Below are 40,485 nucleotides of genomic sequence, written 5' to 3'. Positions count from 1 at the left end.
GAGCTGGATTCGAACCAGCGAAGGCTGAGCCGTCAGATTTACAGTCTGATCCCTTTGGCCGCTCGGGAACCCCTCCAATGCAACGCGGCAGATAATAGCAAACTTCTTATTTAAGTAAAGAAAAAAGCTAAAGAAAATTCAAATTTAGCCGATAAATACTTATTAATTAGTTAAATAGGCTAAAGTCTATGCAGATTGGTGATTTGTTAATCACGGAGAGCCAGTTAAAAACGAGGCTTAACGAAAGTGTGCACGAAAACCGCCGAGGCGAGTTTGCACTTTTATTAGCAATGCTCTCTCACGATGCACTCGATTTTAGTGAATTCCACCTACCCAAAAGTGACACTAAGCATTATCAAGCTGATGAAGATGCTTTGCGTAAACAATTTGGCGCAGGTCCAAAGCAGCCATTAGCGCCAGATACCTTTAATATGTTAATTGGTAAAAATAACACAGAGCTTTTAGCAAAAATGGGAAGCGCTGTAGGGATGAGTGATATAAAGTTAACTCAGTGCTTAAAGCCTGAGCCATTTAATATTCGTGATGATAAAAACCACATTCCACTGACTGTCATTGATAACTGTGAACTAGCAGTCCGTCGACGAATTCAAAATACCAACACCGAGCTATCAAACCCTCAAATGGATGCGGTGGCATTTTATGATGATTTACAAAATGAAGCTATCCACCAGCCATTACATTTGTTTAGTGCCTAATTATATGTGTTCAATTGCTGCTTTATACATGCCATTTGATTGTAATAAACTGTGTTTATAGTAGAAAGTAACTATTGATTTTATAGATGCTTTATTTTAATAACTGATTTAATATAAAAAAAGCATCCAAAATTTAAATGCAATTGCTATAATGGCGCAAATGGTATGACATTAAATGCCATTATCATTAAACCAAGGTAATTAGGAACGTAATGAAGAAAACATTCACGCTGAATCATGAGAAAATCAAATACCCTCGTATGGTTGATGCTGCAAAGCATGAAGTGAAAAAATATTTGAAAAGAGAACGTAATAAAACTTTACCTGTTGATGCCGACTACTGGGCATTTGATTGTAAGTTTGGTAACACGGTTGAAGAAGCCCAAGTGGTTCACGTTGCTGAAATTAACAATCACATCAGTGAAATTGAAAAGCAAGGTTTAACTTCTTTTTACTTAGAGATTTTAGCAAGACCTGCACAGCGTCAAGATTTCGATGAAGATGATGGCGAGTAAAACGCTAATTTGCGTTTAGTGTAGTTTTTGAAAATGGGCCTTGTGGCCCATTTTTTGTAGCTGTTATTTATACACTATGACACTTTTTATACTTTTTATTACTGCCGCAAGGGCACGTATCATTGCGTTTTACTTTAATATCGGCAACCGGTGTAATCTCACCATCAAGGTATCGCCATTGTCCATCTTCTTTAATAAACCTTGAATTTTCTGCCAACTCGCAATATAAATCTTGATAAAAGTAGTGAGCTTTAAATGTAACAAACCCTGTTTCATCATTATAACCAGAGTCTAATATGGTTAAGTTTATAAAACGGCAACTATTTGCAAAATCTTTAATTTCTGAAATTGAGTTTTCAGCTTGTTTTTCTTTTGCATAACTTTCACGAACAAAAACCGCGTTTTTAACAGCATAAGCACTGTAGCGTGCACGCATAAGTTGCTCTGGTGTGTGTGGCTGTTTGGTTTTTAAATGAAAAGGCTCGCAGCAATCAGCATAAGGTTGCTGACTGCCACAAAAACATAATAGGGCGTTAGAAGTCATGATAAATGTACTGTGTATTAAAACGCTAGTTTATCAAGCTTATTGCGTAAGTGAAATCTCAGAATGAGCGCTTTTTTTGCTAAAGCAATACAACTTAGTGCGCGTATGGCTCAAGTTTAATGATAACTGCGACAGTTGTTGGTTATTTATTATGTCAGTCCAGGTGATCACCGCGGCAAAATTTCCATTGTGAAGTGCAGAACTTAAAACATACTCTAAATTAACTAAATGTTTTTGACGAATAACCAGTAATTTACTGGTATCAATTGAGCATGAATCAAGTAGCGCTTTGCTCGGTACGTTATCTGGTGCTATTAACAGTGTCCATGCGTTTAGGCTGTTGTATTGGTGTAATACTTTTAATAACTCAAACGTTGCTGAAATTTCATCTTCAATTTGTACAACGTTAACACAATCTGATTGGTCATCTTGCTGGTAACTTTTAACTGTTCTTACGGTAATTGGCTGTAACATAATCTTCTCACTCACTGGGTTTTTATACAGTACATTCATACAGTAGTTTATACAGTTGTTTGGTGCAAGTGTTTTTTTGCTATTTTTTTGTACAGTTATTCATCTTAAAACGCGACAGTTACTATAAATATATAAATAATCTATATATAACAATGATTTAATTTTTATTGAAAGTTAATGCCCACAGAATTAATTTTAAGGCTGGGAACAAATAAATACAGATGAACAGGGGGTATACAGTAGTTTAAATTAATTAAGCGTGCTTGTTTTGGCTATAAATGCTTAATTAATTTACAGATGAAATGAGTTGCTGGGCAGTGAAATTATTTTTCGCTACTAGGAGGAATCAAATGTGAGAATTGTAACTGGTGAATTTGTTCATACAGGCTGGCTGCGTAGCATTGAGCATCTTTAAGTCGTTTGGTACTAATATGTTTTCGTATATCGCTCATTGCTTCTATGGCAGGTTCATAGCCTTGACTACCGGCTAAGCTAAGCCACGCAGCACCATGAAATACACTTTGCGGCACACCTTGTCCTTTTATAAAAAACAGCCCTAAATAAAACTGCGCGCGATAATTTCCTGCCATTGCTGCCAAACGCATCCATTTTGCGGCTAAGGCGCCTTGTTCATTTTTAAGGTAATAAAGGGCTTTATTTAATGTGTCTTGATCGGTGTTTTTAGAGTTCGCAGGGAGATTTGCATCGCTTGGTTGCGTTACAAAAGAAAGAATGTTGTCTAATTGTTGCTCTAAGTCTTGGCCACTTGGTGTCGTTTTGATCATGCTACTTCGTTTGTTATTTTAATCACTTAGCTAGTTTAGTATATAGCAAGGTAAAATGTCCTGTAAAAAGTTATTTTTATGCTAAAATCTCGCCACTTTTTACAACCATAAGTTTATTATGCTCGAAGCCTTATTCAAAATCCGTGCAAATGATTCTTCGGTTCGCCGTGAATGTATTGCCGGTATGACTACATTTATTACGATGGTTTATATCGTATTCGTTAACCCAGCTATGCTTGCTGAAGCGGGTATGGACCAAGGTGCTGCCTTTGTTGCCACCTGTATTGCAGCTGCAATAGGGTGTTTTATTATGGGTTTGTGGGCCAATTACCCACTGGCATTGGCACCGGGTATGGGATTAAATGCATTTTTTACCTATGGTGTTGTATTAGGTATGGGTTATAGCTGGCAAGCTGCGTTGGGTGCGGTATTTATGTCAGGGTGTATATTTTTAATTCTAAGCTTATTTAAGGTGCGAGAGTGGATTATTAATGCAATCCCTCTGGTGCTCAAGCAAGCAATAGCAACGGGTATTGGCGCATTTTTAGCTCTCATCGCACTTAAAAGTGCCGGTATTATTGTATCAAGTCCTGCAACACTGGTGCAGTTGGGTGATATTACCTCGCCGGGTCCTTTATTGGCTATTTTCAGCTTTTTTGTTATTGCTGCACTGCTTTATCGCGATTTTAAAAGTGGCGTACTGATCAGTATTTTACTAGTCACCGCGATTGCTGTGTCTATGGGGTTAGTGGAGTATCATGGTGTTATTGCAATGCCACCTTCTATCATGCCGACCTTTATGCAACTGGACTTTAGTGCCGCGTTTGAACTGTCGATGTTGAGTGTTATTTTTGCGTTTTTATTCGTTGATTTGTTTGATACCTCAGGCACGTTGGTAGCGGTTACTCAAAAAGCTGGTTTAGCAGATAAAAACGGTAATATGCCGCGTTTAGGTCGTGCATTAAGCGCTGACAGCACAGCTACCATTGCAGGTGCAATGCTCGGTACTTCAACAACCACGTCATACATTGAGTCTGTTGCAGGTGTATCTGTTGGTGGTCGAACTGGTTTGACCGCTGTGGTTGTGGGTTGCTGCTTTTTACTGATGATGTTTTTTGCGCCTTTAGCTCAAATGGTGCCTGCATACGCAACCGCGGGAGCTATTTTATATGTATCTGTATTGATGCTACAAAACTTAAAGTTTGTAAATTGGGACGACATGACTGATGCAATTCCGGTGAGTGTTGTATTATTAATGACACCGCTGACTTTCTCAATTGCACACGGTATTGCACTTGGTTTTATTTCTTATACGGCGGTAAAAGTGCTGTGTGGCAAAAAAGATCAGGTAAGCATTAGTGTTTGGATTTTAACGGCCTTGTTTATTGTTAAGTTCGCATTTTTATCTTAATGCAGGCAGCTTGTTAGAATATGTATATGTTCTAGTATGTAAACACAAAGTGGGGCAAAATCCTATTCAAAAAAAAGCCCATGCAACTGCATGGGCTTTTTATTTAGAAAGGAGTTACCATTTCTTTTTAGGTGCAAATAATACGTCTAAATCATCTTGCTCTTGTTCGTTCTTTTTCTTCAATGATGTAGCATTTGATGCCTTGAGTTCATTACTTATCGTTTCAAGGTAGCCTTCAACTTCAGCTCGTTTTGCCGTAATGTAATCGTCATTAAATGAAACACTGTTAAGTGTGGCAGCTGCTTTTTCAAAGTACTGCCTAGCAGAGCCTATCATTCCAGCTGTTTGCGCTGATAACCCTCGTTTTATTTGGCTTTCAATGTTGATTCTTAGTTGTAGCTTTTCAAGGCGTTTGTCTTCTGCAATAAACGCTTGGCTGTCTACTTTGCCTTTATTATGCTCAGAACGAATAATAGTACGGAGCTTTTTTATACCCTGTATTAGTGATATCAGTTGCTTGTCATTACCTGGTAAAACAAAATCATCTGAACCGTCTTGAATTGGGTTTTGTAGTCGCTCTTTTGCTTCTTTTAAGCGGTTTTTTAGTCCACTACCTCCGCTTGAAATAGGCACCATTTGACTGAGCGCATCATGAATTCGTCGTTGTAATATTCGCTGAGTTGCCTCTGAAAGTGGAATGTTGGCGCTATTCATTAATGCTTCTTCGGTTTCTTCAATGATTGCTTTTTGTTTTGTTAACTCTTTGCGTCGTTCAGCTTCTTGTTTTTCTTTGTGTTGCTGAACAGCACTAACCAATAGTGCAATGACTATAAGTGCAACAATTAATACAATTATAATGGAAACGATCATGTTATAATTCTCAAGTTCTTAACCTTATTATCTAATCTTACATTAAATATATAAAAGGTGGGAAACTTTGCTCAGATTAACTGAAAAAAGCGTCACCATAAAGCGTTTAAATCTTAATATGTTATGTTTCGATTGCTGATAATCATTGCTACCTCAAGTGTATTTATTGTGTTAACCTGAAATTTCAATATATTAATTGTTACATTGTGTAACCTTAATCAGCCTTTTATATAGCTACCTATAGTTAGGGTGCGTTTTTATCTGTCAATGTGAATTATAACGAAACTACATAGCCATGAAATTACAACAACTTAGATATATCGTAGAAGTTCAAAATCATAAATTAAATGTTTCAGCTACGGCTGAGAGTTTATTTACCTCCCAGCCTGGTATTTCTAAGCAAGTACGTATGTTAGAAGATGAGCTCGGTGTACAAATTTTTGGCCGCAGTGGTAAGCATTTAACTCATGTTACAGGCGCTGGCGAAGAAATCATTAACATATCACGCGAAATACTCTCAAAAGTTGAGGGTATTAAAGCGGTTGCGAATGAACATACGCTGCCCGATCAAGGCAAACTTAATATTGCGACTACGCATACACAAGCACGCTATGCGTTACCAAGTGTAATCAAAGGCTTTACTCAAAAATACCCAGCAGTGTCACTACATATGCACCAAGGTACGCCTCAGCAAATATCGGATGCAGCTGCGCGCGGTGATGCAGATTTTGCGATTGCTACTGAAGCACTGCACTTATATTCAGATTTAGTTATGTTGCCTTGTTATCACTGGAATCGCAGTATTGTGGTTGCTAAAGATCATCCACTTGCGAAAAAAGTCGATAACTTAACGGTGGCAGATATAGCGCAGTATCCATTGATCACTTATGTATTTGGTTTTACTGGTCGCTCAGAGCTTGATAAAGCATTTAACGCCTACGGACTTGAGCCACATATTGTATTTACTGCCACCGATGCTGATGTTATTAAAACGTATGTGCGTTTAGGACTAGGTGTGGGTGTGGTTGCATCTATGGCAATTGATCAGGTAAACGACAGCGACTTAGTGTGCATTGATGCTAGCCATTTATTTGAGGCGAGCACGACTAAAATTGGCTTTAGAAAGGGCAGTTTTTTACGCACCTACATGTATGACTTTATCGAACGTTTTGCACCGCATTTAACTAAAGAGCGAGTAGAGCGTGCGAGTTTACTGCGTAATCAAGAAGATGTTGATAAGTTATTTGCTAATATTGAATTGCCGGTTAAGTAACCGCCATAAACAGCAATGAAAAGCCGCTTAGTTTTGCAACTAAGTGGCTTTTTTTGTGCTATGTAATTAACCTGAACTGTGGATAATAAATCCATCTCAAGCAGCTATTTTCAGCGCTAACTGCGTTGAATTTACTTGCAATAGGCGAGCTATTGACGCGTAATTTCGCCTTGTTTTCACTAAAAATCTCTAGCTAGAGAAAATAAACATAAATATCATTTTGATTCAATATGTTAGTAAATCTCTTAACCAGAGTTCAGGTTAATTAGCACTCGATAATATTAACGGCCAGTCCACCGCGAGCGGTTTCTTTGTATTTTGTTTTCATATCGTTACCCGTATCGAGCATGGTTTTTATTACTTTATCCAGCGATACTTTTTGCTCACCACTACCGCGAATGGCCAGGCGAGAGGCATTAATTGCTTTAATAGCGCCCATTGCATTACGTTCAATACAGGGGACTTGCACTAAGCCGCCAACAGGGTCACAGGTTAACCCTAAGTTATGTTCCATACCAATTTCAGCGGCATTTTCTACGTGTACAACGTTACCACCAACAATTTCAGTAAGTGCGCCTGCGGCCATTGAACAAGCAACACCGACTTCGCCTTGGCAACCCACTTCAGCACCAGAAATAGAGGCATTCTTTTTATATAAAATGCCTATTGCAGCGGCAGTTAATAAGTAGCGGGTAGCAATATCACGGTCTACTTCTTTAATAAAAGTATGATAATACATTAATACTGCAGGTAAAATTCCGGCTGCGCCATTTGTGGGGGCAGTTACTACACGTCCTCCGGCTGCATTTTCTTCGTTTACAGCTAATGCGAATAAATCAACCCAGTCCATGGCGCGCAGCGGGTCGTTACTCACTTCTACATTAAGCTTTAAATATAAGCTTGGCGCACGGCGTTTTACTTTTAATCCGCCAGGTAAAATACCTTCGGTGCGCATACCTCGCTCAATACAGGCTTTCATTACTTGCCAAATATTAAATAGCTCATCTTTAATGGCTTCTTCACTGCGTAACGTTTTTTCGTTTTTCATCATTAACGTTGATACGCTGTAACCCGACTCTTTACACATTTCGAGTAATTCTTTAGCCGTTCCAAACGGGAACGGGGCTGGGTTTTCTTCACGAATATCTAAGGCCGCTTGTTTTTCTTTTTCAAACTCTTCATCCGAAACAATAAATCCGCCACCAATAGAGTAGTAAACTTTGCTATATACTTTTTCGCCATTGTTATAGGCAATAATTTCCATTGCGTTGGAATGTTTAGGGAGTGTCTTTCTGCGATGGAAAACAATCGCGCCCTGCTTAGGGAATTTAGCTTTGTGAGTTTGGTTTAGGTAAATAACCTGTTCTTTTTCAATTTTAGCGAGTATGTCATCCACTAAATCGGCATCAATGGTTTCAGGATCATACCCTGCTAAGCCAAGTATCACTGCTTTACCAGAGCCGTGGCCAACACCTGTTTGGCCAAGCGAGCCGTAAAGCTCTACTTTTACATCGGTCACATTTGCTAATAGTTGTTGTTCATCTAGGTCATTAACAAATAAGCGTGATGCACGCATTGGGCCAACGGTATGTGACGATGAAGGGCCAATACCAATGCTAAACATATCAAATGCACTGATCATAATGTGTGTCTCTACTTAGTTTTCTCAGCATTCAGCTGTTCTTTGAACGGTCGACTATAATAACGTGGAAATGCAGGTGTGTAACCCTTATTAGCAAAGATTTAAACTGGTATGGCGAGTTGTTTTGTAAAGTTTTTAATAATGCTGGCTGTGGCACCCCACAAAAGCCCGTGAGGAGTGATAAAGCCATTTAAAGTTAGGGCTCTTCCATTACGTTCAAAGGGGATTGGTTGCCAATTAGCTTCGTTGTTCAGCGCTTTTATAGAGAGTAAAAAGCTGGCTTGTACTTCGTTATGATCGTTCTCCCATACCGTTTCTTTTTTAATTAAGCCCACAAAAGGACGTATAGTAAATCCAGTAAGGGTAGAGTATTCCGGCAGCTGGCCTAAAACTTGAACATTATGCGGGGCAATGTTTAGCTCCTCGTGTAATTCACGCAGTGCCGTGGTCCGCAGGTTAACATCATTAACTTCAAATTTACCACCTGGTAAACAAATCTCCCCAGGGTGGTGATGTAAATAGGTTGGCCGCTTACACAATAAAACATGTGCTTCATTATCTATATCAATCAAAGGTAGCATCACTGCACTGGCGCGCTTTTTTTTATTATCTTTGAGCTGATCCACAGCTAAACTGCGGTTAAATTGAAAACGAGCCGAAATGGTTTCACTATTCAAAGCGACCCTCATTTAATATAGGGAGTATTTTATTTACTTTATCGTAAGTTTCTTGATATTCCAATTCGACTTTTGAATCAGCAACAATGCCACCGCCAGCCCAGCAGTGTATTTTTTGTTGATGTGTAACTAAAGTTCTAATAGTAATACTGGTATCCATATTACCGCAGGCGCTAATATAGCCAATAGAACCACAATAAATGCTGCGTCTGTGCGGCTCCAGCTCTTCTATTATTTCCATTGCGCGCACTTTTGGTGCCCCGGTAATAGACCCTCCAGGGAATGCAGCTTCAAGTTGATCGACTGCTGTTTTTCCTTCATCAAGGATGGATGTAACTGTACTTACCAAATGGTGTACTGATGGAAAGCTTTCAATAGCAAATAAAGAAGGTACAACAACAGAGCCCGATTTTGCGACTTTACCTAAATCATTTCGTAGCAGGTCTACTATCATTACATTTTCAGCGCGGTCTTTACTTGAATTTGCCAGTAAGATTGCTTGTTTTGCATCCTCAAGGGCATCTTCTTTGCGAGGTAAAGTCCCTTTAATGGGTTTTGTTTCTACTTTATTGTCGTGTACTGCAATAAAACGCTCGGGTGAGATTGATAAAATAGCGCCCTGAGGATGATTAATAAAACTAGAAAAAGGCGCTTTATTAGCCTGAGTTAATTTAACATAGGCGCTCCAAGGCGAGCCTTGGTAATGTGCGCTAAAACGCTGAGCTAAGTTAATTTGATAGCAATCACCACTTTTTAGGTATTCTTCAATCGCGGCAAACTTTTCGCTATAGCTAGTCTGACTCATATTTGACTGCCACGCTGATGTAAGCGAAAAGCTCTCGTGTTTAGGTGGTTGCGCTAAATATTGCTGATATAGCCAAAGGCGGTCTGCATTGGGCTGCGAAACATAAAACCACGTGCGCAGTTGTTTATCGTAAATCAGTGCATCAAGGTAAAGTCCAACCGCCATTTGCGGTAAATTTATGTCGTGTAAAGCGCTGCTTGGTAGTTGCTCTATAGTACGGCCTAAGTCATAGCCAAAATAACCCAGCCAGCCACCATTAAAAGGTAAGTTGTTGGCGGCTTTAGTGCTGTCTAACTTTGCCAGTTCATTATTCATTATTTCAAAGCAGCTTTTTATGTTTGGCTGGTTATTAAAAACGCTTTGATTATTTTCGACTTCAAGGGTGCTCTGGGGGGCAATCGCAATAATGTCAAAACGACTGTTTATGTGATCACTATCACCCGAATCTAATAAAATGGCGTAAGGCAAATGAGCAAAATGCGAAAATACCTCAATACAATTTTGTGATATGGCTAATTCAACACAATTTTTTTTATTGTTTAGCATTTACTACCCCTATAAGAACTGGCTCCAAACGGGCTGGGAGGGTATCATAAGTCAAATTTATTTGGCAGCGTTTAGTGAGCGCTGTAGTTGAAAACAGTTCGAACCACCGTCACGGGTTTGATATCGCTTACGTGCTGCGTGAGTAACAACAACTTAAGGAACCACTATGAGTACAATTCGTCAGCAAGACTTTATTGATAGCATTGAAGATGCCTTGCAATATATCTCGTTTTACCATCCTCTTGATTTTGTTCAAGCACTAGAAAAAGCGTATAACAAAGAACAAAGTAAAGCCGCTAAAGATGCGATTGCGCAAATTTTAATTAACTCGCGTATGTCGGCAGAAGGTAAGCGCCCACTGTGTCAAGATACTGGGATCATCACTTGTTTCGTAAAAGTAGGTATGAATGTTAATTGGGATAAAACCGACTTAACAGTACAACAAATGGTTGATGAGGGAACGCGTCGTGCGTACTTAAATCCAGATAACCCTTTACGTGCATCGATTGTTGCAGATCCTGCGGGAACACGTAAAAACACTAAAGATAATACGCCATCAGTGGTTCACATTGACTTAGTTGCAGGCGATAAAGTCGAAGTGATGGTCGCTGCTAAGGGCGGCGGCTCAGAAAACAAAAGTAAAATGGTGATGTTAAACCCATCTGACGATGTGGCTGAGTGGGTAGAAAAAACGCTACCAACAATGGGGGCGGGTTGGTGTCCACCTGGCATGCTAGGTATAGGTATTGGTGGCACGGCAGAAAAAGCAGCGGTAATGGCCAAAGAGTCATTAATGGATCCGGTTGATATCCATGAGCTAATTGAGCGCGGCGCAGAAACAACAGAAGAAAAACTACGTTTAGAAATTTTTGAACGTGCGAATAAATTAGGTATTGGTGCGCAAGGCCTTGGCGGTTTAACCACGGTTGTTGATATTAAAATTAAAACAGCGCCTACTCACGCAGCTTCAAAGCCAGTGGTTATGATCCCAAATTGTGCTGCTACGCGCCACGTTCACTTTACCCTTGATGGTTCAGGCCCTGCGAATTTAAAAGCACCTAAATTAGAAGATTGGCCAGAAGTGACTTTCGAAGTAGGTGAGGGTACACGCCGTGTTAATTTAGATACTCTTACTAAAGAAGACACTAAAGAATGGAAAATGGGTGAAACCGTTTTACTCTCAGGTACTATTTTAACGGGTCGAGATGCTGCTCATAAACGTCTTCAGGATATGATCAACTCAGGGGAAGGTTTACCTGAAGGTGTTGATTTTGATAACAAGTTTATTTATTACGTTGGCCCTGTGGATGCAGTAGGCGATGAAGCAGTAGGTCCAGCGGGTCCTACAACGGCAACACGTATGGATAAATTTACCGATATGATGTTAGAAAAAACCGGCATCGTGGGTATGATTGGTAAAGCTGAACGAGGCCCAGCAACGGTTGAGTCTATTAAAAAGCACCAGTCAGTGTATTTGATGGCGGTAGGCGGTGCGGCTTACTTAGTATCTAAAGCAATCAAAAAAGCACGTGTTGTTGCCTTTGAAGATTTAGGTATGGAAGCTATCTACGAATTTGAAGTAGAAGATATGCCAGTAACAGTTGCCGTAGACAGTGAAGGAGCAAATGCACACACCCAAGGCCCTGCTATTTGGAAGGCAAAAATTGAAGAGCTAGACAGCAAAATGAAGTAAATTTTTACTTAAAAAGCAATCATATAAGCGAGCACTGTGTGCTCGCTTTTTTATTTACTTTTATATTTGCAAAGACTTATACACCTCAGACCAGTTTATGCTGCATAGGCAATTAGTGTATAAGTCACTGTATTTTAAAGTGTAGTGTACTTTTTTAGGGTGTATGGTTAAGTTTACAAATAACTTTAGGGTGACGTTCACGTAAGCGTAAACTTTAATTGCGGTGGTGTTTTTAACTTTAATACTTAATCAGATGGTTATTTTTGGATTTTTTATGCTTACTTTTAACGATAAGTCGTTTTATATTTCACTTTGACGCGCTTTATCTGGTTTATCTACTCATAGTATGGCGAACCATTAACTGAAGTGATAAAGTCTCGGCAATTTGTAGCGTGCTTGCCCAAAAGGGCCCATTATTTTCGGAGTATTTAAAGTGGTTGTATTTAATCAAGTTGAATTTGATAACCATGAACAAGTGGTTTTTTGTTCAGACAAAGCGTCTGGTTTGAAAGCCATTATTGCGGTACATAACACAAACTTAGGCCCTGCGGTAGGCGGTTGTAGAATGTGGGATTATGTTAACGATGAAGATGCAGTATATGATGTGCTGCGTTTATCAAAAGGGATGACCTATAAAAATGCCGTAGCACGCTTGCCATTTGGTGGTGGTAAATCGGTTATTATTGGTAATGCCAAAGAAATCAAATCTGAGCAGTTATTTCGCGCATTTGGTCGCCAGTTAGAGCGACTAAATGGTAGCTACTACTCAGCAGAAGATGTAAACATTACCTGTGATGATGTGGCGTTAATGAACAAAGAAACAAATTACGTGCTAGGTCTTGAAGGAAAAAGTGGTAACCCTTCGCCGTTTACAGCTTACGGCACGTTTTTAGGTATGAAAGCAGCGCTTAACCATCAGCGCGGCATTCAAGATTTTTCAGGCATTAAAGTAGCTGTGCAAGGTTTAGGTGCAGTAGCTTATGGATTATGTAAGCACTTGGCTGAAGCTGGTGCAGAATTATTTGTTACTGATATTAACCAAGCAGCGGTAGAACGCGTAGTAAATGATTTTGGTGCAACAGCGGTTGGTATTGATGAAATATACGACTTAGATGTTGATGTGTATGCGCCTTGTGCGTTAGGTGCCACTATTAATGACACAACGATCCCTCGTTTAAAAGCAACTATAATAGCAGGATGTGCAAATAATCAGCTTGCAGAATCACGCCATGGTGAAATTTTACGTGAAAAAGGTATTTTATATGCGCCTGATTATGTAATAAATGCAGGTGGTATTATTAACGTTTATTACGAAACTGCACCAGAGGGTTACAGTAAAGAGGCTTCTAATAAACACGTAGAAAGAATTTACGATACACTGAGTGAAATTTTTACCCGTAGTGAAAAAGAGCAAAAATCAACCCATTTAATTGCCGATGAACTGGCACAAGAAATTATTGAAAACGGACTTTAAGTTTCCACTCGATTTAAAATAGGAGCGAAATACGCTCCTTTTTTATACCTTATGTAAGACTTTAGTATAACTACACCCAAAGCGTCATTTTAGTTAATGCGAATATAGATAAAGCACGGTAAAATTTAGTTTTACACTTTATCTATATTTTATGTCCTCTACTGATTTTTCTATTACCCCTCTTGATTTTGAGCAATGGCCTCGAAAGCAACACTTTGAGTTATTTCAGCAGTTCACTCAGCCTTATTTTAATGTGTGCGTACAACTGAATGCGGAAAAGTTATATATCGCCTGTAAACAAGCTAATATTGCTTTTTTTCATGGTTATATTTATTGCTTACTAAAAGTTTGTCATAAGTATGAGCCGATGATGCTGCGCATTATTAACCAAAAACCTTGTTACTTAAGTGCTACGCGGGCAAGTGTAGTCGAGCTTGCCGATGACGAGTCGTTTCGCTTTAGTTATTTTAAATTATACGAGTCGTTAAATGAATTTGCCCGTGAGGCGAAAGCTATTAGCAATGCCACAAAATTAAACCCACTGTTTTCTGATGCGTTTGCAGCAACTGAAGGGCAAGCAGATTTAATTCATGTTTCTGTATTACCTTGGTTAAACTTTAGCAGCTTTTCACATGCATTTACCCACGGTCAAAGTAATGGTATTCCTAAATTTGTGTTTGGCCAATACAATACTGAGACAGGTAAAATGCCGCTCGCTATTGATGTTCATCATGCGTTGTTGGATGGGCTTCATGTCGCTAAATTTATAAAGCAATTGCAGTATACATTTAATAATTTAAGTAATAATAATTAATTAAAAAGTTGTAAGTTTTATGTTATTATTTACCAGCAGTGCTTTTAACTTAAATTGTCGCTCTAAACTTATCCAAATATAAAAATTAATAATTATAAAGGCAATATCTGATGAATCGCTTAGTGATTTTATGTATTTTATTGGTGATTTTTTCTGTTGACGCACAACAGCAGACTCGTTTGCCGTTACGTGATTATTTTTTTGAAACCTGGAATACACGTACGGGTCTTCCTCACAATAGCATTAATAGCCTTGCACAAACACAAGATGGGTATCTATGGGTGGGTACTTGGGAAGGACTTGCCCGCTTCAATGGCCAAGAGTTTAAGTTATTTACTCGCTCCGAAATTACTGACTTGCCTGACTCAGGCGTACGTGCGCTAACCCCTACATCTGATGGCGGTTTACTTATTGCAGGAGCGCGTGGCGGTATTAGCCTATATCAACATCGCCAATGGGACACGCAACCACCTGCCCAAGCGATGGTTAATCATATATTTAAAAGTAAAAATGATAACTTGTGGCTAGCGCTTGAGAATGATGGTGTGTTTTATCGTTCAGCTAGTAGCACTCAAGACATCCCAATAATACAAAATGTCAGTGCGTATCGAATCATTGAAGACCCCAAGGGGGTTATATGGGCGGCGACCAGTGATGGCCTGTATAAAATAGTCAACTACAAACCCACTTTGATGACGCCACAACAAGGGGTTCCAGATGCTCCCGTATATACCTTGTTAATCACCCGTGAAGGTCGACTCATTATAGGAAGTGAAAGAGGGGCACGAATCCTTAATGGTGGGCTATTTGAATCGCCTCACCCACAACTCGAGGCGGAATCTATTTCCAGTTTGTTAGAAGATGATCATGGGGATCTGTGGTTTGGTACCATTAATAAAGGTGTTTTTAGGCTTAGCGTCGATGGTTTAGAGCAATTAGATGCTAAAAATGCTTTACCCGCTAACCGTATTCTTTCTTTGTTACAAGACAGAGAAAATAGTATTTGGGTAGGCACCAATGCTGGTGTATTTAGGTTAAGAGAAGCGCCGTTTTCATCGTGGGGCAAAAAGCGAGGCTTATCTAGCGATTATGTGCGTACGGTATTGTCACATTCTGATGGCAGTTTATGGATAGGCGGAAGCACGGGTTTAGATCGGCTGCACAATAATCAGATCAGCCATATTAAAGGCACTAAACAAGGCTCGCCATATTCAATACTAAGCTTACTAGAGCAAAACCAAGGTGATGTCTGGGTAGGCACATACACCTCGGGTGTTTTAAAAGTGGTTAATAACGAACTCGTACCTTATTTAAACCGTGATAATGGCTTAGGTAGTAATGAAGTAAGATCTTTACTTTTTGATTCAAAAAATCGCTTATGGATAGGCTCGGCCATGGGGCTGACACGCGTTAATACCGATGGTAGCTTAAACCAATTTACTAATGAAAAAGAGCTGCCGAGTGGGTTTATTTTAGCCTTGAGTGAAGACAACTCAGCTAATATTTGGGTAGGAACCGGTAATGGGGTCGTGGTTTATGACACTCAAACTGACGTGTTTAATCCTGTTGAGTTTCCTGCTGAATTTGCCGCCCAATATGCGTTTGGCTTTTACATTGATGATAAATACACGTGGATGGCTACCGATCGTGGCTTAGTCCGTTATCAGCATTCAAACGCAAAGATGACTATTTTAGGGCGTGAATTAGGTTTACCCGTTGATAAGCTTTTTCAAATTGTGCCGTTTAAAGACTCACTTTGGCTATCAAGTAACCGTGGCATTATTGAAGTCAATTATAAGCAGGTAAATGAGCTGCTTGATTCAAAATCTAACAATAGAGGTACGCTCGCCTTTCAATTATACGATGAGGCTGATGGCATGCACAGTGCACAAGCAAATGGCGGTTCAACCCCCTCTGCAACCGCTCATTCAGATGGCACAATTTGGTTTGCTACCGCAAAAGGGGTGAGTACAGTAAAACTGGAACGCTTAAAAGAAGCCACTAAAATAGCGTTACCAACGATTGTTGAAAGCTTTTCTGTTGATGGTAAACCAACGTCCTTACCTATAGACGGTGAAACTATTATTTTACCACCAGGGGTGACGCGCTTGTCATTTCAATACGCGGGACTGAGCTTTATTATGCCGCAGCGATTAAACTTTCAAACAAAATTGGAAGGCTTTAATAACGAATGGGTCAACCGTCAAAACATAGCGACTGCTGAATACACTAACTTACCTGCGGGCAAGTATTCTTTTGCTGTACGTGCAGCCTATCCAAATACTGATTGGCAACAAAATCACAAAGTCGTTAACTTTGAAATTCAATCGCACTTTTGGCAAAAAACAAGCTTTAAGTTGTTTATGTTTTTTCTTTTTGTGGTGGTGATATATAGCGCTTATCGCTACCGCTTATATCGTTATAAACAAGTTGAAAAGGAATTAACGAGTCGAGTGGTGAAGCAAACGCAAGCACTGCAAGAGCAAGCCAGTGCCTTTGCGTATCAAGCCACACACGATCAGCTTACTGATTTACCGAATCGCCGCGCATTTGATGGCTGGCTGGCGGATAACTTTTCAGACTTTAAAGCATGTAAAAAATCACTTGCTATCGCTATTATGGATATTGATCACTTTAAACGGATTAACGATGGTTGGTCACACCTCATAGGTGATCAGGTTATATGTGAAATAGCTAACATTCTTAAAGCGCACTGCGAAGGTGAGCAAGAGGTAGCTCGCTGGGGTGGCGAAGAGTTTACTTTTGTGTTTCCCGATACGAGTGCAGTGCAGGCCCAAGAAATGTGCGAGAAGTTACGCAAATGTATTGAAAATAAAAACTTTTCAAATATCGCAGAAGGCCTCAGCGTAACCGTGAGTTTTGGTGTTTCTGACTCTGGTGATGTTGATGATTATGACCGATTATTATCACGGGCCGACCAAGCTTTGTATAAGGCAAAAAACAATGGTCGAAATCGAACTGAAGTGATGTGATTGAAAAACAGCCTCACTGCACCCATTACTATTTTAATAATACGGGCGCAGCATTTTAGCGTTAAAGCTAAATGGTTTGATTTAGGACGACCCAATGATAAATGGGCTATTAATTTTTGTTTTAATTGTATTTATTATAATGTTTTGGCGCTGGCCTGATATTCAAAATGCCGTGTGGCACCGTAAATACAGTGGTTTATTATTAAGCGAGCAACAACATACGTTGTTACTGCGTGCTATGCCCATATACAACAAAATGACCGATGCAGAGCGAGCAAAGTTAGCATCCCATATTGTGTGGTTTTTAAATGAAAAGCGTTTTGTTGGCTGCGATGGATTGCAACTAACGGAGGCAATGAAACTCATTATTGCCGCCGATGCCTGCTTGCTGGTGCTTAACAAGCCTTGGCCTTTGTATAAAAACGTAAAAGAAATTTTACTCTACCCCAGCGCGTATTACGCGCCCCAATCAAGCCGCGATAACGCAGGCCTTGTCAGTTTTCATAATACAGTAAGGCAAGGTGAATCGTGGCCGGGGGGAACATTGGTGCTTAGCTGGCATGATGTGCTTGAGGGCAACCGCTTACCCAGTGATGGGCATAACTTAGTGTTTCATGAATTTGCACATCAACTTGATCAAGAAACCGGTAAAACCACCGGCACACCACTACTTGCATCACAGGCAAAATACCAACAATGGGGCAGAGTATTTAGCCGAGCGTTTTCGCAGTTAAAAACCCATGTTGCTTATAGTATGCCGCATGTAATACATAGCTATGGAGCCACCAATGAGGCTGAGTTTTTTGCGGTGATCACCGAAACATTTTTAGAAAAGCCTGCCGATTTACGCCGTGAAGACCCTGAAATTTACCATTTGCTAGTGGATTTTTATCAATTTGATCCTATTGTTTGGCACTGATTTTATGCACTTCATCCTATTACGCTGGTAACTTGCTGGCGTTTTTGTTGCAATCATGTAATAGATCAACACACAGCAACAATAACAAGTGAGATAAGCATGAAAAAAATGCTGCAAACAGCACTCGCGTTATCAGTTTCATTGGCATTAGGCCACGCACACGCAGAGCAAACGGATGAAAAAAAATGGCAAGTTGATTCACCTAAAGGGCAATTTGTTGATGCATCTATTAGTGTAGAGCAAGGCACATGGATGAATGTCGATATAAGTCCTGACGGGGAAACCTTAGTATTTGATTTACTGGGCGATATTTACACCATGCCAATGAGTGGTGGTAAAGCGACTAAAATAACCTCAGACATTGCATGGCAAATGCAGCCGCGCTTTAGCCCAGATGGCAAGCACATTGCTTTTACATCAGATCAAGGCGGTGGTGACAATATTTGGATAATGGATGTTAACGGCGAAAACCAAACCGCCGTCACTGACGAAACATTTAGATTACTCAATAGCCCTGCGTGGAGCCCTGATGGTGATTATTTAGTTGCACGTAAGCATTTTACCGCCAGTCGCTCGCTAGGTGCGGGTGAAGTTTGGCTTTATCACAAAGCCGGCGGTAAAGGGGTGCAACTGACTAAACGTGAAAACGATCAAAAAGACTTAGGTGAACCCATGTTTTCACCGGATGGTCGGTATGTTTATTTTTCTCACGATGCAACCCCAGGTAAAACTTTTCATTATTCAAAAGACTCTGTTGCCGGTATTTATAAAATTAAGCGTTATGACCGTGAAACAGGCGACATAGAAACCATTATAAGTGGCATGGGCGGGGCAATAAGACCGACGCCGTCGCCAGATGGTAAAAAACTAGCGTACATAAAGCGTGATGACTTTCAAACCAGCCTGTACTTATATGATTTAACCAGTGGTGAGCATACTAAGCTATACGATAAGCTAGAGCGCGATATGCAAGAAACGTGGGCGATTCATGGCGTATATCCGACTATTGCGTGGACCCCAGATAACGAAGAGCTGGTATTTTGGGCTGGTGGCACCCTTCATAAACTTAATGTAGATAATAAATCAGTCAGCGATATTGCATTTAAAGTAGACACTACGAAAAAAATTCAAAAAGCAGTGCGTTTTACTCAAAATATCGACACTGATGAGTTTGATGTAAAAATGCTGCGTAATGTGCAAATTAGCCCTGACGGTGAAACCGCACTTTTTGAAGCATTGGGCTATATTTACATGCGCGACTTAGAATCAGGAAAAATAAAGCGCTTAACTAAGCAAACCGATCATTATGAGTTATTCCCGCAGTATTCTCGTGATGGCAAAAACATTGTCTACACCACGTGGGATGATAACGAACAAGGCACCGTGCGTGTCGTCTCTGCACGCAGTGGTCGTGGCGACACTATTACACAAGAGCCGGGAAAATACGTAGAGCCAACATTTAGTCCAGACGGCAAAACCGTGGTGTATCGTAAAGCCAGCGGCGGCAACATTTTAAACCCTAAGTGGTCACTGCATCCTGGGGTATACAGTGTTAGTGCTAAAGGCGGAAAAAGTGAGCTCATTTCTAAAAGTGGCTATCAACCTCAGTTTGGCAGTGCCAACGATCGTGTTTATATTATGAGCCCATGGCCTAAGCCGACATTAAGTGTGGTAGAGCTTGAAAGTAAAAAAGTACGTAAACTGTATGAATCAGAGCACGCCACTGAATTTAGAGTCTCTCCTGATGGTGAGTATTTAGCTTTTGCTGAGCGCTTTAAAGTATTTGTTACTCCATTTGTAGAGCGCGGCAAAACGATAAATATTGGGCCTAAAGACAGTCAATTTCCAATTGAGCAGCTATCTGTACGCGCCGGTGAAAACATTAGCTGGAGTGCAAACAGCAATAAACTGTATTGGACACTGGGGCCTGAGCTTTACCATGCCAGTTTAGAGGGGATGTTTGCGATTAATAAAGCGGGTGATAAAGACGTTAAAGTAAAAAGCGGTACTAACATCGGCTTTAGTAAAAAAATGGCTGAACCGCTGGGCATGATTGCATTAACTGGCGCTAAAATTATTACCATGGAGGGTGAAAAGGTCATTGAAAATGGCGTTATAGTTACCGATGGCAAACATATCAAAGCCATTGGCACTGCTGCTGATGTGAGCATTCCTAAGGGAGCAAAGGTCATTGATGTAACAGGTAAAACAATTATGCCTGGCATTGTAGATGCCCATGCTCATGGCTCTCAAGCCAGTGATGAAATTATCCCGCAGCAAAATTGGAAAAACTTAGCAGGTCTTGCGCTGGGTGTTACTACTATTCATGACCCATCAAACGATACCACTGAAATATTTACCGCGAGTGAAATGCAAAAAGCGGGGATGATCGTTGGTCCGCGTATTTTCTCTACCGGTACTATTTTATACGGTGCGAATATGCCTGGGTATACCTCGCATATTGACTTATTAGATGATGCTAAATTTCATTTAGAGCGTCTTAAAAAAGTGGGTGCGTTTAGTGTTAAATCTTATAACCAACCGCGCAGAGAGCAGCGTCAGCAAGTTATAGAAGCAGGGCGAATGCTTGAAATGATGGTAGTCCCTGAAGGGGGGTCATTATTACAACATAACTTGAGCATGGTAGTCGATGGTCATACAGGTATTGAACATTCAATTCCTGTTGAACATATTTATGACGATATTAAGCAGCTATGGTCACAAAGTGATGTAGGTTACACACCTACATTGGTGGTTGCCTATGGCGGTATTTGGGGTGAAAACTACTGGTATGATAAAACGGACGTATGGAATCATCCACGTTTAAGTAAATTTGTGCCTAAAAACCAATTATTACCGCGCTCAATGCGCCGAGTTAAAGCGCCCGATCATCACTATAATCACTTCAACAATGCTCGCGTAGCGGCTGAGTTACAAGATTTAGGTGTACTTGTTAATTTGGGTGCGCATGGCCAACGTGAGGGGTTAGGTGCGCATTGGGAAATGTGGATGTTTGCCCAAGGCGGCATGACGCCACTGGAAGCAATTAGAGCATCGACACTCGATCCGGCAAAATATTTAGGCCTAGATAAAAATGTGGGTTCATTAGAGGTCGGTAAACTGGCAGATTTAATGGTTATTGATGGCGACCCACTGAAAAACATTCGTGATTCAGACAAAATTGATTACACCATGATCAACGGTCGTTTGTTCAACGCAGCCACCATGAACGAAGTAGGCAAAAAACAGCGTGAACCATTATTTTTTGAATAATGCAGCTATTTTTTAGTTAATAAGCGGCTATTTAGCCGCTTTTTTAATACTGTATTTACCTATTTAACTAACCGCTACTATCGCTTTTAAAATATTATCACTAGGTGGAGTCACTGTTACATCATGCATCACCCTCGCTCTACATATATAACCTTCCTTTAGAATAAGTAAGTGTTGCGTGGCTTCAATTGCTTTTTCTCTATTGTGAGCAAATTCAGGTGTTTCTAAAAGAGCTGATAGTATGATCTCAAAGTTCGCTTGCTTGTGCTGTTTGCAAAGTTTGGCAATAGGGTCGTTCTCTACAGGGTACTCAGCTGCAGTATTAATAAAAAAACAGCCATTAAAACACCCTAACTCTGAAACCTCATTATTAATCCACTTTTTCAGTCCGGCAAAAATTGTCTGTGCGACTAACATAGCACTAGGTTGTATACATATTTTTTTAAGCCAAGCGTTAAAGCAGATGTCACGTGCGACTAAACAAGCACAAATAAGCGCGTCTTTGCTTTCAAAGTGCTTATATAAGGTTTTTTCTGCAATGCCCGATACAGCTAAAATTTCATTAATACCAACAGCGTGTATACCCTTTTTATAAAAAAGACTCAGTGCCGTACTGATTATTTGTTGTTGTTTATCCATGATGTTCCAAATTTGAGCAGGCAATATGCATAGTGAGCAAATAAAGTCGGTATTAATCGCAGGTGTTTTTTCTACTTTTGTTTTGGGGTTTTTGGCGTGGCTAAATTATATGGGTGATTACAGTATTTGGTTAATGGCGCCATTCGGCGCAACAGCTGTACTTGTTTTTGGTGTACCGCAGAGCCCGTTAGCTATGCCAAAAAAGTAATAGGGGGACATATGCTGACCGCAATGATTGGGGTTGTTTTTAGCTGATAGTGCGATTATGGTTGGGCTGGCTTTGGGTATTGCTATAACATTAATGATAATCACAAAAACTATTCACCCTGTTGCCGGCGCAACCCTATCTTAATTATTGAGTCTGGCCAAAGTTGGGATCTTTTAATAATGCCAGTACTGGCAGGAACTGTATTTATAGTTTTGTCTGGCTTTGTTGCGAGGTAGTTTATTCAATACTTGATGGATAATAAATATAAAAAAACCGCTTAACGCGGTTTCTTTTATACAAACACTCAGCTGATCAAACAACACCGCGAGGTAGGCGGCAATCGTGATCTTTGCGAGCAAGCTCAACTATCCAAAGCTCTTCTGCTGTGTAGCCTTCTTCGTTTTGTGTGATCACGGTGAAAGGCGCTTTTTTCTGTGCTTTTACAGGAGCAGCTTTTTTAGTTTTTTTAGCAGGTGCTTTTACTGCAGCTTTTTTTGTAGACTTACCAGAGCTTAATTCTTTAGTCAGCTCTGCTACATCAGCTAGGCGCATGTTCTTGCCGCCATCAATGCTATACCAGCCAGGTTTAGTTGTTATTTCAGGTTTTTTACCGTTGGCAGCTTCATATGCAGCTTCAAAGGCAGATAACACTTCTGTTTTGTCTAGTTTGCTCATCAGAGACCCAATACGTTGTTTACACAGATAAAGAAGAGGTATTTATACCTATTTTAGAACTGTTTTTCAATTTTTTGCGATTTTCCTTTCATTTTTAGCGCATAACCGCCAAAATTTGTACAAAATTCAGTGCAAAGTAAGGTAAGTAGTATGCAACGTAGAGAATTTAATCAATTATTAAACACCCTGTTAAAGCCAGAAACCATTAACGATTTTTGTCCAAACGGGCTTCAGGTAGAAGGTAAAGATGAGATACGTACCATAGTAACGGGTGTAACGGCAAGCCAAGCACTTATTGATGCCGCGATTGAAAATAATGCCGATGCCATTTTGGTACACCATGGCTATTTTTGGAAAGGCGAGTCACAACCTATCACTGGCATGAAAAAACGTCGTGTGGCTGCGCTTTTAGCTAACGACATCAATTTATTTGCCTATCATTTGCCGTTAGATATTCACCCTGAAATGGGTAATAACGCACAGCTGGCGCAATTGCTCGATATTGAAATTGAAGCAGGCCTTGAGCCAACTAACAACAGTGTAGCGATGAGAGGGCGTTTAAAAACGCCGCTAACGGGCAGTGAATTTGCTAAAAAAATAAGCCAAGTGCTTAAGCGCGAGCCACTAACGAGTTTAGTACGTACTGATAAAATTGAAACCATCGCTTTGTGTACTGGTGGCGGGCAAGGGTATATCGACTTAGCAGCCGAGCATGGTATTGATGCTTACATAACCGGTGAGGCATCAGAGCAAACCATACACAGCTCACGCGAGCAAAATATCGACTTTTTTGCCGCAGGTCATCACGCCACCGAGCGCTACGGTATAAAAGCATTAGGCGAATATCTTGCTAAGCAACATGGCTTTGACGTGACATTTATTGACATAGACAATCCTGTGTAAACACCTAGCTTAAAAGTAATTTTATAAATAACCTACTTGTAACGTATTTCGGGTAGGTTATTTAAATCTAGTGTTCTAAATAGCTAATTTAGCAAACAATAACAAGCCAGTATGTTGATTTTTTATATACCCGCATACCCTTTTATCTTTTTGTGAGTTAATTATTTTTTGTTTTATGCATCCCAAAAATTGAATAAACGTAATAGATATAAACCTACGCTTAAAATCATAATTACATCCATTCTTATATTGCAAAAAACACAGATCTTTCGCTGTACTTACCTCGTTTAAATTACAATGTTACTTTGCTTGCTACTAAGGTAGTTACTTTAAAGGAATGAAATGGAAGGGGTATTAGCTTTAATTGAGCAGTACGGGTTGTTGGTTTATCTGTTACTTTTTGGTTATTGTGCGTTAAAAAGTGGTTGGCTACCTTTGTTCGCAGGCTATGCTGCACATACTGGCGCACTATATGTTGGTTTTGTTGCTTTGGCTACTTTTATGGGTGGCTACTTGGGCGATGAATTACGTTTTGCTCTAGCAAGAGCGTATGGCGCGGCATGGCTTGAAAAACCAGGCCGCCTTGGTCGATTATTTAAAACAGCCAGTGAGCTTGCTGAACGCCATGGCACAGCCTACATTTTTTTATATCGTTATCCTAAAGGATTACGCACGATTGGTGCCCTTCCCGTAGGGCTTACAGCAATTAGTTGGCGCCGTTTTAGTGTGTTAAATGGATGCTCTACACTGCTATGGGTTATTGTTTTAGTCGGTGGAGGCTACATTTTCGGTGCTACTTTTGATGCTTTAGGTGTTGAGAATTTAACAGCACTAAGTCTGCTACTTCTTTGCGTATTTTTAGTGACACTGTACCGGCTTTGGAATAAAACAGCTGAGGTTAAAACCCTCTAAGAATAACAAAACACCCAACGCTACTATAAACGAATATTCAGTTTGATTTTTTTATAACCCCCTGTGTAAAACGCAAATAATTGCGGTTTTTTAGGGGGAATTTACCCAGCGTAATAAGCGTTAACTTAATTAAAGTGCTTCAGGGTTAATTGTACGGCGTACATTTATCCACGCATTGCCAATAACTTCATGAGCATACTGGGTGACTACTAGTAGTGCTTTTGCATTGGGTATGAGTTGTTTATACCAAGGGAAAGCGGCAAAGTTGTGGTAATCGGTTGCGGCAGGGATAACGTTAATGCCTTGCGCATTAAATAAATTTTTTGCTCTGGGCATATGGCTTACTGAGGTGACTAAAGCGACCTTGTAATCAACGAGTTTTGAGGCTAAAAGTTTTGCCTCTTGGGCGGTATCTATTGCGTTTGGATTTTGCACAATACGATTTTTATTAATACCTAAGCTAATTGCGGTTTTATACATTAACGCGCTGTTGGTGACTTTTTCATACCCCCCACCTGAAACAATTAGCTGCGCATGGGGATAAATGTTAGCAAGTCTTATTCCTTCCACCAAACGGGTTAACGCACAATTACCTAACTGACTGTTAGCACTCAATGCAGGGTTGGGGTTTATGTCACAGCCAAGCACCACAATTTTATCAATATTGGGGTGTTTAAGATAATTAAATGCAAATGAGGTTGGTTGGCTATTTTTAATCAGTAAGTTGGCCACCAAAGGGGTGCTGGCAAGTAGCAAAGTTACAAGGCTCATTAAAGATAAAGCGATTGCGACCTTTCGATGTTTGAGCGCAAAAATAAGTAATATTAGGCTTACTAAACCCAACAAAGGTAACGGCATGAGCAAGCCGCCTAGTATTTTTTTTAGTTCAAACATAATGAGCAACATGGTTAAGTATATTTATTAGCATGTTACTCATAAGTTTAAGGTTTATCGACCGTTATTTAATTTACAGGTGTTTAAAAAGTGACGATAAACTGGATTATCTTTCATATCTTTTTTCATCGCTAAGTACATTGGACGCGTTAAACCAAGCGCGCCCAGTGGAATTGACTTAATTAACCCTTGGCTTTCATACGGGGTTACTAACCAATCGGGTAAGGCGGCCACACCCATACCTGCACTGACTAATTGAAATATAAGTAAACCTTGATCAACCGTTTTTAGCGTGCCGTCAAAACGCGCATTTTGGATGAAATGCTTAAATATATCCTGGCGCTCACGCGGAATAGGGTAAGAAATAATAGTTTCGCTTTTCAAATCAAGCGCAGTTACATAGGCTTTTTTCGCTAAGTCGTGATCTGGTGCCACAATCAGTTTCAGCTTAAAGTCAAACAAATGGGCGTATTCAAGTTTGTCAGGGTCGCGAATATCTGATGTAAGCACGAGATCTAATTCATCATTTAATAAGTCTGGGATAGCGTCGTAACTAAAGCCACGCTCGTAATCAATTTTTATATCAGGCCAAAAGTTATTAAATTCTTTAATGGTAGGCAATAACCAATGAAAACAGGCATGACATTCAACGCTTAAACGCAGCTGCGAAATAGGCTGGTTTAGACTTTCTTTGAGTCGGCACTTGGTGGCTTCTAATTTAGGTAATATGTCGTGTGCTAATTCAAGTAATAACATACCTTGAGGTGTAAATCGGACTGGTTGAGTTTTACGCTCAAACAACTGGCAGTCTAATTTGTTTTCTAAATCTTTGATTTGATGTGATAAAGCTGACTGAGTTAAAAATAGTTCGCGGGCTGTATTGACGAGAGAACCCGTTTCCTTAAGGGTGGCAATTGTTTTTAAGTGTTTAATGTCAATCATCTTTAATAAATCTCATAGATATGGTGAGTATAGCTCAGATTCATTACATACTACGCCTTTACAAAAACCGTTTCAACGTCTGGACGGCTATAAAATTGCACTTTAGTGTGTTTTTTATTGCGAATATTAAGTTTTTTAACTTTGCCGAGTCAAATAGTGTTTAATTTTTTATATGTTGTTGAATTTGTCTCATGTTTATTTGAGTTTTTTATTAATGATTTTTGTCCTGGTAACAGATAACTTTATTGTTATGTAACTCTCTAAAGTAAGTAGGTTATAGCGCGACATTAATATTTAACCTGAACTCTGGATAATAAATCTATCTCAAGCAGTTATTTACAGCGCTAACTACGTTGAATTTACTTGCAATAGACGAGCTATTGACGCGTAATTTCGCCTTGTTTTCACTGGAAATCTCTGGCTAGAGAAAATAAATATAAATATCAATTTTGATTCAATACGTTAGTAAATCTCTTAACCAAAGTTCAGGTTATTTAGATGTTTCATAGCGAGGTTAAAATGTTAATTAAAATTTACGGCGAAGGGTTTGGCAGGCAAAAGCTCAGTAAACGCAACTCGGATTCAAAGGATACACGATTGAAAAAAGCAGCGAATGCAGGGATTTAATGATTAGCCGCTACTCATTGGCGCACATTAATACTAATTCGTATACGTCTTTAAATAATATAACGTATTAAAGCATTCTCTAATGGCGTTAAAGATTTTACTGAGAACAATGTGACATAAAACTAATTATAAGGTTTTCTACTGGTTAAATAGACCCTTACTTAAGTAAGTAGTTATAAGGCAGAGTGTAAAAAGCTGTAAAGTGACGTCGCATGAGTTAGTGTTGGCAAAATAAGTCATATAGCATTCAACAGAACAGCCAGCTAATGGGCTGGCAAAAGCGTGTAAGAAATTACTGTGATTTTTAAAAGCCAGCAACCCTGGCTTATTAATTAAAGAGGGCTATGTATTAGTAAAATAGCTTCTTTTGCTGTAACAGGTTTAGACTTTAAAAAGCCTTGGCCATAATCACATTGGGTTTTTTGCAAAATAGCGAGTTGTTCAGGGCTTTCTATCCCTTCTGCTATAACAATAAGATCTAATGAAATGGCTAAGGTTAAAATAGCATCAATCAATGGATTGGCCGTGGTTTTTAAATTATCGATAAAGCTTTTATCAATTTTAAGGACATGAATAGGCAGTTGATGCAAGTAACCAAGGGCAGAGTAACCGGTGCCAAAGTCATCTAAACAGAGCAATACTTTTAAAGGCGACAATCCTTGAATAATTTGTGTTGCTAACTCTAAGTTTTCAATCAATCCCGATTCGGTTATTTCTAGACATAATGAGCCTAAAGGTAGTTGATGTTTTTTGTAGATCGCGTGAAGCTGATCTACAAACTCTAAACTTGCGAAGTGGCGAGATGAAACATTAACTGTAACGCGTAAAAAACGATGCCCTTGTTGTTGCCATAAAGCGATATGCTGTGCTGCAAGGTCGAGCAAATGCAAATCTAAATTGATAATCTGCCCCGTTTTTTCTGCAATGGGGATAAAGTCACCTGGCGATACAAACCCTTTTCGTGGGTGATGCCAACGTACTAAAGCTTCAAACCCCATAACGTCACTGCTAGTAATGTTAAAAATAGGCTGAAAATACAGTTCAAACTCATTATGCTCAATACCGTGTTGTAAATCATTTTCAAGGTCGGCATGTGTTTTTAACTTGTTACGCATGACATTATTAAAAAACTTAACTTGGCCACGCCCTGATGATTTTGCTTCGTACATAGCCGCGTCTGATTGCTGTAATAAAACAAATGCTTCATCGTTTACATTATCGCTAAATGCAATGCCAATACTGGTAGAGGGTTGCAGTAAATGACCATCAATATCAATGGGATCTGACAGGGCGGTTTTTATTCGAGCGAGGGCATCGTTTACTTGGTCACGATGACTGAGATTTTCCATAAAAATAGCAAACTCATCGCCACCTAAGCGAGAAAAGGTATCAGTATTGCGAACGGTTTGAGTAATCAATTTACAAATAGCAATTAAAAAATGGTCACCTACTTCATGGCCTAACGAATCATTAATACTTTTGAAGCGATCGAAATCAAGATAGAGCAGAGCATGAAAAGTACCTTTTTTTGCACGATTCAAGCGTAAAATTGCATGCTTCATTCTTTCTATTAGTAACGAACGATTGGCAAGCCCTGTTAGTTCATCATGCAGTGCTTTGTGCTCGAGTTCTTGGCGGGCTAAATGCCTGTCTATAACCATACTTATTTGTCGGCTCACATACGTCAACAGCGAGCTATCATGTTCGTTGTAGTAATGTTGCTTGTCATAGCTTTGTACGACAATAACGCCACTCATGCGCTCATTAACTTTATATGGCACACCAAGCCAAGAGTCTGCTAGTTCACCGACCAATTTAAAGTGGCCTTGCTCTATATAGTGTCGGTATTGCTCTTTATTAAGCAGTAAAGGGCGCTCGTTAATTAATAAATAGTAAGAGGCTGTTTCTTTTAACTGATCTTTTGAAATAATTTTATGTGTGTTTGTTTGTACACCGCCTTCAACGGTATAGACAAAATCTAGAACATCTTCTTTTTTATCATACAAAGCAATAAAAAAGTTACTTGCATTAAGAAGGCTATCAATAATCACATGCAGCGATTTAAAAAAGGTATCTAAATTTTGTGCTTTATAGGTTAAGTTAGCTATTTGCAGTAGGCTACTTTCTAATTTTTGCGCATTATTAAGTTGCCGAACGGTATCTTGCAAGCTGTTGACGGTATTCACTTGATTTATTTTTGCGCTTAGTAAGTGGGCAACGGTAGTTAAAATTTCTAAATGTGAACTGGTAAAGTAATTTTTTATTGGGTGTTCACAGTCAATTACGCCGAGTACTTTATCTTTATATATTAAAGGCACACACAGCTCTGATTGTGCAGGGCGCTCATCAGCAATGTAGCGGCTGTCTTTAGTTACATCGCCTATTATTAACGCTTGCCCAGTTGATGCAGCATAGCCCGTTATCCCCTCATTAAAGCGGATTAACTTTCGTTCTGACTGGTAACTAGTGTGTTCGCTTTCAATACCCATAGACGCCACTTGATTTAGCGTAGATTGGCTGTCATCGGCTAAATAAATCACGCAGTCGACAAATCCAAGTCGATTAACAACTTGTGTAGTGACATAACTAAAGAGCGCTTCTAACGTATTCAGTTGCAATAAACTTGAGGAGAACTGATTGATTATACTCAATTGATCCGTTTTAGTTTCGAGCGCTTTAGTAGTATCGATAATGTTCGACATAGGCAACGAAGGTAGGCCTTATAATTATTAAAGATACATACGTTAACCTAATATTAACCTTTCTACAAAATAAAACGACAAATGAGAAGCGTGAAGTGTAAAGTTTACTTTATATATAGTATCTAAGGATTATTTTTAATAAGGTCTTTACTCGAAAACCCCATATGCCTATGATCAGTTAACTTAAGCATTAGGATTTTACGATGACGAGCAAAATGACAACTTTAACGATTACTAGACCCGATGATTGGCATGTACATTTACGCGACGGGGATCAGCTAAAAGATACAGTACGTGATATCAGTCGTTATATGGGCCGCGCGATCATTATGCCAAACTTAGTACCGCCAGCCACGTGTACTGAAACCGCATTATCGTACCGAGAGCGCATTATGGCAGCGAAACCTCAAGGGCAGTTTGAGCCACTAATGGTACTTTATCTTACTGATAAAACGACACCAGAAGAGATAAAAAAGGCAAAAGCAACGGGTAAAATATTTGCAGCTAAATTGTACCCAGCGGGTGCAACCACAAATTCAGATTCTGGCGTAACATCGGTTAAAAATATTTATCCGGTGTTAAAAGCAATGCAAGAAGTTGGCATGCTGTTACTCGTCCACGGTGAAGTAACCGACTCGTCTATTGATATATTTGACCGTGAAAAAGTGTTTTTAGAGACTATTCTAGGCGATGTTGTCGCTGACTTCCCTGAGCTTAAAATTGTTCTTGAGCACATAACAACGAAAGATGCAGTCGAGTTTGTAAAAAGTGCCTCTGATAACGTAGCAGCTACAATTACTGCGCATCATTTACTATATAACCGTAACCATATGTTAGCAGGGGGCATTCGCCCACATTATTATTGCTTACCTATATTAAAGCGAAACATTCATCAGCAAGCACTTATGGCGGCTGCAACGAGTGGCAATAAAAAATTCTTTTTAGGCACTGATTCAGCGCCACATTATAAAGATAAAAAAGAAGCTGCATGCGGTTGTGCAGGTGCTTACACTGCACATGCTGCTATTGAACTTTATGCCGAAGCTTTTGAAGAGGCTGATGCGCTTGATAAGTTAGAGGGCTTTGCAAGCCATTTTGGTCCAGATTTTTATGGCTTAGCGCGTAATACCGACACTATTACCTTAGAAAAATCGCCTTGGACAGTGCCGGCAAGCTACTCGCTAGGCGACTCTGAAGTAGTACCAATCAAAGCCGAGAGCGTTATCGACTGGCAAGTTAAATAGTTAATATTTAAACACTAAACTCTAAACCACCTTAAATTCAAGGTGGTTTTTTATTTTAAGTGGCTAAAAAATATACTGATAAAAACTATTTTAAAGCAATTGTAATCTGTTTATAAAAAATACAATGTTTTGTTTGTTATTTTCTATAAAAATTAAAAGGTTAGACCGTAGTTAGTAAAACAATGAAACTTCAAAAATAAATCCTAAATAATAGAGCTAAAAAAATTTTAATGTGTTAATCTTAATTTGCTTTGAGTTTTTGCGTATTGAATTACGGTATTGTGCTGCGTTTAAGGTTACCGGTTTGGTTATTACTTCTTCCTGTACTATCACCTCCAGTTTTTTGGGCATTGACTCAGGGAGGATATTGCCATAATTATATGGCTGAATTTTAATTATTGACTTACAGGAAAATTTAGTATGTCGGTTACTGGTAAAGTAAAATTTTTCAACGAAGCTAAAGGCTTTGGTTTCATTGAACAAGAAAATGGTCCTGACGTGTTTGTACATTTCAGCGCAATCGCTGGTTCTGGTTTTCGCACTCTTAGCGAAGGTCAAGCAGTGACTTTCAGCATCAAGCAAGGTCAAAAAGGCCCTGAAGCTGAGAACGTAGAAGTAGCATAATTTATTATGTGAACCTAAGTTCATCGTGGTGAAACACTAACCTGTTTCACCATAATTCTTAAATAATTATCAACTCTATTTTTAATCTCTCTTTATTGCCTTTCATTTCTGATATCCATTATTCATATTTTTAACTCCGATATACCAAATTAAACGTAAACCTTTATGCGCTACTCCGTAGTTGGCCAATGATCGCCTAGCGATTTAAATTTAGTCTACTGCTTGATATGAGTTTAATGATACTGAGTTCATAAAAGTGTGTAAGATTGATATTTCTCCATGGAAAAATATAAAAAATCGGCAGGATATTAATGATCAGTAGAAACAAAAAACACAGGTGTTAATAAAAATGATTCTTTGTAATCTATTTCCCCTCCTTTGTATTGCTTTTTAGATAATCGGCACGTCCTTATTACTATGCGACGAATGCGCGAATAATAACGATTAGCTGTATTTTTAGCTTAAAAAGTCTCAAAAACCACTAAAAAAGAATATTCGGGAGAGAATATAAGCTTATTTTTAATTTTTTTTCAGCCACGATTAAGTTAATTTTAAATGTTATATTTTTGTTTACTTTAACTAGGTGGTTTATCATTATTCTTACTATATCTGGCTTTGCTGAAATTGCATTTGTCACGTTAGTTACGATAATGTTAATTTTTTTGTGTGAGCCCTTTAAATATCTTACAAACAAGCTGATTTATTTATAGGTTATGCGAAACATGAAGTTGACATGACTTAATGCATTTAGCATTATTGGTAAGTTGATATCTATTAAAAGATATCAGGGTTGTCTTCCCCTTACGGGTTGATAATTAAATTATAAAAGTAACATTACTTAATTGGTTGGGAACTATGTCTGTTAAAATCAGAAAGAGTCTTGTAGCAACTGCGTTGGTTGGCGCTTTTGCATTTGCAAGCAGCAATGTGATTGCAGATCCTTTGAATGACGTGCAAAAAGCAGGTCAAACAATTCAAAAGGCTGCGGTTAAGTCTCAAACTAAAATTGACAATGTATATGGTCAAACTCAGGAGCTAATCGCTGAGTACCGTAGCATCGTTGATGAGACTGAACTTATGAAAGTGTACAACGATCACGTAGCACGTTTGGTCGCAGACCAAAACGCGTCTATCGCATCGTTCGATCGTCAAATCGCGACTATCGATAACACTAAACAAAACGTTGTGCCTTTGATGTATCGCATGATCGATACGCTTGAGCAATTCATCAAAGCGGACGTTCCATTTAACCTTGAAACTCGTCTTGGACGTGTTGAAAGATTACGTGAGATCATGGCATCTGCATCTGTAACAACGTCTGAGAAGTTCCGTCAGGTACTTGAAGCGTACACTGTTGAAACAGCATACAGTTCAGCTGTAACTGCTTCTCAAGGTACTTTAGATGTTGATGGTCGTAGTATTAACGTAGATATTGGTCGTTTAGGTCGTATCACTTATGTTGCGCAATCATTCGATCTAAAACACGCTTGGGTGTGGGATAACAACACTAAACAGTGGAAAGAATTAGGTGAAGAATACCTAAAACCTGTTAAAGAAGTGATCCGTATGGCGCGTAAGCAAGCCACACTAGAACTTGTTAAACTACCAATTTTTGGCGCGGAGTAATCAATAATGAAGAAACTATTTAAAGGTTTTGCTGTTGCAGCAGTACTGTCTGTTTCTGCCGGTACCGCGCTTAATGCACATGCAAATACTGATGCTTTAGATAAAATTCTTGAGCAAGTAAAGCAAGAGCGTATTTCTGAAGGGAAAATCAATAAGCAACGTGAACAAGAGTTCTTATCAGATCGTGCTGATAAGCAAGCGTTACTTAACAAAGCGAAAAGCCAATTAGCTGCTGAAAAAGCACGTGGTGATCGTCTTAGCAAAGAATATGCACAAAACGAAAATACTTTAGCGGAAAAAGAGCAAGCTCTTCAAAACGCGCAAGGTACGTTAGGTGAAATGTTTGGTGTTGTTCGTCGTGCAGCAGCTGACGCGATTGGTTCAATCGAAGCATCTTTAGTAAGTGCTGAAAAACCAGGTCGTGCTGAAGTACTTCGTTCATTAGCTGCGGCTAAAGAACTTCCAACAGTTCGTGAGTTAGAAGAACTTTGGATTTCACTTCAAACAGAAATGACTGAGTCAGCTAAAGTTTCAACGTTTGAAACTGAAGTTGCAGGTCTTGACGGTAACCCGTCAATGAAAAAAGTAACACGTATCGGTAACTTCAACTTAGTTACAGACGATGGCTACTTAATCTACTCACCAGAGACCAAGTCTATACAGCCTCTAGGTAAGCAACCTGACAGCTATATCTTAAAAGGTATTTCTGATCTAGAAGGTACTTCAGCTGATAACTACGCTGGCGTATACGTGGATCCTACACGTGGTGCAATTTTGCGTATCAACACGCAGAAGAAGTCTCTTATGGAGTACTACGAGCAAGGTGCTGAAGTTGGTTACATCATCACCTTATTGCTTGCTGTAGGTCTTTTAATTTTCTTAGTACGTTTCGTTGATTTAGCGCTTACTACTTCTAAGATCAAAGCTCAGCTTAAGAACTTGTCTACACCGAATACAAACAACCCATTGGGTCGTATTCTTAAAGTGTACTCTGACAACAAAAATCAAGATGTTGAAAACCTTGAGCTTAAACTTGATGAAGCGATTCTACGTGAAACGCCACGCATCGAAGCGGGTATTAACATCATCAAGATCCTTGCTGCTATCGCACCATTACTAGGTCTACTAGGTACAGTAATCGGTATGATCCTAACGTTCCAAACAATCACATTGTTCGGTACGGGCGATCCGAAGATCATGGCTGGTAACATCTCTCTAGCACTTGTAACTACAGCGCTAGGTCTTATTGCAGCTCTACCACTTATCCTACTTCACTCTATTGTTGCAAGTCGTAGTAAGTCGGTATTACATATCCTTGATGAGCAAAGCGCGGGTATCATCGCGACTCACGCGGAGAAGGAGAAAGCCTAATGCTAGTCCTGATGGAGATATGGGAATCTATCAGGGATTTTGTTGGCACAGGCGGCCAGGTATTATACGTGGTCGCGATAGCACTCTTTCTTATGTGGGTTTTAATGATTGAGCGCTATTGGTTCCTACTTGCTGAATTTCCTCGTTTAACGAAGGAAATAGTAGCCAAGTGGGATGCCCGCCAAGACACTACGTCTTGGTACGCACACAGAATCCGTGAAGCATGGATTTCTGAAGCGTCTGAAAAATTAGATCAGCGTATGTTGTTGATTAAAACATTAGTAGCTGTATGTCCTTTAATAGGCTTACTTGGTACTGTTACGGGTATGATCGCGGTTTTTGAAACCATGGCAACCCAAGGTACAGGTAATGCACGTTTAATGGCATCAGGCATATCAATGGCAACAATCCCAACAATGGCTGGAATGGTTGCGGCACTATCTGGGGTATTCTTTAGCTCACGCCTTGAGGCAAGAGCGAGAATGGTGAAAGCCAAGCTTATAGATAGTATGCCTCATCACTAGAGAGAGAATTAAATATGGCACGTAAACAACGTTTTCGTGAAGAAGAAGAAGCTGCGGTAGATATGACGCCAATGCTTGACATCGTATTTATCATGCTTATTTTCTTTATCGTAACTACATCGTTCGTTAAAGAGGCTGGTATCGAGGTCAATAAACCAAAAGCTGCCCAAGCTACGAAGCAAAAAAATGCTAACATTTTTATTGCAATTCGCAGTGACGGTGCAATCTGGATTGATAAACAGCAAGTTGATGTTGAACGTGTTTCAGCAAAAATCGAAAGTTTATTAGCAGAACAACCTACTGATGTTGTGATTTTGCAAGCTGATAAAGAAGCAAAACACGGCACAGTGGTTAAAGTGATGGACCAGATTAAAGCGACGGGTGATAACCTGAGAATTTCAATAGCTGGAGATCAGTAATGATTCGTTTTCTGTTTTCACTGATTGCAGGTGGGGCAGTTACTTTCGGCTTGTTCTACTTCATGGCATACCTCATCTCTGGTGGGGCTGACCGTAATACGGAACAAAAAGAGCAGATCATAGTCGAAATTATGACGAATCCGCCTGAATCTAAGGTGCAGGAGAGGAAGCGTGTACCGCCTCCGCCTCCGCCACCGCCAAAGCAGCCGCCTAAACCGCAGCCGCCACAGCCGGAAAATAGCAACCCAAGTACGAGCTTGTCGTTTAATATGCCAAGTATCGATGTGGGAAGCACGGCCGGTGGACTAAGTGGTCCAGGTGCATTTGGACGAGATGGTGATGCGACACCTATCGTTCGTATTGAACCAAAATATCCAACACAAGCAGCACGTGATGGTAAAGAAGGTTGGGTACAACTTTCGTTCACAATTGATGAGTTAGGTGGCGTGATTGACGTTGAAGTTATTGACGCAGAACCAAAACGTATATTTGACCGTGAAGCTAAACGTGCATTGCGTAAGTGGAAATACCGTCCTAAGATCATTGACGGGAAACCACAAAAGCAAGTTGGTTTACAAGTTCAACTAGACTTTAAACTTAACCAAGGCAACTAAGGAGGCGAGTAATGAGAAATTTTTCTAAAGTAACTGCACTTGCAATTCTTATGTCTGTGTCAGGTGCATCATTAACTGCACCTGTTTTAGCGGCGCCAGATTACGCAAAGATTGAAGAGCGTAAGAAAGCAAAAACTAAAATCATGGGCGAACGTACTGGTAAAAAAGTAATTAAAGCGTTCGATTTGTATAACGAAGATGATGTTGATGGTGCAATAGCGTTATTGAAAGAGTTAGATCCGTCTAATGACTTTGATAAAGCAACTGTTAATCGTTACTTAGGCAGCATGTACGCTCAAAAAGAGCAATACAAAGTTGCAATTAAGTATATGAAAGCAGCGATTGCACCGGATGTATTGAACTTTGCTGATCAGGCTCAAGGTTTAAAAACCTTGGGCGATATGTATGCGGGTACTGAACAATACAGTGCTGCCAAGCAAGCATATTCTGATTGGATGGACTTCACAGGTGAAGAGGACCCGAAAGTTTACACTCGTATTGCGCAAGCAAGCTATGAGCTTAAACAATTTGATCAGGTCCTTGAACCGGCAAACAAAGCAATTGAGTTAGCTGAAGAGCCAAATAAAGCTCCTTATCAACTTAAATTAGCTGCCTATTTTGAGAAAAAGCAATATCAAGATATGGTTAAAGTTGCAGAAGAAATTGTTCGTGTATGGCCTGAAGACAAAAAATCTTGGGTAGGCTTAGGTAAGTATTATTTACAAACCGAAGACTACCAAAAAGGTCTAGCAACTATGGAAGTTGCATACAAGAATGGTTACTTCGAAAACGAAGTTGAATACAAAGTACTAGCTAACTTTTATTCTTTAAACGAAATTCCTTACAAAGCAGCAGTAACGCTTGAAAAGGCTGTTAAAGAAGAGAAAGTAAAACGCACTAAGCAAAATATTAGCGCGATTGCTAGTAACTATCATCGTTCGAAAGATATAGAGAAAGCTGCTAAGTATTACGAAGAAGCTGCTAAATTTGATGACGACGCTGAGCTCTACCGCAAAGCAGGTTCATTACTTTTACAATCTGAAAAATTCAGCGCTGCTGTTGTTCGTTTGAACAAAGCATTAGAGCTTGGCTCTGATAAAAAAGGCACTATTTATTCAGATTTAGCTGAAGCGTTTTACTACCAAGGTAAGTATAAGCAAGCTTATGCTGCTATTACTAAAGCCATGGACGACCCAAGCACACGTAGGTTTGCTAAAGGTTGGGCTACATATATTAAAGATAAAGCCGCTCGCAACGGTGTTAAAATTTAGTATTTAATGTACTCTAGTATTTTTAAAAAGCCCCAATGGGGCTTTTTTTATTGGAATTGACATGAAAAAAACGCCTATTATTTCACTGCTATTTTGTTTGCTTTTAGCATCATGCTCAAAGCCAGCTGACTTATTTTCATCTTATGAAGAAGCGCAAAGCGCGTTAATATCACTTAATACGGCTTTAAGTGCGCAGCCTAATTCACAGGTTACACAGCTCAGTAATGAGCAGCTCCCTTTTACAGATGCTTATTTAGAGCGTCGCCACGCTATTTATCAGCAGCTAATGCAAATGCAGTTATCAGCAGAGCAAACCAATCAGGTTAATTATTTAGTTATTGCTGAGCGATTTCCAGAGCGCTATTTTGCATGGCCTGCACAAACAAATGTTTTGGCTATTATGCTCACTATGGAGAAAAATGATGCCCAATATAAAAATATTGAGCAATGGTTAAGGTTTGTAAAATCTCAGCTAGAGGCTGCCGAGCAAAGTAATTTAAAGCTAAATAAAGTTGAACATAGTTATTTAAAAAAGTACGTGCAACAAGCCATAAATCGCACTAACACACCGGTTGAACTTAATGCAGCGTTGAGTGAGTTAGACAATTATTTGGCGCACTATAAGCCAAGAGGCAGCATTGGTCTATCAGGCCTTGCTAATGGCAGTCAGTGGTATCAAAGTAAATTAAATTATTTTGCAAATGCTGTGCTCTCACCGCTTGAGTGGCTAAGTCGTATTGATAGCAAATTCAAATCAATGCAGAGTCAAAAACAGCAAACAACGGTAGAAGCCTCAAATGCCTCACAGCTTACCACATTACTTTTAACTGATTCGAAAATAGCGGGTTTAGACTGGTTAACGGGTTATACGCTATTACCTCTGAGGGCTAACGCTTTACAATTAGAACCAGCCGATGAACTGCTCTATATGGCTATGATGGAGACTGATCTAGGGGTGCATTATCACGCTTGGACATTGTCACAAGCGCGCTTAAATTTACTTAAACGATTAAACATAAGTGAAGAGGAAGCGACTTTATTAGTTGAAGATATTCTTTTTTATCCAGGACAAGCGTTTAGTTTTGCTCCACAACTACTTAATTAAACTTTAGTGCGCTATTAACTAGCGCACTGATCACATCGCTGCGCTGCAGGGTCTTGCTCTAAGCGCTGCGCTGATATTTTTTCCTCACAGTCACAACAGTAACCATACTGGCCAATGTCAATTTGGCTTATTGCCGCTTCAAGCTTATTCATACGCTCAATCAAGGGGTTGTACTCGGTGCCTAATTGCTGAGCTGCCATATCAAGCCACTCTTCATTTGAGGTACGAGTTAGTATACAAAGCAAATTTTGATGTGTAGGGTGTGTAGATTGTGATAGCAAGCCTAATATAGTCGCTTTAACACTTTCAATTTCATCGTTTAGTCGTTGCTGATGATGCATTAGCAGTATAACCCTTAAATTAGTCCTCAGTGATATTGCTATTATCTAGTTAGATTATCTTAGATGTTATGATTTGTATCAAATTGTGGCGCTTTCGCATATTTTTTTAATACCTCTGCCACTTCATCTTTGGCTTTTAAACGACGTATTTCGTCAAATAATAGTCCTGCTTGTGGGTACTGACGTTTTAAATAACCAAGCCATTGTTTTGTGCGTGAGGCAAAGTACTTGGTATCTTTACTGGCGGTTTGGTGCATGGATGAGTAAATAATATGGTGTAAAATATTTTCCCACGTTAACTCACTATAATCTTCATTATTAATATGAGCTTTAATTTTACGAGCTAAATCAGGATGTGAAAGGGCGCCACGGCCAATCATTAAGTCAGTGCAACCGCTGCGCTTTTGGCATAAAAGGGCATCTTCTACCTGCCAAATCTCCCCATTGGCGACCACCGTAATTTGTTTATCTTTAACTAGAGGAGGGATTTTTTCCCAATAGGCAGGCGGGTTATAGCCATCGCGTTTAGTTCGCGCATGAATGGCGATACTGCTCGCACCAGCGCTAACAACGGCATCGACAATTTCTTGGCTATTACTATCATCATCAAAACCTAAGCGAATTTTAGCACTTACCTCATTTTCACTGCTTACGGCATCTCTTACAGTTTTAATTATTGAATACATATGCTCAGGGTCTTTGAGTAAAACAGCGCCCCCTTTGCTTTTATTCACCGTTTTTGCCGGGCAGCCAAAGTTTAAGTCAACACCATGAGAGCCCAAACTAACCGCTTTTACTGCATTTTCTGCTAACACGCCGGCTACTTGGCCCAATAACTGAATTCGAACTGGCGTGCCACATCGAGTTAGCCCTGCATTTTTTAGTTCAGGGCAATAGCGGTGAAATACTTTATCAGGCAAGCAAGTATCTACAACGCGAATAAATTCAGTCACACAAAGATCAAAGCCACCTATGTCGGTGAGTAGTTGGCGCATTTTAAAGTCAACGACACCTTCCATAGGTGCTAAAACAAGTTTCATAGTGTGATTAATTTATTACTGAAAAAGAGCGCCAGTTTACCTGTAAATCATAAATTGATAAAACGCTTATTAGGGTTCATAGTTAGTTTGCTAAGTTATTTTAGAAAAAATAGATAATGTGAAAGTTTTTAGTTTTATGCAGGTCTACTTGTATAATGATATCTGACAAGTTTAGAAGGTAATAAAAAATGAATACTATAAAGAAAAACTCAATTGCATTAACATTAGGCGCAGTGGTTGTTGGCAGCGCAAGTATGGGCAGTACTGATGTTCAAGCTAATCCATTTGAATTTCAGCAAATGGTAGCTGGTTATCAATTAGACGCTGGTGAAGGCAAGTGCGGCGAAGGTAAATGCGGCGGCGACGCTAAAGCGAAAAAA

The 40,485-nt window shown here is 39.6% G+C and carries 35 protein-coding genes and 2 pseudogenes; 23 read left to right on the top strand and 14 right to left on the bottom strand.

Annotated features, from left to right (window positions below):
• The first annotated feature begins 188 nt into the window (after positions 1 to 188).
• Positions 189 to 716, top strand: a complete 528-nt coding sequence (locus MTN96_RS14770; protein ID WP_036982252.1) for a VC2046/SO_2500 family protein — start codon at positions 189 to 191, stop codon at positions 714 to 716.
• A 212-nt stretch (positions 717 to 928) separates the two neighbouring features.
• A complete protein-coding gene (locus MTN96_RS14765; protein ID WP_036982253.1) occupies positions 929 to 1,231 on the top strand; it encodes a DUF6172 family protein in 303 nt (100 codons plus the stop codon).
• A gap of 67 nt (positions 1,232 to 1,298) precedes the next feature.
• Here MTN96_RS14765 and MTN96_RS14760 read toward each other — a convergent pair whose 3' ends face one another.
• The 3 genes from MTN96_RS14760 to MTN96_RS14750 all read right to left on the bottom strand — a co-directional run bounded on the left by MTN96_RS14760 (position 1,299) and on the right by MTN96_RS14750 (position 3,034).
• Complete coding sequence (locus MTN96_RS14760; RefSeq protein ID WP_138627516.1) at positions 1,299 to 1,775, bottom strand: YchJ family protein; 477 nt, start codon at positions 1,773 to 1,775, stop codon at positions 1,299 to 1,301.
• A 39-nt stretch (positions 1,776 to 1,814) separates the two neighbouring features.
• Positions 1,815 to 2,249, bottom strand: coding sequence for a SulA-like leucine-rich domain-containing protein (locus MTN96_RS14755; RefSeq protein WP_013465228.1), 435 nt, complete (start codon positions 2,247 to 2,249; stop codon positions 1,815 to 1,817).
• A gap of 323 nt (positions 2,250 to 2,572) precedes the next feature.
• The gene (locus MTN96_RS14750; protein ID WP_248473737.1) at positions 2,573 to 3,034 is read right to left on the bottom strand and encodes a sel1 repeat family protein; all 462 of its coding nucleotides are present in this window, start codon (positions 3,032 to 3,034) and stop codon (positions 2,573 to 2,575) included.
• Positions 3,035 to 3,152: 118 nt separating this feature from the next.
• On the opposite strand from MTN96_RS14750, the gene MTN96_RS14745 reads away from it, so the two are divergent.
• Positions 3,153 to 4,445, top strand: coding sequence for an NCS2 family permease (locus MTN96_RS14745; protein WP_008113045.1), 1,293 nt, complete (start codon positions 3,153 to 3,155; stop codon positions 4,443 to 4,445).
• A 114-nt stretch (positions 4,446 to 4,559) separates the two neighbouring features.
• On the opposite strand, the gene MTN96_RS14740 is transcribed toward MTN96_RS14745, so the two are convergent.
• A complete protein-coding gene (locus MTN96_RS14740) occupies positions 4,560 to 5,315 on the bottom strand; it encodes a hypothetical protein (RefSeq protein WP_138627513.1) in 756 nt (251 codons plus the stop codon).
• Between the two features lie 295 nt (positions 5,316 to 5,610).
• Here MTN96_RS14740 and cysB point away from each other — a divergent pair, with 295 nt between their 5' ends.
• Complete coding sequence (gene cysB, locus MTN96_RS14735) at positions 5,611 to 6,588, top strand: HTH-type transcriptional regulator CysB (RefSeq protein WP_069439639.1); 978 nt, start codon at positions 5,611 to 5,613, stop codon at positions 6,586 to 6,588.
• A 265-nt stretch (positions 6,589 to 6,853) separates the two neighbouring features.
• On the opposite strand, the gene MTN96_RS14730 is transcribed toward cysB, so the two are convergent.
• From MTN96_RS14730 to pabB, 3 genes are all read right to left on the bottom strand, one after another.
• Positions 6,854 to 8,230 (bottom strand): L-serine ammonia-lyase, encoded by a 1,377-nt coding sequence (locus MTN96_RS14730; RefSeq protein WP_036982272.1) that lies wholly within the window; start codon positions 8,228 to 8,230, stop codon positions 6,854 to 6,856.
• A gap of 101 nt (positions 8,231 to 8,331) precedes the next feature.
• Complete coding sequence (locus MTN96_RS14725; RefSeq protein WP_248532097.1) at positions 8,332 to 8,907, bottom strand: CoA pyrophosphatase; 576 nt, start codon at positions 8,905 to 8,907, stop codon at positions 8,332 to 8,334.
• Positions 8,900 to 10,258, bottom strand: coding sequence for an aminodeoxychorismate synthase component I (pabB, locus tag MTN96_RS14720; RefSeq protein WP_248532095.1), 1,359 nt, complete (start codon positions 10,256 to 10,258; stop codon positions 8,900 to 8,902). The genes MTN96_RS14725 and pabB overlap by 8 nt, the downstream gene beginning before the upstream one ends.
• Positions 10,259 to 10,424: 166 nt before the next feature.
• Here pabB and MTN96_RS14715 point away from each other — a divergent pair, with 166 nt between their 5' ends.
• The 6 genes from MTN96_RS14715 (at position 10,425) to MTN96_RS14690 (ending at position 21,424) form a co-directional block, all read left to right on the top strand.
• Entirely contained in the window at positions 10,425 to 11,951 is a 1,527-nt protein-coding gene (locus tag MTN96_RS14715; RefSeq protein ID WP_248532088.1) for a fumarate hydratase, read from the top strand.
• Positions 11,952 to 12,384: 433 nt separating this feature from the next.
• Complete coding sequence (locus MTN96_RS14710; RefSeq protein WP_248532086.1) at positions 12,385 to 13,425, top strand: Glu/Leu/Phe/Val dehydrogenase; 1,041 nt, start codon at positions 12,385 to 12,387, stop codon at positions 13,423 to 13,425.
• Between the two features lie 151 nt (positions 13,426 to 13,576).
• Entirely contained in the window at positions 13,577 to 14,239 is a 663-nt protein-coding gene (locus MTN96_RS14705) for a CatA-like O-acetyltransferase (RefSeq protein ID WP_248532085.1), read from the top strand.
• Between the two features lie 110 nt (positions 14,240 to 14,349).
• Positions 14,350 to 17,232, top strand: a complete 2,883-nt coding sequence (locus MTN96_RS14700; protein ID WP_248532083.1) for a ligand-binding sensor domain-containing diguanylate cyclase — start codon at positions 14,350 to 14,352, stop codon at positions 17,230 to 17,232.
• Between the two features lie 94 nt (positions 17,233 to 17,326).
• Complete coding sequence (locus tag MTN96_RS14695) at positions 17,327 to 18,151, top strand: M90 family metallopeptidase (protein ID WP_008114265.1); 825 nt, start codon at positions 17,327 to 17,329, stop codon at positions 18,149 to 18,151.
• A 99-nt stretch (positions 18,152 to 18,250) separates the two neighbouring features.
• Positions 18,251 to 21,424, top strand: a complete 3,174-nt coding sequence (locus MTN96_RS14690; RefSeq protein WP_248532081.1) for an amidohydrolase family protein — start codon at positions 18,251 to 18,253, stop codon at positions 21,422 to 21,424.
• Between the two features lie 63 nt (positions 21,425 to 21,487).
• Here the strand turns inward: MTN96_RS14690 and MTN96_RS14685 are convergent, their stop codons facing one another.
• A complete protein-coding gene (locus MTN96_RS14685; protein WP_248532077.1) occupies positions 21,488 to 22,063 on the bottom strand; it encodes a TetR/AcrR family transcriptional regulator in 576 nt (191 codons plus the stop codon).
• A 25-nt stretch (positions 22,064 to 22,088) separates the two neighbouring features.
• On the opposite strand from MTN96_RS14685, the pseudogene MTN96_RS37305 reads away from it, so the two are divergent.
• Positions 22,089 to 22,415: pseudogene (locus MTN96_RS37305) on the top strand (HPP family protein).
• 168 nt (positions 22,416 to 22,583) lie between these two features.
• Here the strand turns inward: MTN96_RS37305 and MTN96_RS14675 are convergent.
• Positions 22,584 to 22,946: a hypothetical protein gene (locus MTN96_RS14675; protein WP_008114254.1), complete on the bottom strand. Its 363-nt coding sequence runs from the start codon at positions 22,944 to 22,946 to the stop codon at positions 22,584 to 22,586.
• 150 nt (positions 22,947 to 23,096) lie between these two features.
• Here MTN96_RS14675 and MTN96_RS14670 point away from each other — a divergent pair, with 150 nt between their 5' ends.
• Positions 23,097 to 23,849, top strand: a complete 753-nt coding sequence (locus MTN96_RS14670) for a Nif3-like dinuclear metal center hexameric protein (RefSeq protein WP_036982289.1) — start codon at positions 23,097 to 23,099, stop codon at positions 23,847 to 23,849.
• 342 nt (positions 23,850 to 24,191) lie between these two features.
• Positions 24,192 to 24,761 (top strand): DedA family protein, encoded by a 570-nt coding sequence (locus tag MTN96_RS14665; protein WP_248532073.1) that lies wholly within the window; start codon positions 24,192 to 24,194, stop codon positions 24,759 to 24,761.
• A 129-nt stretch (positions 24,762 to 24,890) separates the two neighbouring features.
• Here the strand turns inward: MTN96_RS14665 and MTN96_RS14660 are convergent, their stop codons facing one another.
• From MTN96_RS14660 to MTN96_RS14650, 3 genes are all read right to left on the bottom strand, one after another.
• A complete protein-coding gene (locus MTN96_RS14660; protein ID WP_248532066.1) occupies positions 24,891 to 25,655 on the bottom strand; it encodes a YdcF family protein in 765 nt (254 codons plus the stop codon).
• Between the two features lie 54 nt (positions 25,656 to 25,709).
• On the bottom strand, positions 25,710 to 26,597 hold the full coding sequence (locus tag MTN96_RS14655) for a LysR family transcriptional regulator (RefSeq protein WP_036982291.1): 888 nt from the start codon (positions 26,595 to 26,597) through the stop codon (positions 25,710 to 25,712).
• A 959-nt stretch (positions 26,598 to 27,556) separates the two neighbouring features.
• Positions 27,557 to 29,926: an EAL domain-containing protein gene (locus MTN96_RS14650; protein WP_248532065.1), complete on the bottom strand. Its 2,370-nt coding sequence runs from the start codon at positions 29,924 to 29,926 to the stop codon at positions 27,557 to 27,559.
• 203 nt (positions 29,927 to 30,129) lie between these two features.
• Between MTN96_RS14650 and pyrC the strand changes: the two genes are divergently transcribed.
• The 9 genes from pyrC to MTN96_RS14605 all read left to right on the top strand — a co-directional run bounded on the left by pyrC (position 30,130) and on the right by MTN96_RS14605 (position 38,724).
• Entirely contained in the window at positions 30,130 to 31,170 is a 1,041-nt protein-coding gene (gene pyrC, locus MTN96_RS14645) for a dihydroorotase (RefSeq protein WP_024602973.1), read from the top strand.
• Between the two features lie 420 nt (positions 31,171 to 31,590).
• Positions 31,591 to 31,794 (top strand): cold-shock protein, encoded by a 204-nt coding sequence (locus MTN96_RS14640; RefSeq protein WP_036982297.1) that lies wholly within the window; start codon positions 31,591 to 31,593, stop codon positions 31,792 to 31,794.
• An 855-nt stretch (positions 31,795 to 32,649) separates the two neighbouring features.
• Positions 32,650 to 33,420 carry a DUF3450 domain-containing protein gene (locus MTN96_RS14635; RefSeq protein WP_013465204.1) on the top strand — a complete coding sequence of 257 codons (771 nt, stop codon included), beginning with the start codon at positions 32,650 to 32,652 and terminating at the stop codon, positions 33,418 to 33,420.
• Positions 33,421 to 33,426: 6 nt separating this feature from the next.
• Positions 33,427 to 34,791 (top strand): MotA/TolQ/ExbB proton channel family protein, encoded by a 1,365-nt coding sequence (locus MTN96_RS14630; protein WP_248532063.1) that lies wholly within the window; start codon positions 33,427 to 33,429, stop codon positions 34,789 to 34,791.
• Entirely contained in the window at positions 34,791 to 35,315 is a 525-nt protein-coding gene (locus MTN96_RS14625; protein ID WP_036982306.1) for a MotA/TolQ/ExbB proton channel family protein, read from the top strand. The genes MTN96_RS14630 and MTN96_RS14625 overlap by 1 nt, the downstream gene beginning before the upstream one ends.
• A gap of 14 nt (positions 35,316 to 35,329) precedes the next feature.
• A complete protein-coding gene (locus MTN96_RS14620; protein WP_006792384.1) occupies positions 35,330 to 35,734 on the top strand; it encodes a biopolymer transporter ExbD in 405 nt (134 codons plus the stop codon).
• Positions 35,734 to 36,348, top strand: coding sequence for an energy transducer TonB (locus MTN96_RS14615; protein ID WP_036982309.1), 615 nt, complete (start codon positions 35,734 to 35,736; stop codon positions 36,346 to 36,348). Before MTN96_RS14620 ends, MTN96_RS14615 begins: the two co-directional genes overlap by 1 nt.
• 11 nt (positions 36,349 to 36,359) lie before the next feature.
• Complete coding sequence (locus MTN96_RS14610) at positions 36,360 to 37,619, top strand: tetratricopeptide repeat protein (protein ID WP_069439632.1); 1,260 nt, start codon at positions 36,360 to 36,362, stop codon at positions 37,617 to 37,619.
• Positions 37,620 to 37,680: 61 nt separating this feature from the next.
• Positions 37,681 to 38,724, top strand: a complete 1,044-nt coding sequence (locus tag MTN96_RS14605) for a hypothetical protein (RefSeq protein ID WP_069439631.1) — start codon at positions 37,681 to 37,683, stop codon at positions 38,722 to 38,724.
• A 14-nt stretch (positions 38,725 to 38,738) separates the two neighbouring features.
• On the opposite strand, the gene MTN96_RS14600 is transcribed toward MTN96_RS14605, so the two are convergent.
• Positions 38,739 to 39,065 carry a TraR/DksA C4-type zinc finger protein gene (locus tag MTN96_RS14600; protein WP_036982316.1) on the bottom strand — a complete coding sequence of 109 codons (327 nt, stop codon included), beginning with the start codon at positions 39,063 to 39,065 and terminating at the stop codon, positions 38,739 to 38,741.
• 59 nt (positions 39,066 to 39,124) lie between these two features.
• Positions 39,125 to 40,105 carry a tRNA-dihydrouridine synthase gene (locus tag MTN96_RS14595; protein ID WP_069439630.1) on the bottom strand — a complete coding sequence of 327 codons (981 nt, stop codon included), beginning with the start codon at positions 40,103 to 40,105 and terminating at the stop codon, positions 39,125 to 39,127.
• Between the two features lie 188 nt (positions 40,106 to 40,293).
• Between MTN96_RS14595 and MTN96_RS14590 the strand changes: the two are divergent.
• Positions 40,294 to 40,485, top strand: a pseudogene (locus MTN96_RS14590) (hypothetical protein); the annotation flags it as partial.

The sequence above is a fragment of the Pseudoalteromonas sp. 2CM28B genome, from assembly GCF_023161935.1.
Note: the sequence above shows the minus strand (reverse complement) of the source record. Positions and strands in the feature narration are given on the sequence as shown.

Coding starts and splice junctions, on each gene's coding strand:
- MTN96_RS14770 (WP_036982252.1), top strand. CDS start 189: ATGCAGATTGGTGATTTGTTAATCACGGAGAGCCAGTTAAAAACGAGG.
- MTN96_RS14765 (WP_036982253.1), top strand. CDS start 929: ATGAAGAAAACATTCACGCTGAATCATGAGAAAATCAAATACCCTCGT.
- MTN96_RS14760 (WP_138627516.1), bottom strand. CDS start 1,775: ATGACTTCTAACGCCCTATTATGTTTTTGTGGCAGTCAGCAACCTTAT.
- MTN96_RS14755 (WP_013465228.1), bottom strand. CDS start 2,249: ATGTTACAGCCAATTACCGTAAGAACAGTTAAAAGTTACCAGCAAGAT.
- MTN96_RS14750 (WP_248473737.1), bottom strand. CDS start 3,034: ATGATCAAAACGACACCAAGTGGCCAAGACTTAGAGCAACAATTAGAC.
- MTN96_RS14745 (WP_008113045.1), top strand. CDS start 3,153: ATGCTCGAAGCCTTATTCAAAATCCGTGCAAATGATTCTTCGGTTCGC.
- MTN96_RS14740 (WP_138627513.1), bottom strand. CDS start 5,315: ATGATCGTTTCCATTATAATTGTATTAATTGTTGCACTTATAGTCATT.
- cysB (WP_069439639.1), top strand. CDS start 5,611: ATGAAATTACAACAACTTAGATATATCGTAGAAGTTCAAAATCATAAA.
- MTN96_RS14730 (WP_036982272.1), bottom strand. CDS start 8,230: ATGATCAGTGCATTTGATATGTTTAGCATTGGTATTGGCCCTTCATCG.
- pabB (WP_248532095.1), bottom strand. CDS start 10,258: ATGCTAAACAATAAAAAAAATTGTGTTGAATTAGCCATATCACAAAAT.
- MTN96_RS14715 (WP_248532088.1), top strand. CDS start 10,425: ATGAGTACAATTCGTCAGCAAGACTTTATTGATAGCATTGAAGATGCC.
- MTN96_RS14705 (WP_248532085.1), top strand. CDS start 13,577: ATGTCCTCTACTGATTTTTCTATTACCCCTCTTGATTTTGAGCAATGG.
- MTN96_RS14700 (WP_248532083.1), top strand. CDS start 14,350: ATGAATCGCTTAGTGATTTTATGTATTTTATTGGTGATTTTTTCTGTT.
- MTN96_RS14695 (WP_008114265.1), top strand. CDS start 17,327: ATGATAAATGGGCTATTAATTTTTGTTTTAATTGTATTTATTATAATG.
- MTN96_RS14690 (WP_248532081.1), top strand. CDS start 18,251: ATGAAAAAAATGCTGCAAACAGCACTCGCGTTATCAGTTTCATTGGCA.
- MTN96_RS14685 (WP_248532077.1), bottom strand. CDS start 22,063: ATGGATAAACAACAACAAATAATCAGTACGGCACTGAGTCTTTTTTAT.
- MTN96_RS14675 (WP_008114254.1), bottom strand. CDS start 22,946: ATGAGCAAACTAGACAAAACAGAAGTGTTATCTGCCTTTGAAGCTGCA.
- MTN96_RS14670 (WP_036982289.1), top strand. CDS start 23,097: ATGCAACGTAGAGAATTTAATCAATTATTAAACACCCTGTTAAAGCCA.
- MTN96_RS14665 (WP_248532073.1), top strand. CDS start 24,192: ATGGAAGGGGTATTAGCTTTAATTGAGCAGTACGGGTTGTTGGTTTAT.
- MTN96_RS14660 (WP_248532066.1), bottom strand. CDS start 25,655: ATGTTTGAACTAAAAAAAATACTAGGCGGCTTGCTCATGCCGTTACCT.
- MTN96_RS14655 (WP_036982291.1), bottom strand. CDS start 26,597: ATGATTGACATTAAACACTTAAAAACAATTGCCACCCTTAAGGAAACG.
- MTN96_RS14650 (WP_248532065.1), bottom strand. CDS start 29,926: ATGTCGAACATTATCGATACTACTAAAGCGCTCGAAACTAAAACGGAT.
- pyrC (WP_024602973.1), top strand. CDS start 30,130: ATGACGAGCAAAATGACAACTTTAACGATTACTAGACCCGATGATTGG.
- MTN96_RS14640 (WP_036982297.1), top strand. CDS start 31,591: ATGTCGGTTACTGGTAAAGTAAAATTTTTCAACGAAGCTAAAGGCTTT.
- MTN96_RS14635 (WP_013465204.1), top strand. CDS start 32,650: ATGTCTGTTAAAATCAGAAAGAGTCTTGTAGCAACTGCGTTGGTTGGC.
- MTN96_RS14630 (WP_248532063.1), top strand. CDS start 33,427: ATGAAGAAACTATTTAAAGGTTTTGCTGTTGCAGCAGTACTGTCTGTT.
- MTN96_RS14625 (WP_036982306.1), top strand. CDS start 34,791: ATGCTAGTCCTGATGGAGATATGGGAATCTATCAGGGATTTTGTTGGC.
- MTN96_RS14620 (WP_006792384.1), top strand. CDS start 35,330: ATGGCACGTAAACAACGTTTTCGTGAAGAAGAAGAAGCTGCGGTAGAT.
- MTN96_RS14615 (WP_036982309.1), top strand. CDS start 35,734: ATGATTCGTTTTCTGTTTTCACTGATTGCAGGTGGGGCAGTTACTTTC.
- MTN96_RS14610 (WP_069439632.1), top strand. CDS start 36,360: ATGAGAAATTTTTCTAAAGTAACTGCACTTGCAATTCTTATGTCTGTG.
- MTN96_RS14605 (WP_069439631.1), top strand. CDS start 37,681: ATGAAAAAAACGCCTATTATTTCACTGCTATTTTGTTTGCTTTTAGCA.
- MTN96_RS14600 (WP_036982316.1), bottom strand. CDS start 39,065: ATGCATCATCAGCAACGACTAAACGATGAAATTGAAAGTGTTAAAGCG.
- MTN96_RS14595 (WP_069439630.1), bottom strand. CDS start 40,105: ATGAAACTTGTTTTAGCACCTATGGAAGGTGTCGTTGACTTTAAAATG.